Source organism: Caviibacter abscessus (genome assembly GCF_001517835.1).
Classification (GTDB): Bacteria; Fusobacteriota; Fusobacteriia; order Fusobacteriales; family Leptotrichiaceae; genus Caviibacter; species Caviibacter abscessus.
In genome coordinates, this window is record NZ_LOQG01000027.1 from 1 (window position 1) to 56814 (window position 56814).

The window sequence follows — 56814 nt, forward strand, 5'->3', positions numbered from 1 at the left end:
ACTTTTTTTATTATTTTTATATTTTTACTAAAAAGCACTAAAAAACAGGAGATTGCTCTCCTGCAATATAAGAAATATTGTATTTAAATTCTTATTTTGATTTCTTTGTTTCTTCAAATTTTGCCCAAACACCTGTTTTAACAAGTAAACTTTTTACTGTTTCAGTAGGTTGTGCTCCATTTCCTAAAAATCTAAGTACTTCTTTTTCTTTTAATTTAACTTGATTTTCTTCTATTAAAGGATTGTATGTTCCTAGGTAAGCTATTGCTTTACCGTCTCTTTTCCCTAGTGCTTCCATTGCAACTATTCTATAAAAAGGAACTTTCTTTCTTCCTAATCTTGTTAATCTTAATTTTACCATTTATATTTACCTCCATTTTTTTGACTATTTAATTATCTTTTCATAAATCTTCCCATTCCAGGAATTGAACCACTATTAAACATTTTCATTAATTGTTTCATTTGTTCATATTGTTTTAATAGTTTATTTATATCAGTAACGCTTGTTCCACTACCTTTTGATATTCTATTTTTTCTGCTGAATACCTTAAGTAATTGCGGATTTCTTCTTTCTTCTACAGTCATTGAAAAAATTATTGCTTCAATTTTTTTCATTTCTTTTTCAGCTAAATTAGTATCGATTTCTCCCAAGTTTACTCCAGGAAGTAACTTTAATATGCCACCAATTGAGCCTAGCTTTTTAATCATTTTAAATTGTTTCAAAAAATCTTCAAAATCAAATTGATTTTTTCTAAATTTTTCTTCCATAATTTTTGCTTCTTTTTCATCAATGATATCCTGAGCTTTTTCTACAAGTGATACAACGTCTCCCATTCCAAGTATTCTAGAAGCGAGTCTTTCAGGATAAAATCTTGATATATCATCTAACTTTTCTCCTTCGCTTATAAACTTAATGGGCTTTCCACATACTTCTTTTATAGATAACGCAGCTCCACCTCTTGTATCTCCATCTAATTTAGTTAATATAACACCTGTTATCTCTAATAAATCATTAAAGTTTTTAGAAACATTTACAGCATCTTGACCTGTCATACCATCAACAGTTAATAATATTTCTATGGGATTAACTGCTTCTTTTATCATTTTTAATTCATTCATAAGAGTTTCATCTATATGAAGTCTTCCTGCTGTATCTATTATTACAGTTGAAATTTGTTCATTTTTCGCAAATTCCAAACCTTCTTTACAAATTTTTATTGCATCATCACTATCATTTAATGTAAAGTTTTTAACGCCTATTTGATCTGATAAAACTTTTAATTGCTTTTTAGCTGCGGGTCTATATACATCTGCTCCAATAAGTAAAACTTCTTCTTTTTCCTTTTTTAAAAGTTTTGCAAGTTTAGCTGCAAAAGTTGTTTTTCCTGCACCCTGTAATCCAACAAGCATTATTACTCTAGGCTTTTTTATAGATTTTTGCAATTCTACATTTGTGCCACCTAAAACTTCTATCAATTCGTCATTAATTATTTTTATAAATTGTTGCTTAGGATTTACTCCCATTATAACTTCGGTTCCAAGTGCTTTCTCTTTAATTTTTGAAACGAAATTTTTAGTAACTGTGTAGTTTACATCTGCTTCTAATAAAGCTAATTTAACTTCTTTTAAAGCTTGTGAAACATTTGATTCTGAAAGTTTTCCTTGTCCACTGATATTTTTCATTACCTGTTTTAATTTATCACTTAAATTATCAAACATCATTACCTTCCAATTCATTTATTAATTTATCTAAATTATCAATAGTAAATTCTTTCCTCAAACTTTTTAAATTTTCTATGTATTTCATTTCATTTGCAAGTACATTTAAATTTTTTTCATAGAAATCAAGTTTTTTACACGCTCTTTTTATATTATCAAAAACAGCCTGTCTACTAACTTGTAAAGCCTGTGCTATTTCTGTAAACGAATTATCTTCTTCTAAAAATGCTTCTAGATAAATCTTTTGTTTACCTGTAAATAGCGATTTATATATTGAAAAAAGCGTAGAATATTTAATAAAATTTTCAATTTCTCTCATAATGAATGTATTCTACTACATCAATATTCCTCTTGTCAAGATTTTTTTATTGACAAGCTGTTGATTTTATTTCTCATTTTAATTTATATGGGGTACACTTTAGTAGATTTTGTTTATTGAGAGGGTTAATTATGAAATTCGGAACTAAAATATTACACGGTTATGATATGGTGGATAAAAATACCGGAGCTTCTTCTATACCTATATGTCAAGCATCAACTTTTCATCAATGTGATATTGATGCTAATCAAGAATACACTTATTCAAGATTCGGTAATCCTACAAGAAACGCACTTGAAAAGGCTATGGCAAGCCTTGAAGAAACTAAATATGCTCTTGCTTTTTCATCAGGAATGGCAGCTATAACATCTGTATTACTTTCATTTGGAAAAGGCGATCATATAGTAATGTGTAAAGATGTTTACGGAGGAACTTTTCAGTTAGCAACTGAAATATTTCCAAGATTTGGAATAGAAGTTTCTTTTATTGATGAAACTGACACTTACCAATGGAAAAATGCTATAAAACATAATACTAAAGCTTTTTACATTGAAACTCCTTCAAACCCTACATTAAAAATTACAGACATAAAAGAAGTTTGCGATTTAGCAAAAAAACATAATATTACAACAATAATAGATGCTACATTTATGACACCTCAATATTTACATCCCGTTTCATTTGATGTTGATATAATAATACACAGTGCCACCAAATTTTTAAATGGTCACAGTGATGTAATAATGGGAATAGTTGCTTTTAATTGTGATAAACTATATAAAATACTAAAAAACAACAAATTGTTTTTGGAGCTTTACCAGGAATTGATGAGTGCTGGCTTTTAATGAGAGGTCTTAAAACTATGAAAATTCGTATGGAACAGTCGGTTAAAACAGCATATGAAATCGCTAAATTTTTAAAAGAACATAAAGCAGTAAAAAAAGTATATTACCCCGGTTTATCTTCTCATATTGGATATGAAACTCACATGAGACAATGTAGTAGTGGCGGTGCAGTTTTATCCTTTGAACTTGAAAATTGCGAAGCAGTAAAAGAGGTTTTTAGCAAAATAAAAATTCCCATTATAGCCGTAAGTCTAGGTGGTGTTGAATCAATTTTATCTTATCCATGGAAAATGTCTCACGCTTGTATGCCTGAAGAAGAAAGAATTAAACAAGGTGTAACAAGTGGATTAATTAGATTTTCTGTTGGTATTGAAGATACCGATGACTTATTAGAAGACCTATCTCAAGCTATGGAGGGGCTAAAACCTATAAAAGAGTGAAACAAAAAAGACTTATCGTTAATTATGATGATAAGTCTTTTTACATTATTTTATAAAATATTTATTATTTAACAAGTGTTTCAAGTATTTCATCTGCATTTTCAGAAGTTTCAAATACTTCCATTGATTTGTTATCAAGTATCTTTTTAGAAATTGCCATTAATAAATCTATATGTAAGTCTATATCTGTGTCTTTTGCTAAAATTAAAAATATATATTTTGCATTTTCTTCATCAGACCATCTTATATCCCTATTTAATCTAATGAAAAATACTGATGTTTTTAAAACTTTTGAACTTCTTGCATGAGGAACTGCACAATTTGTACCTAAATAAGTTTCTGTTGTTTGTTCTCTTTCATATAAGTCTTCTATAATGCCTGTTTCGTCAGATATAAGATTTAATTTTTTTGCATATGATGCAATTTTACTGAATAAATCAATTTTATCCTGTGCATCAATATTGATAAATACAGTCTCTTTTGTAACGATGTTTTTTAACATTGCAAATCAACTCCTAAATATATTGTTATTTAATTATACCCTACAAAAAAGTATTATGCAATTTTTTTGTGATTTTTTTAACACTAAATTTTATTGACTATTATTTCTCTTTTTATATGAAATATATGAATAAGCAATAGGTAAAATTGTTAAAAGAATTATTCCAAAAAAGAAATAATAATTATTAAATAAAATAGATATTAAAATTAATATTCCTTGTAAAATCATTAATTTACCGCCAAATCTATGAGTTTTTAACCATATTTCATCATCATTTAATGTCCACGGAGTTTTTATTCCAATTGTATAATTTCTTTTTAATTTAGGAATGTAATTGCCTATAATTATAAATATGATAGAAATAAAAATTTTACATATCATTGCAATATTAATTCTATATCCCATAGCAGCATATATTGATGATATAACAAGTAAATTAGATATTAAAGGAAGTATAATTAAATTTAATCTAATAATTTTTATTTTATTATCCTTATTTTTCGGATCTTCTTTTGTTAGTAAGCCTGCAAATATGGTACTAATAAATAAAAATAATGGTAAACATACGATAGTGTTAAATTTACTTGTATATTTATCTACTTCTCCACTAAAATTCCAATGTGTTGGAACCATTTCAGGAATTTTATCGTATAGAAAATAACCATAAATAATTGGTAATAAACAAAGTAATGCAATAAATAACACATCTTTATTTCTTTTCAACATTTTCATCAACTCCATTAAAATTATTAAACCATAATATGAGTTCTTCAAAAACCGATAAGTTCAATTCATAATAAATGTAGTTTTTCACTTTAATTTCTCTTATTAAATCAGCATTTTTTAATAATGATAAATGATAAGAAACTGTAGGTGCTGTTAAATTAAATTCTTTTGATATTTCTCCAGCATTTTTTCTTCCATTTTTTAAAATAATCAAAATTTCACGCCTTACCGGTTCTGCTAGAGCTTTAAAGCACTCTTTAAACATGAAAATCACCTTCTCAACCCTATTTAGATAATCATCTAATTAGATTATATTCTAAATAATTGTAAAAGTCAAATTTACAGAATCAACAATAAAAAAACAGAGCTTAGCCCTGTTATTATTAAAATTTTAAAATATATTCTTTAAGATGGTCCCCAGACGCGGAATCGAACCACGGACACAAGGATTTTCAGTCCTTTGCTCTACCGACTGAGCTATCTGGGGATACTGGCGGGCAGACTGGGATTCGAACCCAGACGGCTGTTACACCTTCGCCGGTTTTCAAGACCGGTTCCTTAGCCAGTTCGGACATCTGCCCATATGTTGATTAAAAAAAAACTACCTTATGGCAGTAATTTGGTAGGCCCTAGGAGAATCGAACTCCTGTTGCCGGGATGAAAACCCGATGTCCTGACCACTAGACGAAGGGCCCTTAATAAAATGGTGGATCCGACTGGGATCGAACCAGTGACCTCACGGTTATGAGCCGCGTGCTCTAACCATCTGAGCTACGGATCCATAAAAATGGCGTACCTGAAGAGATTCGAACTCCTGGCCCACAGCTTAGAAGGCTGTTGCTCTATCCTGCTGAGCTACAGGTACGCATTAAATTATTAAGTTTAATGATTAAGTTGGTGGGCTATACTGGTCTCGAACCAGTGACACCATGATTAAGAGTCATGTGCTCTACCAACTGAGCTAATAGCCCTAAAAATCATTTGGTTTTAAAATGGTGAGCCATACTGGAATCGAACCAGTGACACCATGATTAAAAGTCATGTGCTCTACCGACTGAGCTAATGGCTCATAATGGAGCGGGAAACGAGGGTCGAACTCGCGACATTCAGCTTGGAAGGCTGACGCTCTACCATCTGAGCTATTCCCGCATATTATGTTTTTATTACGTTGGTTGCGGAGATTGGATTTGAACCAATGACCTTCGGGTTATGAGCCCGACGAGCTGCCAGACTGCTCTACTCCGCGATATTTAAGTGGTGCCTCGGACCAGACTCGAACTGGTACGGATATACATCCACAGGATTTTAAGTCCTGTGCGTCTACCGATTTCGCCACCAAGGCACAAAAACCCGCTAAAAGATTCACTTTCTTTTAAAGACAAGTTAGATTATATACTATTTAAAATTCTTTGTCAATAACTTTTTTTGTATTTTTTTTCATTTTTTCAAAAACATATTTAATCTTTATTTTTCGGTATATTGAAAACGTTTTTTCAACTTTCGATTATTTCATATTAAGAAAAATAAAATTTTTTTTATATTTTTTAATCATATAATTTATATTGAAAATACAATAAGGACATAACAGATGAAATTATTTAAGTTTAATAGAAGTGATCTTTATGATTTAAGGAACAAAAAAATTCAAAAATATATTGAAGATTTTAATATTTTAGCAATTTACAGATTATTTTTTAAATCTAGCTGTATGAATGAATTAAAAATGAATTTTAATCTTTTTAATCGTACATTTTATTTTGGTGCTATAAAACTAGATTCATTTTTTCTTTTTAAAAATGTATATACAGAACTTAGGAAAAGAAAATTTGATTTTAGATTTAAAGATTTTACATTTCTTTTCATATATAACTGCATGTTTCTTAGTTTATATATAAAAAAGAATAATAATATTAATATAAATTTTTTAAATGATTACAGCGTAGAATATAACAAAAATTTTAAATCTACAAAACTTGGATATATCAGATGCTTTAATTTTATTGATATTTGTAAAGCTTTCGAAATAATTTTTGATAAATTGATATTTAAAAGTTCATATGTAAATACTATGATTTATAGTAAGCATATGTTAAATTTAAGAAAAAATTATTTTAAATGTGAAAATATAAGTAAAATAAGACAAACTTATATAAATAATATTTTTATAAGCAATTTAAATGAATATACAACTTTTTCTTTAAAAAGAAATTTTAAGTTCAATAAAATTATAATATATATAGGTGATATCTCAATTACTGAATTTTATTATCTACTCAATATAATTAATATACTTTTTAAAAATAAAGTTATAATTTTAAGAAAAATGAAAATACTCGATGAATTTTCAACATATAATTTAGCTCATCTACATATTTTTTTACAAAGAGGTAAAAATCATATAAATATTAACAAATGGATAAAAAACAATAAATTTATATTTACTGTTGATGATATTGAAAATGATTTAAGATACTTTCTACAAAAAAATATTGAAGACTTTCTTTTTAAATGTAATCTTATTTCAAATAGATCACCTAATATTATACGTAAACTTTATAATAAAAATTACTTTATAAAAAAACGTGTTCTTATTTTATTAAATTTTATAAAAAAGGAGGATTTTATTAATGACAAAGAGTAATGATATTATGATTGTTATTTATAAAAAGCCTTTTAGCGATTATATATTAGGAATAATAGATGCTAATAAACTTTATAACAGCAAAAAATTACTCTTGAATTTAGAAAAAGTTTTACCCATTTCAAAAATACTTAAAGGCAGAAAAAACAAGTTAATTAACAATATCGATTATGAAAAAAAAGATGAAAAATTGATTTTTCACCTTTATTTTTAAAATATAATTTCTAAAATATTTCAGACTAGTCAAAAACAATTTAATATTTTTTTGCAAAAAGTTTTATACTTTATGGTAATTATTTAACATAATTATACATTTATAGGCATATTCAATTTGAGTATGCTCTTTATTTTAAATTATCAATTTTTTTATTTATTCTTTAAATTTTTTTTGTTATAAAAAAAAACGATTGGATTTCTTCCAATCGAATAAATTTCATATTATTTTCCTACACAAAAATTTGAAAAAATGTGATCAAGTATGTCTTCATTAGTTATTTCTCCTGTTATTTCGGATAAACAATCAAGAGCTTCTTTTAAATCAACTGATATTAAATCAAGTGGAAATCCATTTTCAATAGTAAAAAACATATTTTCTATAGATTTTTTTGTCTTTTCTAAAGCTGTTTTGTGTCTAATATTTGTTATTATTTGTGATCCACTGATATCTTTAATATCATTTTCATAGATATATTTATATAAAGTATTTTCCATTTCAGTTATACCTATATTTTTCATAGCTGATATTTCTATTACTTTTTCACTTTCAAATGATACAACATCTATTTTTCTATCTAAATCTATTTTATTTAATATATATATTACGTTTTTCTCTTCTTTTTTTATAAATTCTATTATCTCAATATCTTCTTCTTTAAGCTCGTTTGAACTATCAAGTATCATAAGTACTAAATCTGCTTTTTTTATTATCTCTTTAGATTTATTTACCCCAATATTTTCAACAATATCGTCTGTTTTTCTTATTCCGGCTGTATCAACTAATATTAATGGGTAACCTTTTAAATTAATAACTTCCTCTATTGTATCTCTTGTTGTACCTGCAACATTTGTTACAATTGCTCTTTCTTCTCGAAGTAAAGCATTAAGAAGTGTTGATTTTCCTACATTAGGTCTTCCTATAATTGCAGTTTTTATTCCTTCTTTTATTTTTTTTCCTTTATCATAACTTTCGATAAGCTCAGTTGCTTTTTTAAGAACATCTTTTAATCTTTCTATAAGTTTTTCAGGTATAGGATCATCAATTCCCTCTTCTGGATAATCTAGTACAACATTTATATGTGCTGCAATATCCATAAGAGTTTTTTTGAAATCATTTATTAATACTTTTAAATCTCCTCTTAACTGATCCATAGAAATTTCTAAAGATTTTTCAGTTTTTCCTTTGATTAAATCAATTATTGCCTCTGCTTGAGATAAATCAATTCTTCCGTTCATAAATGCTCTTTTTGTAAATTCTCCAGCTTGAGCATGCCTTGCTCCATTTTTTAAAACAACTTCAAGAACTTTTCTAGTTATTAAATAGCCTCCATGACAGTTAATTTCAACAACGTCTTCACAAGTATATGAACTTGGTCCTTTCATTTTAACTACCATAACTTCATCAATTATTTTTTCGTTATCATAAATATGACCATACTTAAAAAAATATGGTCTTATTTCTTTATTTTTATTATTTGCCTTAAAAATTTTATCTAAAATTTCAAAAGATTTATCTCCAGAAATTCTAATTATTCCAATTCCGCCTTCTCCATTAGCTGTTGCTATTGCAGCAATTGTATCAAATAACATTACTATCTCTCTTTATTTTCATTATATTTTATTACTAAAAATCTTTTGGGTTCTTCTCCATGACTTTCTGTTGATAAATTTTCATATTTAGATATTTCTTCGTGTATAATTCTTCTTTCTTTTGCAGTCATAGAGTGTAATTTATATGAAGTTTTTGTTTCTAGAACTTTTTGTGCTTTTTTATTTGCTAAGTTTCTTAAAGTTTCTTCTCTTTTGGCTTTGTAATTATTTGCATCTATAAATACTTTATAATTCTTTAATTCTTTTAATGAATTGATTAAATATTCAAGTGATGATAAAGCTTGTCCTTTTTCACCTATTATATATCTTACATCTTTTCCTTCAACATTTATAGTATATTGATTTTTATGATTTGATATTTTCTTTATTTTTATATCTAAATTTGTAGCCTTAATAAATTCTTCAAATAATTCTTTTATTTTTTCTTCTATATTTTCAGTTTTAACTTCTTTTGTTTCTACTTTCTTTGCTTTTGCTAACTTGATTTTTTCCTCTTCAAGTTTTTTTATTTTTTCAAGTTCGCTCTTTTTTAATATAGAAATTTCATATTTACCTTTTATATTTATAAATAAAAAGTTAAAAGGTCTTTTTATTTCTTTTATAATATAAGTTTCATCATTATTTAATTTAATTGTTCTTTTAACACGGTCGTCTAAATCTTTTTTATTTTTGGCTTGAAGTATTATTTTATCCATTTTGTCTCACTTTCTTAATAACATATAATTGTTGTAAGATAGAAAGTAAAGTATTCACAGCATAATATAAATTAACACCTGATGGCATTTTATAAAATATAACTAACATCAATATAGGCATAAAATAAAGCATATTTTGCATTGATTTTTCTGTTTCGCTTCCACCACTTGATTGGTTACCAGACATAAGTCTTTGTTGTAAAATCATAAGTCCTGTACTTAATATAGGTAATAAATTTATACTAAATTTTCCAATTGTGTATAAAGCATCTGGCTTTTTCAAATTAAACCATAAAAAAGTTGCAGTTTCAGGTATTGCACTGCTTATAAAAGTATAATATAGTGCTATAAATATAGGTAATTGTAATAATAAAGGTAAACAACTTGCAAGAGGATTAACTTGTTCTTCTTGATATAGTTTTGCAGTCATTTCATTTATTTTTGCTTTATCACCTTTATATTTTCTATTTATTTCATCTATCTTAGGTTGCAGCTCTTTCATTTTTAGCATTGATTTTTCTTGTTTTAGTGTTAATGGAAATAACAAAATTTTAACAATTAATGTTGTTATAATTATAGCTATACCATAATTTCCAACAATTGATACTAAATATTTTAATAATGCTAAAACTGCATTTTCAACGAATTGTATTCTAAACATTTTTCCTCCATTATTTTAAAGGGTCATATCCTCCATAAGACCAAGGATTGCACCTTAATATTCTATAAGTCCCCAAGGCTAAGCCTTTGATGATTCCATATTTTTCTATTGCCTGTTTTGTATATTCTGAACAAGTTGGATAGTATTTGCAAACTCTAACGTTAGATACTGTTAATTTTTGATATATTTTGATTAGTATTATTAATAAATTTTTCATATTTTTTCACTCCGTTTAATATATCTTTTTCAAGAACACTATAATTTAATTCATTAAAATCTTCTTTACAATTTTTTGAAGCGATAATAACGTAAGATTTACATATATCAAAAAAATTAGGATTATTTCTCACAACTTGTCTGAAAATTCTTTTAATCCTATTTCTTTTAACAGCGTTTCCAACTTTTTTACTTGCAACGACTCCAACTTTATTTTCTATTTTATTTGTAATAAATATAATAGTATATTTTGTATAAACTTTTTTACCTTTTGTATATAAAAAGTTAAACTCTTTTTTCTTTTTTAAGGATTCCATATCTTTACCTATTATTTAAAAAATCGGTGTTATTTTTTGAACACCGACCTTAAGCAGATAGTTTTGCTCTACCTTTTTGTCTTCTTCTTTTTAAAACGTTACGTCCGCTTTTAGTCTTCATTCTAGATCTAAATCCATGATCCTTTTTTCTTTTTCTATTATTTGGTTGAAATGTTCTTTTCATTTATATTTCCTTTCAATTTAGGTTGACTACGATATATGATATAGGAAATAGATACAAAAGTCAAGGATTTTTAATTGACATATAGATTAGTAAATTTTCATATATTTTATATGATTTTGAAAATTATAATTGTTTTCAACATTTAAGCAATATTATATATATTCATTAATTTAATTATTATTATTATTATACATAGTGTAAATGTTAAAAGCATTAAAAATCGGAACGTTTAATATATTTTTTCTTGTTGATTATTTGTGGAAAAAAATAGTAAAAAAGTGTATAAAAAAATATACACAAGATATTAACAGATTTTACAGTATTATTGTTGAAAAATAAAATTATAAAAAAATAAAGTGGAAAACTTTATTGAAATCAAATAGAAATAATGTCTCTTTTTTTGTGGAAAACTTAAGATTTTAGTTGAAAAGTCTTGAAAATATAGTGAAATCAAATATTTTTCGTGGAAAAATCAGTGGAAAAGTGTAAAAGTTTTTCCCGTTGATAAAATAAAATTGATATGGTATATTTTAATATAATATTTTTTGAAAGGTAAAAAAATGGAACAAAGTAAGATAGATAGCATATGGAGAGCTACTAAAGGATTTTATTGTGATAAATTCGGACAAGAAAATTTTTCAATCTTAAATCAAGTTGAATTACATGATGTTATAGATCGTGTTTGTTATTTACATGCCTCTTCTCCATATATAGTAGATGAAATAGAAAAAATGAAAGAAAATTTAAAAGAAGTACTTAATAAGTTATTTATACTTGAAGGATATGAAGTAGATGTAGTGGTAAAAAAAGAAATATCTATAGATAATAATATGTACGAAGTTGTGAAAGAAAACGATAAAAATGAAACTGAGTCAGAAGAAACAAATCTGACAGCTTCATTAAGACTTGAAAATTTTGTAGTAGGTCCAAGCAGTAATTATTCATATAATGTGTGTCTTACAGCATTAAATGATAAACCTTTATATAACCCAATATTAATTTTTGGAGGTTCTGGTTTAGGAAAAACTCATTTGGCACAAGGTGTAGGAAATGAAATATTGGAAAAATTTCCGCATAAAAAAGTAAAGTATTTAACAGCGGAAGAATTTAATAATGAATATTTATTATCTATTAGAAAAGGTGGATTTAATAATTTTAAAAATAATATAGATTCAGCTGAAAATTTTAGGCAAAAATATAGAAATTTAGATTTAATAATAATTGATGATATACAATTTTTTGAAAAGGTTTTTGGAAAAGGAGATGGAAGTGTTGAAGAAGAATTTTTCAATACGTTTAATGCTTTAATACAAAAAGAAAAACAAATAATATTAATAAGTGATAGAAATCCTAAAGAAATAAAAAATTTATCACAAAGAATAAAAACAAGATTTTTATCAGGAATAAGTACAGAAATAATGCCACCAAGCTATTCAACGAGAATGGCAATACTTCAAAGTTTTTGTGAAACAAGAAATCAAAAGATAGAAAATACAGTTTTAGAATATATTGCAGAGCATGTTACTGAAAATGTAAGAGAACTTCAAGGAATGTTAAATGCAATAATTGCAAGATCAACTTTATTATCTGAAAGAATAACTATTGATCTTGTAAAAGATGAAGTTGAAAGAAGAATAGAAGTTGAAAAAGCAAGAATTACAAGTGAAAAAATAGTTGAAGTAACAGCACAGTATTTTAATTTAAGTGAAGAAGAATTAAAATCTACTAAAAGAAATAAGGAAATATTAAAACCAAGACAAATTGCTATGTATATAATGAAAAAAAGAACAGAAATAACATATAATGCAATAGGTAGAATATTTGGAGGAAAAGATCATACAACTGTACTTAATGCCGTAACTAAAATTGAAAAAAGTATGGCAGAAAATGATGAAACTATAAAAAATGAAATCTCTGAAATTATAAAAAGAATAATGGAGTAATAATGATTATAAAAATAAAAACAGAATATATAAAACTTGATCAGTTACTTAAGTATGCAAATGTTGTAGAATCTGGAGCAAATGCAAAAGAATATATTTTAAATGGACAAGTTTTGGTTAATAATGAAATTGAAACCAAAAGAGGAAAAAAGCTATATAAAGGTGATATTGTTACATTTGAGGGAGAAAAAATAATAATAGACCTAGAAAATGAGTAGATTATATGTACTTAGAAGAATTAATGACCCAAAATTATAGAATGCTTAAATCTGAAAAAATAAAGTTTGATAAGAAAATGAACTTAATTTACGGGAAAAATGCACAAGGTAAAACATCAATAATTGAAGCGATATATTTTATAGCAACAGGGAAAAGTTTTAGAACAAAAAAGAATATAGACCAAATAAAGCATCAAGAAAAAAGGATGCTTATTTTTGCTAAAACAAATAAAGGAACTTATTCTTTAGAATTTAAAAATGATAAAAGAAATTTTTATATTGACAAAAACTTAGTAAAATATACCGATTATATTGGAGAAATACTTTGTGTTTATTTTATACCGGAAGACATTGAAATAATAACAGGTTCGCCAGTAATTAGGCGAAAATTTTTTAATTATGAAATATCACAAGTTGACAGATTTTATTTGAGAAAAATAATAAATTTTCAAAAAGTATTAAAAGTCAGAAATAATTTGTTAAAAGAAAAAGATATACAAAACAGTATTTTTGAAATTTATGAAGATAAATTTATTGATTTAGCAGTTGATATTATTTTATTAAGAAATGAATATATATCACAAATATCTGAAATTTTACAAAAAAAATATAATGAGCTTTTTGACAAAGAAAAAAAGGTAGAAATAAGATATGAAAGTTTTTATACATTAAAAGAAAATCAAACAAGAGAAGAGATAAAAAAAGAAATAAAAGAAATGATATTAAAAAAAAGACAGATGGAATTAAATTATGGATATTCACAAATTGGACCTCAAAAAGATGAATATTCTTTTTATATTGACAATCAAAGGGCAAAATCATTTGCTTCTCAAGGTGAAAAAAAATCTATAATATTTGCTTTGAAACTTTCTCAAATTGAGTATATACAAAATATGAAAGATGAGAGTCCTATATTTTTAATAGATGATGTTGCATCATATTTTGATGAAATTAGAAAAAATAATATTTTACAATATTTTTTCAAAAATGATATACAATGCTTTTTAACTTCCACACAAAAATTTAATATTAATGTGGAAGAAATGAAAGAGTTTGAAATAAATGAAGGCGAGATTATATATGAAAGCTAAAGCAATTACAATAAAAAATTTTATTGGTAAATATAACATAAGTAGTAAATGGAAAGAAATAATTGGAGATTTTATTTTTGATTACACTTATTTTTCATATAATAACGGTAATATAAAAATTTATGTAAATGATAATAACGTATATAATCAGTTGAATTTATTAAAGCCTATAGTTTTAGAAAAAATAAGAAATAATTTTGAGGTTATTTCTCTTGATATTATTTATGATAAAAAAAGAGTTATTAAAAAGGTAAATGTTGAGAAAGTAAATAAAGTAGAATACGATGTAAAAAAAATAAGAAAACTTAAAGAAGAAAAGTATAAAGATATAGAAGATCAAACTTTAAAAAAAATGTTAATATCAATTACTACATTTAATGAAATAAGGGAAAAAATCTTTGAAAGTAAAGGATATAAAAAATGTGAAGTTTGTAAGGAAAATTTTTTACCTGTTGTAAATGAAAAAATATGTGTAATATGTAAAAATAAGAAAGAGCAGGAAAAAATAGAACTTGCAAAAGAAAAAATAATAGAACATATATATATAACTGAAGAAGAAGCAAATAAAGTATATAATATACAAAAAAAAATATATAAAAAAGCATATGATAAAATACTTGATAACTTTTATTTACAAATGATTGAAAAAATTGAGTTGGAACAATATTCAGATACTGTTGATTTAAGTGAGGAAATAAAAAATTATGTTACTTATTATACTCAAAGTAAAGATAATCAAATACTGTCTATTGCTACAACTAAACTTATATCAAGACTAAAGAAAAGTGCTGAAGTTTTATTTCAAAAAGAAATTGATATAAAAGGATAATTATGGAATTATTAAAAGAAAATGTGTCATTATGGCTAAGTGAACAAAAAAATAAGCTAATATACATAAGCTCATCTGTTAGAAATCTTGAGTATTATTACAGTAAATTGCTAGAAGAAAACTTAAATGTATATTTTTTTAAAACAAACACACAAGATAAAAAAGAATTATTAGATGTAAATATAAAACTAATTGATGTTTTGTCAAAAAAAGAAAAAAGCATAATAATAATTGACTTTGTTTTGGCAATGTCAATTTTTTTTGAAAAAGTAGAATATTTTGATTTGGAATTAATGCAAAATATAAAGCTTTTAGAATTGGAACAAAAATTAATAAGTTTTGGATATAGAAAAAATTATTTAGTTGAACAAGAGGGAGAGTATTCAAGAAGAGGAGATATTTTTGATATTTTTGCTCCTAATAATGATACACCCGTAAGACTTAGTTTTTTTGATATAGAAATTGAAAAAATTAAATTCTTTGATATACAAACTCAAAAATCTTATGAAAATGCAGAAAAAGTTAGGATATATTCAAATAATTTATACGGTGAAGAAGTTATGTTAACTAAATTATCTGATTTATATCACAAAGTAGATATTATTTTAGAAAATAAGGAAATACTTCAATATAATTTAGAAAATTTAATATATTTAGATGAAGAAAATGAAAAAATTCTAATAGAAAGATTTGAAGAAATCTTAAATAAATCACAGCATATTACTGTAATAAAAACAGAGGGTAAAAATTATCAAAATGAAATAAGTATATACAAAGATAATTTATCAAAAAAAGGAATAAATTATAAAAACATATCACAAATACAAAAGGGCGATTATGTAATACATGTTCAATATGGTATAGGAATATATGAGGGGCTTGAAGTTTTAAATGATAAAGAATGGTTAAGTGTAAGATATGCAGATGAGGACAAATTATACATACCAATTGACTCTTTAAATAGACTTGAAAAATATATAGGATCAAAAGCGGAAGCTCCATTACTATATAGACTTGGAAGGCGTGGATTTAAAAGAAAAGAAAAAAGGCTTAAATCTGATATTGAAAAAATAGCTAGAGAACTTATAGAAATACAAGCTAAAAGAGAACAAAATATTGGTATTAAGTTTATAACTGATAGTATATGGCAGCAAGAATTTGAAGAAGGATTTGAATTTGAGGAAACAACGGACCAAAAACAGGCAATTTTTGATGTGAAAAAAGACATGCAAAGTGGTAAAGTTATGGATAGAATAATTTGCGGAGATGTTGGGTATGGTAAAACTGAAGTTGCAATGAGAGCTGCATTTAAAGCAATTGAAAGTGGTTATCAAGTAGCTCTTTTAGCTCCTACGACCATACTTGCAAATCAACATTATGAGAGATTTAAGAAAAGATTTGAAGGATTTCCTGTAAATATAGAAGTTTTTTCAAGAATTTCAAATTCTAAAGAAAAAATGGAAAAGTTAAAAAATAAAAAAATAGATTTGGTTATAGGTACACATAAAATACTCGGGAATGAATTTGATTTTAGTAATTTTGGTTTATTGATTGTTGATGAAGAACAAAAATTTGGAGTTAAAGCTAAAGAAAAAATAAAAAGTAAAAGGAATAATATAGATATACTTACTTTAACTGCCACACCAATACCAAGAACTTTAAATTTAGCTCTTTTAGGAATAAGGGATATATCAATTATTTCAACTCCACCATCTTTTAGATTACCTGTTAAAACAGAAATAAAACATAATATATGTGAAAAAGAATTACAAAAAATAATTTTAAAAGAAATAAGCAGAGATGGACAGGTTTTTTACGTATCAAATGATGTAAAAAATATGGAGAAAAAAGCAGAAGACTTAAGAAAAATATTACCAAAATTTATTAATGTTGACTATATACATGGTCAATTACCTGCAAAAGAGATAAAAGAAAAAATACAAAATTTTGAAAATGATAAATTTCAGATTCTTTTATGCTCTACTATAATTGAAAATGGAATAGATATTCCAAATGCAAATACAATAATAATTGAAAACTTTCATAAACTTGGACTTTCTCAAATTTATCAACTTCGTGGAAGAGTGGGAAGAGCAAAAAGGCAAGCGTATTGCTATTTATTGAGAGATGAAAACATAAGTAAAAAAGGAAGTTTAAAACAAGAAAGTATAAAAGAAATAGAAAATATGAGTCAGGCAGGTTATAAATTATCAATAGAAGATATGCAAATAAGAGGAGCGGGAGAAATTTTAGGTGAAAAACAACATGGAGCTATTGAAACTTTTGGTTATGATTTATATTTAAAATTATTAAATGAAGAAATTAGAAAACAAAAAGGAAATCTAAAAGATAAATTAGAAAATGTAGAGGTTGTATTAAAAGGAAAAAAATATATTCCTGATGACTATATAAGTGATGAACAAAGAATAATAATATATAAAAGATTAAGTGAGGCACAAGATATTGATGAGATAAAAGAAATTGAAGATGAATTGGAAGATAGATTTGGGAAATTACCTCAAACAGCTAAAAATTATTTTATATATCTAAAAGCAAAAATTTATGCAAGTCTTAATTTTATTTCAACAATATACGAACAAAATAATAACGAAGTAAAAGTGCAATACGTTGAAAAAATTTCACTTTTAAACTCAAATGTGGTAACATTTAACAAAGATAAGTTTATTGAATTGCTTTCTTAAATAGGAGGTTTTGTAATGAATAAAAAAATGTATTTAATGATATTTGGTATTATAGTATTAAATTCTTGTTCAAGCTTCAATTCTATGTTTTCAACATATGATCCATATGAAGGAAAAGTGCCTAAAAGATTAAGAAAGGTTCAAGAGAGCCAAAACAAGAAAAATGAACCTGAAAAAAAAGAAATTAAACAAGTGCAAGAAGTTAAAACACAACAACCAGAAAAAATAGAACAACAACTTAATGATAAAGTTGTAAACATAGAAGAAGTAGTTTACACAGCAAATGAAAAGAAAATTTTAAAAGCATTTAAAGAAGAATATTCTTTGATAGATACTGTAGAAAATATTGAAAAACAAACAACAGCTGCAATTATAAAATTAAGAAAAGAAAAAAGAAAAGATTTAAAATCTTTAGAATTTTTAATAGCTGTAAACGAAACTTTAAAAAAGACTAAAATAAATTCGTATATATTAGCTGTAAGTAGAACAATAAATACATATAATAGTTGGAGTAAAAAATGAGATTAGATAAGTTTTTAAAGTTAATTCGTGTTATAAAACGAAGAAGTATAGCACAGGAACTTTGTGATGCTGGGAATGTAGAAGTTAATTCAAGTATTAAAAAGCCAGCATACGTAGTAAAAAAAGGCGATGAAGTAGTGGTTAAATATTTTAATCATACTATAAAATTTAAAGTATTGGAATTGCCAACACAAATAGTATCAAAAGATGATGTAGAAAAATTTATCAGTTTTTCTAATTAAATAATTTTCTTGAAATTGTACCTTTAATGTGATACTATTAATATACCTTGCTCTAAACTTGGATTTAGGGCTATAAACCATAAGGAAAGGAGAAAAGAGAAGATGACAAAGTATGAAATTATGTTTATTCTTTCAACACAAATAACAGAAGATGAAAAAAAAGCAGTAGTTGAAAAAGTAGAACAAGTTTTAGCACATTCAGGAGCTGAAGAAATCACAACTGAAATAATGGGTGATAGAAAACTTGCATATCCAATAAAGAAAAAAGAAAATGGATATTATGTTTTAACTAAATTTGTTATGGATGGTACAAAACTTGGTGAAATTGAAACTAAGTTAAATATAACTGAATCAATTTTAAAATACATGATTGTAAGAGATGAAAAGTAAGCCTAAAGTTTAAGAAGAGGTGAATTTAGATGAATTATGTATCATTGTTAGGAAGATTAACAAAAGATGTTGAATTAAAACAAACTTCAACAGGAAAGACTTATTGTAGATTTACATTAGCTGTAAAAAAAGAATATGCTTCTGAAGGAGCAGATTTCATAAATTGTGTCGCTTGGGATAAAAAGGCTGAATTTTTAGCAAATTATTTTACTAAAGGACAAAGAGTTTTAATACAAGGAAGACTAAATACAGGGTCATATGAAGTTAATGGAGAAAAAAGATTTACAACAGATGTATTAATAGACAAAATATCATTTGTTGAAAGTCAACAAAATGCTCAAAGTGTATCATATGGTAACAAGTCTACAAGTATGGATATTCCTCAAGAAGATAATATGGAAGATGACTCATTAGATGATGACGAATTTCCATTTTAAATAGGAGGTGTAACAGATGAAACCAGTTGCTGAATTTAAAAAGAGAAAAAGAAGACCAAAAGTAAAATTTAAAATAACTGATATAGATTATAAAAATGTGGATTTATTAAAAAACTTTATGAATGATAAAGGGAAAATATCTCCAGCAAGAGTAACAGGTCTTGATGCAAAAATTCAAAGAAAAATAGCTAAAGCAATAAAAAGAGCTAGACAAATAGCATTATTACCATATACAAAAATAGAAAAATAAAATTAATAAATAGATTGCCCGTAAATTTAGCGTTTACGGACTTTTTTTGATATATTAAAAATGTATGATATAATTAAGCATAGAACTTATTGTGGGAGATTATATGACTAAAAAAAGAATTATTCAGATACTGTTTATAATAGTTTTAATAACATTAATAAGGTATATTATTTATGAAATAAATATTTTAAATAATACTAGAAAAAATATACAGGTAGTAAATAAAACAACTAAAACAATTTTTAAAAATGAATTATTAGAAAATCTTGTTGATAAATTTAAAGATATAGCACAAAAAAATAAAGTTGAATTATTCAATTTTAATTTTGTTAAAGCACAAAATAAGACATATTTTAAGATTATTACTCCTGAAATAGAAAACAGTTCATATATGATTGCATATGAAGGAATAAGTGTAATTGAACTTTATGCAAATATAGGCGTAATAAATGAAGAAAAAATGAAAATTGCCGAAAAAATATTAGTGACATTAATTGAAGTATCAGATAAATTAATTAGTGATGAAGAAGCAAAAAGAATTTTTGCAATGTCATCTTCAAAACTTGATAAGGATAATTTATCATCAAGTATAGCATACACAAATGGTTTGACGTATACTTTAGATGTAACGGAGTTTGGCGGTTTAATTTTGAGTATAAAATAAAAAAAGTAAATAGGATAGTAATATTAATTTGAAAAAAACTATCCTTTTTTTGTACTACATGAAAAATATGAATGATACAAAATACCTAAAAGGGTAGATTTTTATTGACTTTTTGCGGGGGGGGGGGTGCTATAATGGCTTAATTTGTAAAAAGGAGTATATATGCTTATGGGAAAAAATAAAAAAATTTTTGGTTTAGTTTTAGGGATTTTACCTTTAATTACACCAATTATAGTGAGTGCTGAATTAACCACCGCTCAGATAATTACACCAATTATAGTGAGTGCTGAATTAACCACCGCTCAGATAGGGGCGACTTTAGTTCAAAAACCATTAACAAAAAATACTGTTAGTGGAACAAAGGCAACAGCTTTAGGAGAAGAAAATGTTACTAATGGAGAAAAAACAGTAGCATTAGGATTTGGAAATGAAGCTAAAAAGAGAAAAGCTGTAGCAGTGGGACTAAAAAATAAAGCAGAGGGCGAAAAATCTTCAGCTATGGGATATAAAAACATTACAAAAGGAAAAATGAGTTCAGCTGTTGGTGAGAAAAATAAGGCAACAGGTGATAGAAGTAGTGCATATGGATATAGAAATGAGAGTACAGGATTACACAGTCAAGTTTTTGGATATGGTAATAAAGCAGAGGGTGAGAGAACTAGTATATTTGGGAATAAATATAAAGTAACTGGAGAACAATCTGGAGCATTTGGTTTAGGAGACGGTTCATTTAAAGAAGGTAAAAAAGATTGGGATTATAAAAAAATGATTGAAGGATCTAATTCATATGCCTTTGGAAATAGAAATGGAATATCAAAAAGTGCTAAAAATAGTTTTATTTTAGGAAATGATACTGACATTGAAAAAGAAAATTCAGTAGCAATAGGAAATAAGAATAAAGTAAAAAATAAAAACACATTTGTTCTTGGAAATGATATAACAGCAACTAAAGAAAATTCTGTTTACTTAGGAAATAAAAGTAGTGAAGCAGACAGTACACATTCAAAAGCATTAGAGGACTATAGTAAAGATTTAACATTATTTAGTTCGCCTATAAATTTTACAGGTGGAAAAGCTATCGGAATAGTAACGATAGGTTCAGTAGGAAATGAAAGAAGACTACAAAATGTAGCAGCAGGATTAATAGCTGAAAAAAGTACTGATGCAATAAATGGTTCTCAGTTATATGCGATAACGCAAGCTTTAAAAGATAAAATAGATAATATTACTTTAAAGTATGAAGGAGATAAAGGTAAAAAAGAACTTAAATTAAAAACAGAAACAATGAAATTATCAGGAGATGGAAATATTACAACAGAAGTGAATTCAGGGTCAGGAGAAGTTAAATTTAAGTTAAATGAAGTAATAACATTGGGAACAGAAGATAATAAAAAAATAATATTAAATGGAAAAGAAGGAAAAGGAAAATTTGGAAAAATAGAACTTGATGGAAATAAAGGAGTAATAAATAAATTAACCAATATAACATGGAATGGAACAGCAACTACAGGACAAGCTGCAACAGAAGATCAATTACAACAAGTTCAGGATACTTTAAATGTAAAAATAGAAAAAAATGCTAGAGAAATAAAGAAAATAACAGGTGGAATAGCAACAACGATGGCAATGGCAAATATCCCACAAGTAGGAGATAATAAGTTATTTTCAATAGGTGCAGGAGCAGCCTATTACAATAAACAAGGTGGATTTGCTCTTGGAATAAGTGGAACTGAGCCATCAAATACCTTTATATATAAACTAAGTGCAGGAGTAGATACACAAAAAACATTTGGAGTATCAGCGGGATTTAATATTAACTTTGTAGATAATACTAAAAAAGCATTAGTTGTAAATAACAATAAAGCATATGTTTATGATAATAAATTAGCAGAAAAAATTGCAAGGCTTGAAAAAGAGAATGAAGCGATGAAAGATAGAATAACAGCTCTTGAAAATAAGATAGGTCAAAGTGTATCAAACTTTAAAGAAAAATTATACATAATAGATCAATTTATAAATAACAAATATATGCCAACAAAAATACAAATAGAGAAATTAAAAGCAATAGTAAAAGAAATAAATGAAAGATATACAGATAGGATAATAGATATAACAGGACATACAGATACAACTGCAAGTGAGAGATATAATCTTGAGTTAGGATTAAAGAGAGCAAATAAGGTATCAGATTTATTGATAAGCTTAGGTTTAAAGAATCCACAAAACATAAGAAAAGTATCAAGTTATGGATTTAATAATAAAGTAAATAGTAATTTATCTTCAAATAGAAGAGTAGAAATAACTGTTAAATAAGCTAATCCCTAAAATAGATTTATATAGAGCAATAATACGAAAGTATGAATTGCTCTTATTTTAATAAAAAAAAGGTGCAAAAAACACCTTTAATAATATAAATTTTTGGTTTTTGTGACAATTTCATCAACAGTTAATGAATCAGGATGTACTGTTCCAAGATATTGTGTTGTTACTTTAACTGGTTTAATAAATTTAGAACCAAAAGGCATAGCCTCATATGCTCCTGAAATTTTTAAACAAGAAATAGGAACATTAAGATTTTTAGAAAGCATTGCATATGTTTTTTTGAACTCTCCTAAATTTCCATTTCTTGTTCTTTCTCCTTCAGGGAAAATAAATACATTTTTACCTGATTTTAGTATAGAAGCTAAAGTTTCAATAGTTCCATTCATGTTTTCATCTATATTTAGTAAGACAATATTTGAGTTTTTAGCAACCCAACGAAGAAATTTATTATTGAAATACCAGTCTATTCCTAAAAAATACGTGTTATTTTCAACCATATTCATAAGTGCAAATGCATCAATAAAACTTTCATGATTTGCTATATATATTTTTACGCCTTTTTCATCTACTTTATTTTTTATTTTTAATCTGAAATAAATTTTACAAAGTATATATGAAATAAATTTAGCAATAGGAACTAAAAAACCGCTTATATATTCTTTTACTGGTGCGTTTTTAATAGTATTTTCTATTGATGTATTTGTTTTATTATACCCTTTTGAATTATCTTTTACGTATGTTGCAATTTCTTCAAGGGTATTACCTTTTGACTTAACTCCAAAGCTTTTTTCAATAAAAGTTTTAAGTTCTATCAAATCAAGAGAATCTAAACCGTAATCAAGTTCTAAACTGAAATTAGGTTTAACATAAAATCCTTTTGCTTCATAAATATATTTATTTATTTCATCGTATTCTTTAAAATATGAAATATTTTCTTTAATTTCTATATCAGAATTATCTTTACTATAAATATCTTTTAAAACAAATCTTCTTAACTTACCTATACGTGTTCTTGGAAGTTCGGTTGTTTGTGTCTTAACATCTAAAATTCTTAGATGAGGTTTACATTCGTTGTTATATTTTTCAATAATTTTTTTTATGTATGGTAGAGATTTATCACTTACAGCAACAGCACAAAGTTTGTTGTTATAAGCTAAAACAGCGATTTCTTTAATTGTACCGTCATTAATTCTCATTATTTTTTGTTCTATATCTTCAGGGTCAATATTTTTACCATTTGATAAAACTATCATTGCATTAGCACGCCCTACAATTTTTATATACCCATTTTCATCAAGTTCTACTAAATCACCAGTTTTAAACCAACCATCTTCAGTAAAAGCTTCTTTTGTTTTTTCAGGATTGTTATAATATCCTTTTGTAACCATAGGTCCTTTTACTAATAATTCATTATCTCTAATTGTAATGCTTGTATTTTTTATTCCTTTACCAACAGTTCCATGTTTACAGTGATCATTTATAGATGCTGCAAAAAGTGCTGTTGTTTCTGTAAGACCATATCCTTCAAAAAACATAAATCCTAAAGTTGTAAAAAAATCCATCATTTTAACATCAGCTTTTGCTCCACCGCATGCTAAGGTTTTTACATTACCTAAAGTATTGTGTACTTTTTTGAAAACTAGTTTTGCTAACTTTTTAGAACCTATTAATTTAACTATATTGAATAAAGTCTTTGTTATTATATTTCCAAAAATTTTATTTTTTATTGAATTATAGAATAATTCGTAAACTCTTGGAACTAAAACTAATATATCAATTCCATGTTTGCAAGCTTTTAATATATCATCACCGGTTAATTTATCAACAAGTATAACTGTACCTTCAACTTGATTATTTAAGAAAAATATCATAGTTGTCATAAGAGGAAGTATGTGATGAAACGGTAAAACAGCTATAGTTTTTGGACTGTTTGGAACAACTTTTAAATCTATTATAGAATCAATTTCACCTAGTAAATTATTTGCAGTAAGCATAACTCCTTTTGGATTTCCTGTTGTTCCTGAAGTATACATTATTATTGCTAAATCATCTCCATTTGGAGTATTTGTTTTTGTTTCTTGACTACTTTCATCTAATTTTATTTCATCTATATTTACTGTATAATTTTCAACATTATTTTTTGTTTTATTTGAAACTATTATTTTATCTGTTTTTAAGTCATTCATAAAAAAGTCTATTTCATCTTTTGTGCTTAAATAATCCACAGGAACAGCGATAGCTCCTCTATTCCATATGGCATATAAAGAATATATCCATTCAACTCTGTTTTCAGAACAAATTAAAACAAAATCTCCTTTTTTTACGTCGCTTAAATATTTATCAGAAAATGAATTTATGTGTTTAATAAGCGTAGCATATGTTATTTTGTTTGAATTTGAATCTATTAACGCAGTTAAATTAGAATATTTTAACATATCATCACCTCAAAATTATTATACACTTATTTTTGTTTATTGTCCATATTTTTAATGAAATAAACTAAAATAAGTTGAAAAACAAAATAGCTCATTTTGGGAGCTATTTTTAAATTTAATATTTAGGATTTTCAATACCAAATACAAAATAAAGTGGTTTCATTGCATTATCGTTAAAGAATAGTAGATCAAAATATTCTTTTCCTAAATTTAATGGATTTTGACTAAATACATATTTTTTAGTTTGATCAAATAATTTTTGTATGTCCATTGAAGAATTGATTTCTGTAACAGAATAATTTCTTATACCATAATCTTTAGTTATTGCATTTATAGTATCTTTTATACCACCAATATTATCAACTAAGCCAATATTGATTGCTTCATTACCTAGCCATATTCTACCACCTGCTATAGGTTCTAATTGCTCTTCTTTAAGTTTTCTTCCTTCTTTAACACGCATTTTAAATTCTTCGTAAACATTTAATGATGTGTTATATATATGTTCTTTATCTTCTTTTGTAAGTGTGTAATATGGATCAAATATTCCTGCAAATTTTCCATTTGATACAACCTGAGAAGAAATTTTTAATTTGTTTAATGTATTTGCAAATTTAGGAATTATACTAACAACTCCTATAGAACCTGTTATTGTTGCTTTATCTGCAAAAATTTTATCTCCTACACTTGAAATATAGTAACCTCCTGAAGCAGCAGTATCTCCCATTGATATATAAATAGGAATTTTAAGTGTTTGTTTGAATTTTTTTAGTTGTTGATAAATTAATTCAGATTCAAGAGCTGAACCTCCTGGAGAATTTATACGAAGTATAACTCCCTTAAGATTAGGTAATTTTTTTGCCTCATCTAATTTTTCTTTAACAATTTGTTCTGAAATATAGAAAGTATTAATTCTGCTGTTAGTAGGTGTTATTATCCCTTCAAGAGGAATAACGGCTATAGTATTTTTATTAGTAGATTGTGATTTTGAGTTTTCTTGTGCAAGTATATTACTAAAATATTCTGTTTTATCTTTTTTTATACCATTATCAACAAGAAAATTATCCCAGTTTTTTATATCATCAATTAAAGATAAATCACGAGCTTTAAACGGATTAATATTTGCATATTTACCATCTAAAATATTTTGTCTTAATATAAATCTGTTTAGTTTTCTATTTTCAGCTATAGTATTTGCAAATTCGATTAGTCTGTTTTCATAAATTCTGGTAACATCACTTCTATGTTCTTTTGACATTTTGTTTAAATAAAGATTTTCTCCGGCAGATTTATGAGAACCAACATGTATTGACTCAACTTTAACTCCGAATTTATCAAGTAAGTTTTTGTAATAAAGAGTATTTGCATAATAGCCTGTTATATCAAGTGAAGCACTATATGTGTTAGGCATAATTATTTTATCTGCTATGCTTGCTAATTTATATGCCTTTGCATTTATATCTATACCGTAAGCATATATTTTTTTATTTGATTTTTTTAAATCTTTAAAAACAGAAATTAATTCTTCAATTTGAGATGCATTTGCATCTATTTCATCAAGTTGAAGTATTATATCTTTAACATTATCATTAAGTCTTATTTTTTCTAATTCATTTATAACTTGTATAAACGAAGAATCTTTTTGATCAAATGAAAATTGATTATTAAATTTATCTTCATTTACATTTTTTAAATTAAATATTAAGTGTGTGTAATTTTTGTTTACAGTTATGTCTGGTGAAAATATATTTTTTATACCTGCAATTATTAAAAAAACTAAAAACAAAAAGAAAATAAATCCTATTGAAATCGAATAGAAAATCTTAATATTAAAAAATATAAAAGATTTTAATGTGTTTATAATTTTTTTCATTTTATTTCTCCTCCTCCAATTAATTCATTGTTAAAATAAAAAACTATATGTTGCCCTTTTGCATTTTGTGCATTTTTTTCGTTATATTTAAAAAATAGTTTATTATCAGTTATAAATAGTTTACCGCTTAGTCCTCTTGAAGAAAATCTGGGTCTTGCAATTAATTCTTTTTCTAAAAAGTCTTCCAATTTCTTATGAAAAATGTAGTTAAATATTTCTATGGTATCAATTAATAAATTTTCAAATGAACCAACTGTTATTGTATTTGTTTTGTTGTCAATGTTTGTTATAAATAAAGGGTGCGGACTTTTAATTCCAAGATGTCGTCTTTGCCCTAAAGTATATAGTGCGTATCCTTTGTGTTTCCCTATAATTTTACCAGTACTATCTATAAAATTTCCTTCTTTTAAATCAAGGTGTGTACTTAAATATTTTTCATATCCATCTGGTGCAAAGCAAATTCCTTGGCTATCTTTTTTATCATGTGTTACTATATTATTTTCTTTTGCTATTTGTCTAACTATTAATTTATTAATATTTCCAAGTGGAAATAATATCATATCAAGATCTTTTTTTGAAATTCTGTATAACATATATGTTTGGTCTTTTATGCTTTCTGAAAAAAACATAAAGCCATCTTCGCTTTTTACTGCATAATGTCCTGTTGCAATATAATCAAAATTTAATTTTTTAGCAAGATTTATTAAAGCACTAATTTTTACTTTTTCATTACATATTACACATGGATTAGGAGTATAGCCTTTTTTATATTCTTTTAAAAATTCCGTTATGACCTCTTTTGTAAATTCTTTTTCAACGTTAATAACATAATGTGGTACTCCAAGTGAAAAGCAAACTATTCTTGCATCATTAATATCATCTAAAGAACAGCAGGTTTTATTTTTGCTGTTTATAACATCATCTGAAAGATGTTTTAAACTAACTCCAACAACCTCATATCCTTCATTTTTAAGCAACAATGCAGCAACTGAACTGTCAATACCTCCACTCATTCCAACTATGACTTTTTTCATTATATAAACCTAATGACAAAAGGGATTATAAAAATAATGAAAATACCTGTTATTCCAACTGCAAGACCTGCCATAGCACCTGATACCGTATTCATTTCAATAGCTTTACTTGTTCCTACTGCGTGAGAAGCTGAACCTAATCCAATTCCCATGGCTATATGATCTTTAATATTTAATTTTTCAAATATGAATGGACCTACAACAGCTCCTGTAATACCTGTAACCATTACGACAACTACGGTTATTGATGCTATACCTCCTAAGTTTTCAGAAACTCCAACAGCAATTGCTGTTGTTACTGATTTTGGAAGCATAGAAAAAACTATTTCTGGCTTATATTTTAACAGCTTAGCAACAACTGCAATTATTATACAATTTATTACATTTCCTATTAATATACCTGAAATTATTGAAATATAATGTTTTTTTAGTAAGTGAAAGTTTTTATGTAAAGGTATTGCAAGAGAAACTGTTGCCGGAACAATTAGAGCATTTAATATTGAACCGCCAATATAGTATTTTTCATATGAGATATTAGCAATTTTTAATATTATAATTATGAATATAATAGATAAAAGTATTGGATTAAATAGAGGAAATTTTATTTTAGCACAAATTTTACTGCAAATAGCAAAAACAATTATTGTAAGTAAAATTCCAAATAAGTACATATCAAATAAATGTCCAAATAAATTATTTAACATCTTTGTTATCCTTTCCTTTTTCAAAATATTTTTTTATAATTTCTACTGTTTTCGCTATAATTATTAGTGAAATTATTGTAGTAACTATTGTTAATACGAAAAAAGAAATCCAAATTTCTTTTATTAATCCAAATTTTGTCATTATTCCAACACCTGCTGGAACAAATAGAATACCTAGATTTGCAATTAAAAAACTTCCAACATTTTCTATTTTTTTTAAATTAACTATTTTTGTTTCTAATGCTATAAATAATAAAAACATTCCAATTACACTACCTGGTATAGGTAATGGAATAAATGGAGAAAGCCCTTCTCCTAAAAATGAAAATATTAATATGTACATTAATTCTTTATAAAACTCCATTTTATTTATCTCCTACTAGTATATCGCTTATTGCACTGATAAATTCATTTTTTGTAAATGGTTTACATATACAAGCTTTTGCTCCTGCTTCAAGACCTTCAGCTATATAAATATCTAAAAACATCATTGAACTACATATAAGTATTTTTGCTTGTTTATCATAATCTAATATTTGAGATATTGCTCCAAAACCATCAAGTCTTGGCATATTAATATCCATGGTAGTTATATCGGGTTTATACTTTTTGTAAAGTTCAACAGCCTGTATACCATCTTTTGCTTCTATAACGTTAAAGTTATATTCTTCTAATATGTTTTTTATATTTTGTCTAAAATATGAACTGTCATCAACAACTAAAGCTATTTTCATAAATTAAACACCTCAATTATTTTTCTTGCAACAGCATCTGTGTCACTATCTTCTATTATTTCATGGTTAGGTAACATTTCTTTTAATTCAGTTAGAGCATTACCCATAATATACCCTTTTTTTGTCATTGTTAGCATTTCAATATCATTTAATCCATCACCAAAAGAAATTGCTTCATCAAGGCTTATACCATATTTTTCTAAAAGAAATTTAGCTGCATTACCTTTTGTTGCATTTTTATCATATATTTCAAGTGAGTTTTTACTTACAAATGCAATATTTGCATATTCTCCTATATCTTTTCTTAAAACTTCACGAATTTTAAGCAAATGTTCATATTCTCCTATGAAATATATTTTATTGTATTTATATTTTTTGAATTCTTCAATTTCAATTTGAGTTGGTCTGTACTTTTTATCAAGTCTTTTTGTTAAATAAAAATTTTTGTATAGGTCATCAACAACAAACCAATTTGTACCTGAATAACCATTTATAAATATTTCCGAGCCATATTTTTTATAATCAAAATCAACTAAATATTTGCTTATCTCATCTTTTAAAAATATAGAAAGTAATTCATTATTGTTTTCATCAATAACTCTTGAACCATTTGTTGTAATCAAAGGCAGTTTATGTTTAAATTGATCTGCAATTGCTCTTGCTCCTTTTTGTATTCTTCCTGTTGCAACGAAAACTTTAATTCCTTTATCAAGTAATTTGTCAATAGTATCTTTTGTAAATTCTGTAAGTAAATGATCTTTATTAAGTAAAGTACCGTCAAGATCTGTTATTACCGCTCGAAACATTTTATCACTCCATTTTAATATTATATAATATTATATCACAGCTTTATGATTTGTTGAAATAAAAATTATCGTTGCACTTTGCAACGAGAAATGCAACGAAAAATTTTTCGTTGTATTTTTTTGTGCAACAAATTATATTTTATTTAAAGCAAATAATAAAAAAAAACAGAGGTATTTTTAATTAACTCTGTTTAAAACTTTACCCTATTTTTTTGTGTGTATTTTTTGCGATCCATTGTTTTAATTTAACATTTGCCCATAAACTATATATTCCAAGTGTAATAAGGGTTAAAATTCCCCATACGATTAGTTTAACCAAAAGATCAATTCCTTTACCTTCAAATGTATATCTTTCACCATCTATTACAGTATGTTCGACAATCCATTTATAATATGCACATAAAATAAAAGCTGTTCCTAAAGAAAAAGTAAAAATAGTAACAAGTACTATAAGTAACTGATATGCAAAATTTTCCAAAACCGGACCATCAAAGTATGACTTATTATCCAAAGAGACACCTCCTAACATAAAAAATAAAAATATTTATATTAAATATTATTTACCTTTCTATTATATTATCTATAATAAAGCTATATCCTAAAACTTCTCCTACATCTTTAACTGTGCCTTGTAATGTTATTTTTTCTCCAATTTCCATATTAGCTATTTTATTTCGTTGCGTCTCATCTGATAAATAACACTGTACAAAATTCAAATTATATATATTATTATTTGGACTTAAAGAGATATATTGTCCGTCACTATCAATAACTGTAATTACTCCTGTGATTTCCAAATCTTTATTTTTGTATTTTTTACTTGCTTTTAAAGCGTTCTTTTTTAAATCTTTGATTAGTTCACTAACTGAATATGAATAGTATATTTTCTCTTTTCTTCTTTCTGTAATGTAATTTTGTGTACTTTCTTTTTTATCATCAGCTTCATGTTCACAACTTATAAACAAAAAAGAAAATAAAAAAATAGAGAAATAACTCATGATTGTTTTAATTCTAAACATATATAACTCACTCCTAAAAAAATATTACATAAATTATATATATATATATATATTGTCAACATAATATTTTGTTTAATTTATTATATTTATTTCTAAAGTTAAAAAACTCCATATGGAAATTTAATGGTCTATTATTTTATAAAATGATATAATGAATATAACTTTATTAGGAGAATTAATTATGTATAGATGTAAATGGGCTAAAAAAGACATTGAAATTAACTACCATGATAATGAATGGTGTAAACCTTCTTATGATGATTTATACATATTTGAAATGCTTATACTTGAAACTTTTCAGGCAGGGCTTAGTTGGCTTATTGTTTTAAATAAAAGAGAAAGTATAAGAAATGCATTTTCAAGTTTTGATTATGAAAAAATTGCAAAGTATGATGAATATAAAATAGAAGAACTTTTATTAAATGAACAAATAATTAGAAATAAGCTTAAAATAAGATCGGCTATTTCGAATGCAAAATCATATATAAAAATTAGGGAAGAATTTGGCTCTTTTAGTTCATACATATGGAAATTTGTAAACAATAAAATATGTGTAAATTATCCAAAAGATGAAAAACAAATTCAAAGTAAAAATGATTTATCCGATGAAATAAGTAAGGATTTAAAAAAAAGAGGATTTAAATTTGTTGGTTCAACAACTGTTTATTCATTTTTACAATCAATAGGTATAATAGATGATCACGTAATTAATTGTAAGGAGAAATATGGAAAATAAACATGATTTTATGGGTACAGAAAATATAACAAGTTTAATAATAAAATTTTCATTTCCGGCTATTCTGGGAATGTTTGTAAATGCGTTATATAACGTTGTTGATAGAATATATATAGGTCGTATAAAAGAGATAGGACACCTTGCAATAGCAGGACTTGGGATAGTTTTTCCATTAGTAATAATATCATTTTCATTTGCACTGCTTTTTGGGATAGGTTCAAGTGCTTGTATATCTCTTAATTTAGGAGATAAAAAAGTAAAAAAAGCTGAAAAATATCTAGGAACAGCAATTTTTTTAGGTATTGTTGTATCAATTTTAATAACTATATTTAATTATTTATTTTTAGATAAATTACTATATATAATAGGTGCAAGTGGTTATACTTTTATATATGCAAAAGATTATTTTTCAATTATTAATTTTGGAATTTTTGCTTTAATAATGTTTAATATTTTAAATGCAGTAATAAGAGCAGACGGAAATCCTAAAATGGCAATGTTTACTGTTTTAAGCGGTGCAATTGTTAATATAGTATTAGATCCAATATTGATTTTTTATTTTCATTTAGGAGTTAAAGGTGCAGCTATTGCTACTATAATATCTCAATATATTTCATTTGTTTTGGCTTTATATTATTTTGTATCAAAATATAGTAAATTAAAGATATTGACAAAATATATAAGGTTTGATTATGAAAAAGCAAAGAAAATAATTTTACTTGGAAGTTCGGCATTTGCTATTCAAATTGGATTTAGTTTAGTAAATTCAATACTTAATGTTGTTTTAAAAAAGTATGGGGGAGATATATCAATAAGTGCCATGACAATAGTGCAATCATTAATGACCTTTCTTTTAATGCCTATTTTTGGAATTAATCAAGGAATACAACCAATACTTGGATATAACTATGGAGCAAGAAAATATAAAAGAGTTGCCTCAACGTTACTACAGGGAATTTTAGGTGCTACAGTAATATGTATAATAGGCTTTGTGCTTATAAGATTATATGGCAGTAGAATGCTTCTAATATTTAATAAAAATCGTGATTTAATAAAAATTACAACAAGAGCTCTTAATATCTATACTTTAATGTTGCCTATAATAGGTTTTCAAATAGTATCATCTATTTATTTTCAAGCAATAGGAAAACCTAGACTTAGTTTATTAATAAGTTTATCAAGACAAATTCTTGTTATGATACCAAGCTTGTTTCTTTTATCAAGAATTTTTGGTTTAAATGGTATATGGTATGCGACTCCTACAGCAGATTTAATAGCTACTTTAATAACATTTGTATATATAATGAAGGAATTAAAATATTTAAAAATGGAGGAAAACTAAATGACAAATTACAATGAATATTTAAAATTTAATGAAGATGTTTATGCACAAAAACAAGAAAAAATATTACCTAAAATTGTAATTGATTATGATACAACAGATGCTATAAAAAAAATATCAAAATCAATTAATTTAATGGTTTATGCAGAACCATATTGTCCTGATAGCAGAGCAGTAGTTGCAGTTCTTGAAAGAATAAGAAAATGTAATCCTAATTGTATAAATATTGAATATATACCTAGAAAAGGAAATGAATATAAGCTTAATATGATTTCTGAAGGCAAAATTCCTACAGTATTTTTAGTTGATGGAATTAAACTAACAACTATTATTTCAGAAAGACCAGAACCTGTTAAAAAAATTATAGAATCAAGTGATAATCCAGAAGAAGAAATATATAATTTTAGAATAGGAAAATATAATAGTGAAATAATAAGTTCAATTATTGAAGTTATAACAAAAGAATAACTGAAAAAAATAAGACAGCTAAACTTAATATAAAACAAAATTAAAATGAGTATAAAGTTGTTTATAACCTAAATAAAATAAAGCTTTATAATTGAAAATGATAAATAAAAATGTTACTATAATTCAACAAGGGAAGTGATTAAATTGAGAAGAATTTTAGTATACATTTTTTTATTTATAGGAAGTATAAGTTTTGCAAAATTGAAAGTTGGAGTAACTATGTTACCGTATTACTCATATGTCAGTAATATTGTAGGTGATAAAATGGAAGTTGTACCACTTGTTCCTGAAAATATTAATACGCATAGCTATGATGCAACTCCAAAGGATGTAAAAAAATTGGCAAGTGTTGATATAGTCGTAATAAATGGTATTGGAAATGATGAATATGTGTATCCTATGATACGTGCAGCACAAAAAACAAAACCTAATATAAAAATAATTAATGCAAATAAAACTGCAAATTTACTGTATATATCAGGTCAAAAAAATACAAAAGTAACAAATGTTCATACATATATATCGATAACACAAAGTATAAAACAAATAGATTATATAGCACAAAAATTAGGAGAAATAGATCCAAAAAATGCAACGTATTATAAAAAAAATGCAAGAGAATATGATAGCAAGTTAAGAAAAATAAAACAAGAAGCTTTAGCTAGAGTTAAAGGAAAAATGAGTGGCATAAAAATAGCAACTTCACATGCAGGCTATGATTATTTACTAGCTGAATTTGGTCTTACTGTATCAGCGGTAGTTGAGCCTTCATATACACAATCTCCTACAGCTTCAGATTTAAAACTAGCAATTGAAAAAATAAAAACACAAAAAATAGATATTTTATTTGATGAAGAATTATCAAATCATAAAAATGCAAGAACAATCAAAAATGATACGGGAGTATATATAGCAACTCTTAATCATATGACACAAGGTGCATATTATAAGGGAGCATTTGAGAAATTTATAAAATTAAATATGAAAAGTGTTACTGATGCTATACTTTCAGTACAAAACAAAAAATAAACTCTGTATGATTGCAGAGTTTTTCTTTTGCACTTCTTTTTTTTCAAAATTTTCAGGGTATAATTAATGTATGATGAATAAAAAGGAGGATTTATGAAAGTATTTGTTTTAAATAGTGGTAGTTCATCAATTAAATTTCAAGTAATAGAAACTACAACATCTAAAACCTTAATAAAAGGTTTATGCGAAAGAATTGGCGTTGAAAACTCAACATTTACAGTAGAAAATATGGAAAAAGGCATAAAAAGAAAAAATGAGCCGCACAATTTTAAAAATCATACTTATGCACTGGAACATGTGTTAAAATCCTTACTTGACAGAGAAATTGGCGTAGTGAACAAATTAGATGAAATAGGTGCAATAGGACATAGAGTTGTTCACGGGGGAGAATGGTTTACAAAATCTACGATAGTTACGGAAGAAGTTTTGGAATTGCTAGAAAAAGCAAATAAATTAGCACCTTTGCATAATCCAGCTAATATTAAAGGAGTTAGAGTTTGTCAAAGGCTTATGCCTGATAAAGTAAATGTGCTTGTATTTGATACCGCATTTCATCATACTTTAGACCCTGAAAAATATATATATGCACTTCCTTATGAAGATTATGAGGAATTAAATATAAGAAAATATGGATTTCACGGAACGTCGGTAAGATATGTTAGCGGTAGAGCTATACAAATGCTAGATAAAAAAGAAAGTAAAATTATAGTTTGTCATTTAGGAAATGGAGCATCCATAACAGCAGTTAAAAATGGAAAATCAATTGATACATCTATGGGATTTACTCCTCTTTCAGGTATACCTATGGGAACAAGAAGTGGAGATATAGATCCGGCAATTGTACTTTATTTAATGGAAAAAAGGCATTTATCAAAAACTGAGGCAATGGAAAGACTTAATAAAAAATCAGGAATGCTTGGGATATTTGGTAAATCAGATAATAGAGATTTAACCTTTGCAATGCTTGATGGAGATGAAAGAGCAAAATTAGCATTTGATATATTTTGTAGTAGAATAGTATCTTATATCGGTTCTTATTATTTACAACTTGAAGGTTTAGATGCAATAGTATTTACAGGAGGTATAGGTGAAAATTCACACGAAACTAGAGAAGAAGTATGTAAAAGATTAAAGGTTTTAGGTATTGAATTGGATTTATCTCAAAATTCGAAAAGAGTATCAGAAGATTTAGTATTATCAACAGAAAAATCAAAAGTGAAAGTGCTAAAAATTGGAACTAATGAAGAGTTAATCATAGCAAAAGATGTTGAAGAATTAGTTTTTGATTCAAAATAAATTTTCTAAAAATATTGACTTTATAACTAACAAGTGCTATTTTATATAATAATAAAAAGTATTGTTAGGAGAATAAAAATGAAAAAAACATTTACAATTATATCAGCACTAGTTTTATCAAGTTTATCATTTGCACATTTTCAAATGATAAATACAAAAACATTAAATGTTGATACAAGTAGCAAAAGTATACCTTTTGATATTATATTTACTCATCCAGCTTCAAATGGTCATACAATGGATATAGGAAAAAATAAAGAAGGTAAAATAGCTGAAGTTGAATCATTTGTTGTTAAAAAAGGTGAAAAATTAATAGACGCAAAGTCATATTTAGTAAAAAGTACTTTTGGTAAAACAGGAAATAAAGCATTATCATATAAATTTACATTAGATTCAAAAACAGGGCTTAGAGGTTCAGGAACTTATGTATTAATTTTTAATCCAGCACCTTATTATGAAAAATCTGAAAATATATATATCAAACAAGCGACAAAAGTATACCTTCAAAGAGGAGAAATAGAATCTGAGGGGTGGAACGAAAAACAAAGTGAAAAAGGAACGCCTGAAATATTACCATATATAAATCCAACAAAATTATGGAAAGGTCAAATATTTAGAGGGCAAGTTGTAGATGGAGAAGGAAATCCAGTTCCTAATGCTGAGATTGAAGTTGAATATAGAAACTATAATGTAAAAAATGGTCAATTTACAGGTACTGCAAAAACAGAAAATTCTGAAAATGTAATTTTTGCAGATAAAAATGGAATGTTTGAATTTGTTTTAACTGAAAAAGGACAATGGGGATTTGCTGCACTTGGGGCAAGTAAACATGACAAAATTGACGATGTTGAAGTATCATATGATGCGGTTTTATGGGTAGAAGCAAAATAATAAATAGATATAAGTTGTAAGCGAAAGTTTACAACTTTTTTTATTTTATATAAGGTAAAATTAAAATATATTTCAAAAAATTAAATAAAATATTGATTTTTGAGAAAAGTAGGGTATAATCTATTAACAATTATACGAAAAGAGAGGTACAGTAATGAAAATTACAGATATTAGAGTAAGACTTGTTAAAGGAGCAGAAGAAGATTTAAAATTAAAAGCTTATGTTGATATAACTTTTGATGAATGTTTCGTTGTACACGGATTAAAAATTATTGAAGGGCAAAACGGACTATTTATTGCTATGCCTTCTAAAAAGATAGCAAATAATGAATTTAAAGATATAGTTCACCCAATCCAACCTGAATTTAGAAAAGAAATAACAGATCAAGTATTAGCTAGATATGAAGAAGAAAAATTAAAAGAAGATTAATTGAAATATTTTAAAGGGGCTTAAAAAAGCCCTTTTTAAATTTTTATCAATTCATTTTTAATTTTAAAAACGCTGTAATAAAGTCATCAATTTCACCATTCATTACTTTATCAACATTTCCTTCTTCAAATTTTGTTCTATGATCTTTAACAAGTTTATATGGTTGCATAACGTATGATCTTATTTGACTACCCCATTCAATTTTACTTTCAGCACCTTTAATATCCTGAATTTCTTGCTCTCTTTTTTTCATTTCTAATTCAAATAACTTAGATTTTAGAATTTTCATTGCTGTTTCTCTATTTTGTATTTGAGATCTTTCATTTTGACAAGTAACAACGATTCCTGTAGGAATATGAGTAAGTCTTACAGCAGAGTCTGTAGTATTAACATGTTGCCCTCCAGCTCCAGAAGCTCTATAAGTATCTACATTTATGTCACTCATATCAAGTTTTACATCTATATCGTTTTCAATTTCAGGTGTTACATTTACTGCTGCAAAAGAAGTATGTCTTCTAGCATTTGAATCAAAAGGAGAAATTCTTACTAAACGATGCACTCCTTTTTCGCAAGATAAATAACCATATGCGTATTCGCCTTTAACATCAAAAGTTATACTTTTTATTCCAGCTTCATCTCCATTTAATATATCAAGGACTGTAAGTTTAAATCCTTTTTTTGTAGCCCATCTTTCATACATTCTAAATAACATATTAACCCAATCACAAGCTTCTGTTCCACCAGCTCCTGCATTAATAGTCATAATGGCATTATTTATATCATATTTTCCATTTAACAAAATTTTATTGCTGTATTCTTGGCAAAGACTTGTAAACTCATTGAAACTATTTTCTAGTTCATCTACTGAAGAATTATCACCAGATTCTATAAACTCAATTAGGATTTCAATGTTTGCATAAATTTCTTTAATTTTATTAACATCATTTATATGTGATTTATGTACATTTAAATTTTTAATGACTTCAGCATTGTCCTTATTATCCCAAAATCCGTCTTTTAACATCTCTTGTTCCAACTTTTTTATTTCTTTTACTGTATTTTCTACATTAAAAGAATCAACTATATTTTCATATATTTGACTTACTTCTTTTTTTATTTCAAAAATTTCCATAAATTAATATCTCCTTAAGTGTAATTGCTATAAATAAAGCACTAAAAACTATTAATATTAGATTTTTCTTTTTATATGTTAAAAATGTAATGCAAAGTATAGAACAGCAAGCTGTAAATATATCTATTTTTGTTTTTCCAATTGATGTAAAAGCTTCAGGTAAAGCTAAGATTGTTAATATAGAAATAGGCAAAACATCAAAAAATGTATTAAGATATTTATTATTTTCCGGTACTTTAATGAATAAAGGTGCAAGTTTAAACATTATTGTAAAAATTGCAACCGATATTACGATGATATAAAAATTAAAATTATTCATTTGAAAAACCTACTTTTATTATTGTATAAATTCCTGCTCCCATTATAATTGAAAGTAAAGTAATTAACGCAGGTGGAAACATAAAATATGTAAGCCCCATCTTTATTCCTAAAGTTATAAGGACTATTATAATATATCTATAATTTAACATTAATGTAGATATAAGAAGACTTAAAAATATTGCATATAATGTAAAGTTAAGAGAACTTGCATATTTTAAGGGTATAATTTGTCCAAATAATGCTCCGATAAGTGTAAATGAACAAAAAAGAATATAACCTGCAAGTCCAAAACCAAATGTTTCATAAACATTATATATTTTTTTAATTGTTAAATATGCAATACTTTCATCAGTTAATAAAATTGTACTTAATATTTTTATGTTTCTTGATTCATTATTTTGCTTTTTTAAAATAGACATATTTATTAAAGCATAACGTATGTTTATAATAACAGCAGCTATAATAGTTTGGTAGATAGTAGCACCATTTTCAAAAAGTAGACGGATTATAATCACTTCGCTACTTCCAGCATAAACTATACAAGTCATAATAAGTATATTTAGTGGACTAATGCCATAATTTTTGGCAATTAATCCTAAAGTAAAAGCAAAAGGAAAATATGCAAGAGATAAAGGGATTCCCTTTTTAAAACCCTTTAAAATTTTCATTTAAGTTCACCCCAGTTGTCTCCAATTGAGCAATTTACTTTAAGTTTAACTAAATCAAAATGAATTGTTTCTTCCATTATTTTTTTGATTTCTTTAGAAAGTCTTTCTGCTTCATTTTTAGGAAGTTCAAATATTAGTTCATCATGGACTTGTATTAATAATTTATATCCTAATTTATGTAATTTGATCATTACCATTTTTATTATATTTGCAGCTGTTCCTTGAACAACAGTATTAATAGCCATTCTTTTACCTTGTTCGAAAATAAGTTTATTACTTGAACGTATATCATGTATGTATCTTCTTGTTCCGAATAAAGTTTTAACATATCCATTTTTTAAAGCTTCATTAACTATATTATCAAGAAATGGTGCTACTTTTGGATAACCTTGAAAATATGTATCTATGTATCTTTTAGCACTATCAATAGGTATTTTAAGTTCTTTTGACAGACCATAAGGTGTTTTACCGTAAAGTACACTAAAATTAATTGTTTTTGCGATGTTTCTTTCAAATTTTGTAATAGGTTCATTATTAAATTTTGCAAATATTTTTCTAGCAGTAAGTTCATGTAAATCCAAATCATTTTTATAAGCGTCAATTAAATGCTCATCTTTTGAAAGTTGTGCAAGAACTCTAAGTTCAATTTGAGAATAGTCAAATGAAACTAGTACATTATCTTTATCTGAAACAAAACAGTTTCTGATTTTTGTACCTTCTAATGTTCTTGTAGGAATATTTTGTAAATTTGGATTATTTGAAGAAAGTCTTCCAGTTGCTGTACCTGTTCCATTAAATATACTGTGAACTCTTGAATTTTCATCAGCAAATTTTGGAATAGGTTCAATATATGTAGATAGCAGCTTTTTATAAAATCTATATTCAAGCATTACAGTTGCTATTTCATATCCTAAGTTTGATAGATCTTCTAGTACATCAACATTTGTTGAAAATCCTGTTTTCGATTTTTTTACAAGTGGTACTCCCATTTCATATAAAACATTTCCAAGTTGTTTTGGAGAATCTATATTAAATTTTTTTTCTGCAAGTTCATATACTTTATTTTCTTTTATTTTAACTATTTCAATTAATTCTTTTTCAAAATCATTAAATTTGTCTTTATCTATTTTAATACCATTTTTTTCCATTGAATAAAGAACATTAATTAATGGTTTTTCAATTTTTTCATACGTATTCTCTGTATCAATTTTAACAAGTTTTTCTTTTAATATGTTTTCTAAATTTGATAATCCATAAGCTATTGTTGCAGCCTTTAATTTTTGTATTTCGTTTATTTGATCATCTGTTAATTTTTTTAATTCTTTTTTATCTATAATAGGAATATCTAAATTTAAATAACTTGAAAATATATTGTCAAGTTCAAGTTTTCCTTCTGTGTTTAATATATATGAAGCAATTAGTATATCAAAGAAATTATCTTTTATGGGTAATCCTAAATGCATGTATTTTTTTGCATCATATAAAACGAAATTTGCATTTGTTTCAATTTTACTAAAATCAATAACTTCAGTACTAAATAAAGTATTTGTATTTTCGATTTTAACTAAATATGTTTTTTTATCAAAGGTTGCTCCTATATAATCTTCATCAACATAAAAACTAATATTTTTAGCATTTTTCATTTTTGATATTAATTCACTAAAAGAAATCACAGTATAGCTGATTTCTAGTTGTTCAGATGCTTCATCAATTGATGAATAAAGTTTTTTTAGCTCATATCTATTGTATATTTCTTTTAAAGTTGAAACGTTTTTATTTTTTATTATTAAATCATCAAGCTCTATACCAAAGTCTAGTTTTTTATTTACATAAGCTAATTCTCTACATAAAAAAGCACTTTCTTTATCTTTTTCAAGTTTAGCTCTAACAGATGCTTTTATTTTATCTAAATTATTATAGATATTTTCAAGTGTAGAAAATTCGTCTATTAAAGGTATACCATTTGAATCACCTATTCCAAATACACCAGGTATTCCATCGGAACTATCACCTTTTAACCCAAAAAAATCAGGAATTTGTTCAGGATAAATTTTTAAATGATTTTTTACATCTGCTCTATTTTTTATTTCTATATCCTTACCTAAAAGGTGTATAGTAATATTTTCGCTATCATCAACCAATTGCTCTAAGTCTTTATCACCTGTTAGTATATGAACTTTTATATCATATTTTTTAGCAAACTCACAAAGACTTGCTATAACGTCATCAGCTTCATATCTATCGGCAGAAAAGTTATTTATTCTATATGCTTTTAAAATATCTTCAATAACTTCTATTTGATTTCTAAGTTCTATAGGCATTTCACTTCTTTTTTTCTTGTAATCTGGAAATATTTCAGTTCTTTTAAGAGTTGATCTTTTTACATCAAAAGCAGCAGCAATATGCGTAGGTTCAATTTTTTTTATATAAAGTTCTAGTTGTGTTACAAAACCTAAAATAGCACCTGTGAAAAAACCATCAGAAGTTTTTAATTTTGGCATTGCAAAATGTGATTTATATATAATAGCACTTGTGTCTAGTAGTAATAATTTATTCATTCTTGAAAGCTCCTTTAACTTTATGTTAGTTATTTAATTATTATATAATTTTTATAACATTTTAACAATACATCAAAATAAAAAAAGGGCTCTTAAAGAACCCAATTTTTACCATTCGTATCTAAATCCAACTGTTCCTTTTACATTTATGTTACCTTTTCCAAATGCATTGCTTTTATTGTAGTATATAGGAACTTGAACATCTGCAAATGCAGTAAATTGCTCTGTTTGTAAATAATCAATTCTAATAGATGGAGTTAAAGTTGCAGAAAATTTAGCTTTACCGCTGGCATCAACTTCAACATCAGCTTCAGCCTTTATTTTTGGGAATACAATTAAATTGCTATAAATTTCATATCTATATTCTCCTGAAAGTTCAGGTTTAAGATGATAAGCATTAAATTTAACTCCGCCATTTGTTTCTGATTTTGTCTCAATACTATTTATAAGAGCACCTTCAATAGTTATATTAGAAAATCCAGTATATTTAGTACCAATTTCTAAATTAAAGTCTTGTTTACCATCGCTTTTTACTAATTTATCCTCATTATTTGAGATAAAGTCTTTAAATGTAACGTCGTCATGCTTAAATTCAACATTTGTAGAAACTTTACCATAAATGTCAACATCATAACTTCTAAGACCTGTGTATAAAGTTTGGAAGTCAGCGTTAAAATATAGTGGTTTGTATAGTGCTTGACCTGTGTAATTTAAATTAGATTCAAAAACATAGTCTTCTACATAATCTGATTTTAACTTATTACTAAGTGAAATTGTACCGCTTAAGTCAACTTTAAGTTTGAATGTAGGTATAACATATTTTAAGTTTTCTGCTTCGTATGAAGCCCAAACATTACTTTCTCTTAATAAAGCAGCTTTTTCAATTTTTTCGTTTCCATTTCCAGTTGTTCCACTTGTTCCGTTTGTTGTAGTTGTAAGAACTCCACCAGATTTTATTTCCAAACCTGACTTAAATCCATAATTATTTAATTTAAATTGAGCTTTTGTTGTTGTATGAAAAATAGGTTTAAATTCATCAGTACCACTAGTTAAACCGCCAGATATTTCAAAATTTCCAGTGGTCAGTGCTGAAAAAGACAAAATAGATAATAAAGTTAAAGCTATAATATAATATTTTTTCACATTTTGCATATTTCTTCTCCTAGTTTTTATTTTATCGTATTATTATATCACGAACATTTGTTAAAATGCTATCTTTATTTTAGAGTTTTTATGTGTTAGAATAATTTAAAATGAAAGGGAGTGCGTGTATATGGATAAAATTAGTAGCATCAGACAATATATATCTGAAGAAAAACTTACAGGAGTAATAATTACAAATCCTACTAATGTATTTTATTTAACAGGTTTTTCTTGCAATCCGCATGAAAGATTATTAGCTTTGGTAATTACTGAAGATAAACTTTGTATGTTAGTTCCAGCACTTGAGTATGAAACAGCAAAATTAAATGTTACAAAAAATATACAAATTGCTTCTTATTTTGATACAGAAGATGGTTATGCAAAATTACAAGTTTTAAGTGGTAATTTAAATAACATAGGTATAGAAAAATCGCATTTAACAGTTGAAAGACTTGAAAGAATATTAGAAATATTTGATGTTAAAACTTATGAAAATATTGATAAACTAATAATTAATATGAGAAAATATAAGTCAGAAGATGAGGTTTTAAAACTAAGAGAAGCAACAAGATTAAGTGATATAGCAATAGATATAGCAAGAAAAAATTTAAAAGAAGGAATTACTGAATTAGAACTTAAATCAATCATAGAATATGAAATGAAAAAATTAGGGGTAAAATCAATGTCTTTTGAAACTATAGTTTTATTTGGTAAAAATGCGGCAAATCCTCATGGAGAAAGCGGAACAACAAAATTGCAAAAGGGAGATTTAGCGTTATTTGATTTAGGTGTGTATTATAACGGGTATGCTTCAGATGAAACAAGAACATTTAAGTTTGGAGAAGTTAGTGAAGAGGCAAATAAAATTTATGAAACAGTATTAAAAGCAAATACTGCTGCAATAAATGCTTGTAAACCTGGTATAAGATTTTGTGATTTAGATAAAATTGCAAGAGATATAATAACTGAAGCAGGATATGGACAATATTTTACTCATAGATTAGGACATGGTCTGGGTATAGATGTACATGAGTTTCCTGACGTAAGTTCTTCAACAAAAGACATACTTGAGGAAGGCATGGTATTTACAATAGAACCAGGAATATATAAGCCTGGAGTTGCAGGTGTAAGAATAGAAGATGATATTTTGATAACAAAAGATGGATGCGAGGTGCTTACTAAATATGAAAAATAGATTTACTATAGGTGATTTTTTAGAACTTGAAAAAGAAGTGGATACTAAAATTCATTATAAAGATGCTTGCGGTGCAGGAGTTATACAACTTGACAGCCAAGATGAGATAACTATAAATCAAATAAAAGACTTCTTTAAAAGAAAGAATATAGAAATTGAATTTAGTAATGACAATAAATATGTATTTACAAAATAAGATGAAATACTGCTGTAATTTTAAAGGTTATAGTAGTATTTTTTTATTTTATATTTTGTTTGTAAATTATAATATCCATTTCACTTTAATATATGTTATACTTTAAATAAATAGAAATATACATATGGAGAAAAGATTATGGAAGAAAAAATTAAATATTTACTTGATAAAATTATAGAAAATAAAGAAGATTCACTTAAAGTTGAGTACATATCTAATAAATTAAAAGAATGTATTAGAAATTTTGAAAATATTGATTTATGTAAGCAAATTATAAAACAATATAATCAAGAAGATTTAAATACGGCATTAAGACAAAGTGCAAAAGAGTATAATAAAAGGTTAAGAGAAATATTATCATTTGAACTTATATATTTTTTTATTATTATAGTTTTAGCTGTATTAGGATTTTTGTATATAAGATTTGAAAATATTGATTTAAATATGAGAGTTCTTTTTTCTATAACTTTTGTTTTAATTTATGTAATTTTTAGAAGTGGTAAAATCAAAAAGAAAGTTAAAGATAATACAAATAAAGAATTTGAGGAAAATTTAAGTAACGATTTTAGAAAGGAAATAGATGATAAATTTAATAAATAAAATTGAAAAAGAAAAAGTTATAGATCTTAATAAAGAAATTAAAAATAAAGCTTTTACAGATGATGAAATTATTGTTTTATCAACATATATTTTTAAAAATAATATATCTTTAACAAGAGAAAGTGAAGAAATTCCAAAAAGTAATGCTGAAATAGATGAGGATTTGGTGCAATTTTTTAAAAGTATAAGAAAAGGTGAGCATATATCGGATTTAGATGATCCTATTTATTTAGAGTATATAAATATAGGGATTGTGGAAGCTATAAGGAATATAAAAAGTGGATATTCAATAATTGAATTGATAAATGATTCATATCTTTATGTTGCGACATTTATTTCTAAATATTATGAACAACTTTCAAAATCTTACGATAAAAGTATGATATCTGAAATATTTAGAATATATTTAATAATAAATCTTTTAATATCACAAAAAAATATAGAAAAAGATGAATTTTCTGAGAAAATGGCAATATTACTATATTTAAAAATAAAAGAAGAGTTAGATGAAGGAAATAATTTAACAGATATTTTAAAAGATAAACAAATTGATGAGAGTTATTATGAAAGTTTAGTTGATTTATATGAAAATATTGAAATAGATGATTTGGAAGATATAACGGAATATGCTCAAGATATAGAAGATGAATATAAAACGACATATAACACATTTTTATTAACATATATTGAGGAAAATATGTTAATTTCTTATTTAGGGCTTGAGGGTAAAAAGTACAGTGAAAAGGAAATAGATGAAAGATTTAATCTTTCATTTAAGCAAAATTACATTAATATATTAAAAAAATTAAGTGAAAATATATAAAGAGGAAAGTATACAATGAATATTAAATATTACGAAGATAATCTTCAAAAAAATGAAAATTTTGGTATTAAAATTGAAGAAAAATGGGATTTAAAAGCGGATAGTTTTAATTTAGCACAGCAAAATGATAAAACAGAATTTGCAACAAAAACATTAAAATTTTTAAAAGAAAAAAATATAATACAAAATGCGAATGTACTTGATATAGGTGGAGGAAGCGGAAGATATGCTATTCCATTTGCGAAGTATGCAAAACATGTAGTTGTTACTGATATTTCACAAAATATGCTATATTTAGCTAGTGAAAATGCAAAAAAAGAAAATATTTTAAATATATCTTTTAGAAAAAGTGTATGGGACAAAGAAAATATTAATAGTTCTGAAAATGAAAAGTTTGACTTAGTTTTTGCTGCAATGTGTCCTGCTTTGAGAACGCCGCAAGGATTATATAACATGATAAAGTCGTCTAAAAAATATTGTCTTATCAATCAGTTTGTTAAAGATACTGATACTTTTGTAGAATATATTTTAAGTGAAACTGGGTTAAAAAGAGAGCATCATCCACATAATGATAGAAATATTATATATTCTACTTTTAATATTTTATGGTTGCATGGATATAATCCTGAAATAAATTATTTATATAGCAACATAACATTTGAAACAAACTTTTTCGAAATAGAGGAAAAATATAAATCTTTGCTTATAAGAATTGAAAACGAAACAAATTTTGATGTAAATAAATTAATAGAAAAATATTTAAATGTTTATTCAAATAAAATAACTACAGATGTCGTAATGGCAAATATTTTATGGGACATATAAAAAAAAGGAGTAAAAATGACAGAAAAAGAAAAAGCTGAAAAAGGGCTTTTATATGATGCTAACTACGATATAGAACTTAAAGAACATAGACATAAATGTAAAGATTTGTGTATGGAATACAATAATACTAAAACATCTGATGAAAAAAGACAAAAAGAGTTAATTAAAAGTATTGTTGGAAAAACTGGAGAAAATTTTAAAATAGAGCCTTCATTTTGGTGTGATTATGGATATAACATTGAACTTGGAGAAAATTTTTATTCTAATCATAATCTTGTTATACTTGATTGTGCAAAAGTTAGTTTTGGAGCTAATTGTTTTATAGCACCCAATTGTTCTTTTTATACAGCAAGCCATCCTATTGAAGTAGAACTTAGAAACAAAGGGCTTGAGACAGCCAAGCCTATTACAGTAGGAAATAATGTTTGGATAGGTGGAAACGTAGTTGTCTTACCAGGAGTAAGTATTGGAGATAATACTGTGATTGGAGCAGGAAGTGTTGTAACTCGTGATATTCCAAGTAATGTAGTTGCTGTAGGTAATCCTTGTAAAGTTATAAAAACAGTAAAATCTTAGGAAAATGATATGAAAAAAATATTAATAATTGTTTTAATTGGAATAATAGCTATTTTTTACGTATATATACATGCAATTGAAAAAAGATCAGTTACAAGTTTTGTTATAGAAAAATATTTTTGGATTTCTGGAGCTAAAAAATATTTTGAACCTAAAAATGATAGCGATGTGGCTAAAATACTTAAAGAAGCAGAAAGAATAAGTGATAAAAAGTATGAAAAGCCAAAATTAAAATCAAGAGTAGATGATATTTTATTTTCTAATATGCAGGTTTTAATAATAAATGATAAAAACTTAAAGTCTCAACCTACTATTTTTTATGTTCATGGAGGTTCATTTATTAATCAGCCAAATAAATATCATCTTAAATTTTTAGATGGTATTGCACAAAAATCCAATGCAAAGATACTTCTTCCAATATATACGAAAGCACCCAAATATACTTATATTGATACTTTGAAAATATTGCTTTCATTTTATGAAATAAGTTATAAAGATAATTTTATTTTAATGGGGGATTCAGCAGGTGGTGCAATATCTCTATCTTTATTACAAATATTAAAGGAAAAAGAGCATAAATTACCTAAAAAGACAATATTAATTTCACCTGTTGTTGATTTAAGTCTTGAAAATAAAGAAATAGATGCTTATGAAAAAAAAGATCCATTTTTATCTAAATTTTTACTTAAAAAAATAGGAGAGTTATGGTCTAAATCAGATGTTAAAAACCCACTAGTTAGTCCTATTTTCGGAAAATATCAAGGTATTGAAGGAATAACTATAATTACAGGAACTAATGATATTTTATATCCTGATATATTAAAATTTCATAAAAAATTAAAATCAGAAGATGTAAAGCATAACTTCATAGTTAAAGAAAAAATGAATCATGGCTATCCTTTATATCCAATACCTGAAGCAAAGAAAGCACAAAATTTGATTGTTGATGAAATAAATGGGTTGTTGCAAACAAATAAAATTTAAATAAATTTTTTTATATAAAATGCTTTAACTTATTAAAAAACTCGTAATCATATATTGGATTGCGAGTTTCTTCTTTTAATAATTTTTTTGCACAAAAAAATTAGAGCTTACATATTTATTATTATCGATATATTCATAATTTTGTAAAAAAAAGGAAGCTTGAATTTTTTCTTCCTTTTACAGAATTTATTTTTGCAACAGCTCCTATTTTTTAAAAATAAATAAATATTCATGTGCGATTAACAAAAAATTGTACTTTATACTATTAGTTTTCCAGTATCCAGTTGCTTTGCAGTTATGTTGTTCTTTTATTATTATTTCTTTTAATTTAAACCCTGAATTTTCAAATATACGCATAACATCAAAAGACATTGGTATCATATGTCCTTTTTGTCTAGTATCTCCCATAAGAATGGCACAAAATTTATCTTTTTTTAAAATTCTATAACATTCATTAGAAACAAGTTTCATTTCTTCTAAAAAATCTTTAATTTTTAAATTTGAAATATCTTCGGCTATGTTTTCGCTATATTTAATTATATTTGCATATGGTGGGTGTGTGCATATTAAATCTATAGTTTCATTTTTTATAAATGTTAAGTTTCTTGCATCACCTTTACGTATATATACTTTACCATTAGCATTTTCATATTCAAAATTTATCTTTTCCTTACATCTGGCAATAGCTAAATCATTGACATCTACCCCAATAATATTTCTATTTAGAAGTTTTGCTTCAACGAGTGTTGTGCCACCTCCTGCAAATTGATCGAGTATTAAGTCATTTTCCTTAGAATATCTGAGTATAATATTTCTAGGTATATACGGTGACCAATTTCCTCTCCATTTTGAATCGTGTGTTGCCCAATCTCCTCTTTTTGGAAAAGACCAGTGTGTAGTCATTTCTAAATTAAAATTTTCAGGTTCCCATTTTTTTATTTTTTTGTTCATTATTAATCCTTAATTAGTTTTAATATTATGTCATTTTCTAAATCATTAATATTATAAATATGTTCCATAACATCAAAAGTTTCTTCTAGATTATTTTTAGCTGTTTTCCAACCTTTGCCATCAGTAAACCAAACAAATGAAAAACCTTCTATTGTTTTAGATTCTAATGCAATATTTTTATAACTTCGTGCAGTTTCATTTAATTTACTTCCACCACTACTATAAAAATTAGTTTCAATTCCATAAATCATATTAGATGTTTTTATAACAAAATCAAAACGTTTTTCCATTTTTCCTTTATTTGAAATAGCAGAAAGATTAATATTCCATTTATTTTGAATTTGGCTAATATACATTTCTTTGAAATAATCTTTTTCTTTGACTAGTCCTGCATTTTGTATAAATTTTTCAACTAAATTTTCCATTAAATGTCCGCCACGATTTTTTCTGCCGTTAGAATCAAGACCTGTTTCAATACCCGTAACATAATCTATTAAATTATTTCTAATATGATTTTGAAGTAAATCAAATAATCCGGTTTCTTTCATAAAGTATAAATATAAATTAATATCGTCTTTTTCTTTAAAATTAAAAGTATGCCCACCTTTTTCATCTTGACAATAAATTTCATCAGATCGAACTGCTAATAAAATAGGTATACATTTTAAAATTTCAGGATATTTTTTTACTAAATTTTTGAAATCCTTTTCAATATTTTTAGAACCAATAAGCGTATTTAAAATACTTAATTCAATTTTTATATTTTCTATATTTTTATAAACTTTTTTAAAATCTATGTAATAATTATAGCTGGCTATACTTTCTTTAAAATTTGATAACCAATCATTAAAATTCCTATGTATCATTTATAACCTCTTAAAAATTATTTCTATAAATTAGATATAATCAATTCTTTAATCTTGCCACGAGATTTTCCATTGCTGTTAATCATACGTGAAGCATCCACTCTTTTTATATTATAATTAGAATAAACATTATCAAAAAAATTGTCATCTTTATTTGTATTTTTTGGATCGGAATTGCTAACTAAAATTGTTGCACCTTTTTTATTCATTTCATTAATAAAGTTGGCAAGTTCAAGTTGATCTGAATCATCAAATTTACTCTCAGTATAAGAAGTAAAACTTGATGTTTCATTAATAGGTCTATATGGTGGATCAAAATAAACAAAAGTATTTTCATCTATAAAATCAGATGACTGTTTATAGTTTCCACAAATAATAGTTACTTTTTTTAATTTTTTAGAAATTGCTCTAAGATTATTTTCATCACAAATAACAGGTTTTTTATAATTTCCCATAGGAACATTGAAAAGTCCACTTTTATTTACTCTAAAAAGCCCATTAAAGCAAGTTTTATTAAGAAATATCATTAATGAAGCTTTTTTTATATTTGTATTTTTATTCCCATTTATTTTAAGTTCATTAAAAAGCTGTCTCTTTTTTATGTAAAACTCCTTTTTTTTATCTGTATCTAAAGATAAAAAAGTTTCTTGCATATTTGAAAGTATTTTAATTAACTCATCAATATTATCACGAATTACTATGTATGTGTTAATTAGTTCTTTGTTTATGTCACTTATATAAATTTCATCTAAATCATATTTATTTAGAATATCAAATAATACAGCACCTCCACCAACAAAAGGTTCAGCGTATTTTTTTGTTTTATTTTTTTCAAAAGGATAGTAACTTTTTATTTTATCAAGAAGTTGTCCTTTACCACCAGCCCATTTTAAAAAAGGTTTAACTTTTTTACTACTTTTAATATCCATGGTTTATAAACAAGTGTCCTTTCATTTATTTTTTAAGTTCTTGTAGTATAATATCCGTATCTTTTTTATAATCAACATTTCTAAATATATTTTGAATATATCCTTTTTCATCAATTATAAAAGTAGTTCTTTCTGATCCTATATACTTTTTACCAAACATGCTTTTTTCAACGGCTACTTCGTAATTTGTAATAGCAGTTTTATCTACATCAGATAGAAGTAAGAATGGTAAATTAAATTTATCTATAAATTTTTTATGTGATTTAACTGTGTCTCTTGAAATAGCGATTAATACTACGTCTAAATCTACAAATTGCTGATAATTATCTCTGTAAGTACACGCTTGAACCGTACAACCAGGTGTATTATCTTTAGGATAAAAATAAAGTACAACTTTTTTTCCAAGATAATCACTTAATTTATGATATTTACCATTAAAATCGCTTAAATTAAAATCAAAAGCTTTGTCTCCAATTTTTAACATATTTTCCTCCTAATTACGTAAAATTTCTTATAATAAATAGTATAATTATTAAAGGGAAAAGCCAAATTATAACACTGATAGTAAATTTTGCAAAATGTAAAAACAAATAAATAAATGCAAAAAATATTATCCATATAAAAATCCATGAAACCATAATTTTTCACCTCTTTTAAAATAATCCTACAACTTCTTGATTTTCATCTATATCTATAAAGTTAGCAGCAGGAATTTTAGGTAGACCTGGCATATCTATGATATTTCCACACATAACAACAACAAATCCTGCTCCAAATGATGGTCTTATATCTTTTACATTAAAAGTATAATTACTTGGAACGCCTTTAATATCAGGTTTATCTGATATAGAAATAGGTGTTTTTGAAATACAAATAGGTAATTTAGATATTTTTTCATCAAAATAGTTTATTTTTTGTAAAGCAAGGTCTGAATATTCAACTTTTTCAGCTCTATATATTGTTTTTGCAAGAATTTCAATTTTTTCCTTTATGTCAGTATCAAGGCTATACAGGTATTCAAAATTTTTAATCGCTTTCTTTTCAACATCTTCATTTGAATACGAATCTTTTTCATTGATAGTGTCTATTACTGTACTTGCAAGTTCTAGAGTACCTTCTCCACCCTTTGAATATGAATCTGTTAAAATACATTTATATCCTAAATTTTCAACATAAGTTATTATTTCATTAATGTCATTTTCATTATCACCACTGAAATGATTTATACAAGGAATAATAGGTATATTGAAATTTTGTAAATTTTCAATATGTGCTTTAATATTTTCAAGTGAATTTTCTTTAACAGCACGGCAAGTAATTACTAATACGACAGCATCAGGAGTTATATCAGCTTTTCTACATTTTATATCAAAGAATTTTTCTGCACCTAAATCTGCGGCAAATCCTGCTTCTGTTACAGTATAATCAGATAATTTTAATGCAAGATTAGTTGCAATAATTGAGTTGCAACCGTGAGCTATATTTGCAAAAGGACCACCATGTATTAAAACAGGAGTATTTTCTGTTGTTTGTACTATGTTTGGTTTTATTGCATCTTTTAATATTACTGCACAAGACCCTGCAATATTAAGATCTTTGACAGTAATTAAATTGTTGTTTACATCTTTTGCTACAACGATTTTTTCAATTTTTTCTTTAAGTTCACTAAGTGATTCACAAAGACAAAGTATAGCCATAAGTTCAGAAGCTACTGTTATTTGAAAAGAAGCTTGTCTTTCATATTTTTTGTCATTTATTGTAATGTCTCTTAAAGCTCTGTCATTTGTGTCAAGAACTCTTTTAAAATATATATTTTCCGTATCAATATTTAATTCATTTCCCCAATAAATATGATTATCAATAGCTGCACTTATTAAATTATGTGCTGCGGTTATTGCATGAAAATCCCCTGTAAAATGTAGATTAATATCTTCCATTGGTAAAACCTGAGAAGCTCCACCTCCAGTTGCCCCACCTTTAAGTCCAAATACAGGGCCCATAGAAGGTTCTCTAAGTGCTGCTATAGAAGTATGACCTAATTTATTAATAGCTTGACTAAGTCCTATTGTTATAGTTGATTTTCCTTCGCCTTTTTTTGTTGGCGTTATAGCACTAATTAGTATAAGTCTTCCATTTGACTTTGTTTCAAGTCTTTTAAAAATATTTAAATTTATTTTTGCTTTGTATTTTCCATATAATTCTATTTCATCATCTTGTATACCAATATTATTACAAATGTCAATTATTGGTTTTAGTTTAGTTTGTTTAGTGTTCATTATAGTCACCTCAATAAAATTATATCAAATATTTAATAATATTTTTAGTTATTTATACTTTTTTATTTTCTTTTTTTTGTAATTTTTTTGTGATATAATTCTAATATAATAAAATACGGAGGTATTCTCAATGGCAATAAAAATATTTGCAGATGGTGCAAATTTAAATGATATGTTAAAAATATATGAAGAAGGCTTAGTTCAAGGATTTACAACTAATCCATCACTTATGAAAAAAGGTGGAGTAACAAGTTACAAACAATTTTCACAAAAAGTTTTAGAAAAAATAAAAGATGTGCCTGTTTCGTTTGAAGTATTTACAAATGATTTGGATACAATGTATAAAGAAGCAAAAGAAATAGCAAGCTGGGGAGAAAATGTATATGTAAAAATCCCTATTATTACAGTAAATAGAGAAAGCACTATACCTTTAATTAAAAAGTTATCTGATGAAGGTGTAAAAGTAAATGTTACAGCTTTATATAGTATAGATCAAATTCAAGCAACTGTTGATGCATTAAATGAAAATGTGGGTGGATATGTTTCAGTTTTTGCCGGAAGAATTTCAGATTCAGGACATGATCATATGCCAATTATTAAAGCTGCTAGAGAAATTTGTGATAAAAAACCTAAGGCAGAATTATTATGGGCTAGTACAAGAGAGGTTTATAATATAACACAAGCAGAACAATGTGGAGTTGATATTATAACTTGTCCAAATGATATAATATATAAATATAGCAAGAGAGGAACAAATCTTTTAGAACTTTCGTATCAAACAGTTGAAACTTTTGCTAAAGATATTGAAAATCTAGGATTTAGCGTATTTGAGTAAAAAGATAGGAATATTATGAAAAAGGTTTATATTTTAAACACAGTTTTAGCTATTTTAATTATTATCTTTGCAAGAGCATATATTTTAGATACTTTCTTTTATAATGGTTTAGTAAAAGTACCGGATGTAACTAATTTAAATAAAAAAGAAGCAGCAAAAATATTAAAAAAAGCATATTTAAATTATACATTTATAAGTTCAAAATCTAATGATGTTCCACTAGATATAGTTTATTCTCAAAAACCTGCATCAGGGCATATAGTTAGAGCTGGAAGAGATATTAGATTATTAGTTAATGATAATAATGGTCAACAAATACCTGATATTATAAATTTACCGTTAGCACAAGCTATGAATGTATTAGAAAAAGCAAATATAAAGGTAAAAAGAGTTGATTATATTTCAGATGGAAAAGATAGTGAACAGGTTTTAGCAGTATATCCTAAACAAAATACAAGATTATCTTTTAATCAAAGTGTTACATTATTAGTATCATCAAAACAATTATTAAGTCCTAATATAATGCCTAATATAATTGGTCTTGATGTAAATGAAGCAAATTTAGTATTATCTCAAATAGGACTTAAAATAAATGATATAACTAGAACACCTGATTCTTCTTATCCGATTAATACAATTGTTAGTTCATATCCAAAAGCTGACGAACCAATAAATGCCGATACAGTTATTAATGTTGTTATTAGTGAACCTGCAAATAACGCTATTAAAGAAGAAAAAATAAAGCAAGAAAGTATAGATGAAATTATAAAAGAAGCTTTAAAAGACGGCGGTGAGTCTAATTAAGGGCAAAGTAATTAGAAAAATACAAGGTTTTTATGAAGTATTGTCTAATGATAAAATATATATTTGTAAATTAAAAGGTATTTTAAAAAAATCAAATAACAAACTTAATTGTGTTATTGGAGATATAGTAGAATTTAATGAAGAGTCGGTTATAGAAAGTATTTATGACAGAAAAAATTTACTTTTAAGACCTTTAATATCAAATATTGACTTTGTCGCAATAACATTAGCCATAAAAGACCCTAAAATAGATTTTATTAATTTGCAAAAAAATTTGCTTTGGATTGATAAGCAGGAAATAAATAAAATTCTAATACTGACAAAAATAGATTTACTAAATGACAGTGAAAAAAATTTAATTTTATCTGAAATAAGTGAGCAATTCAGAAATATAAAAATTTTTTGTATAAGTATTAAAACAAAAGAAGGATTACAAGAATTGAAAACTTATTTAAAAGGTAAATATATTGTATTGTCAGGACCTAGTGGAGTTGGAAAATCAAGTCTTGTAAACTATATACTAGAAGAGCAAGTATTAAAAACAGGAGAAGTTAGCGAAAAAACTAAAAAAGGAAAAAATACAACAATAGATACCAGATATTTTGAAAAAAATGATATAAAAATATTTGATACACCGGGATATTCTCTAGTAGGAATGCCTAAATTTGAAAATGAAAAACAGGTACAAGAGTATATATCTGAGTTTAAACTTTATATAGGTTTATGTAAATTTAAAGATTGTGTACATATTAATGAGCCTAATTGTTATATAAAAAAATTGGTTTCTGAGGATATTATAAATAAAAAAAGATATGAGTTTTATAAATCAGTTATAGAAAATGGAGATTAAAAAATAATCTCTATTTTTTTATTTTTGTGTGATGTGATATAATTAAGATATATAAAGATTGAAAGGGAAAAAATAATATGGAAATAAAAATAGCACCATCACTATTGTCAGCAGATTTTAGTGATTTAAAAAATGAGGTTATAGCAATAGAAAAAGCAGGAGCTACACATTTACATTTAGATGTTATGGATGGAGATTTTGTACCAAATATTACTTTTGGAGCAGGAGTTATTTCTGCAATAAGACCTCATACATCATTAATATTTGATATACATATGATGGTAACTAATCCTGAAAGATATATAAAAGATATGGTTGATGCGGGAGCTAACAGTATAACTGTTCACGCAGAAGCAACAAAACATTTAGATAGAGTAGTTGATTTAATAAAATCATATGGAGTAAAAGCTTGCGTTGCTCTAAATCCAGCAACTCCGATATCAGCAATTGAAAATGTAGTTGATAAACTTGATATGATATTAGTTATGTCTGTTAATCCAGGTTTTGGAGGACAAAAATTTATACCAAATGCTGTAAATAAAATAAAAAAACTTAGAGCTTTATATCCTAATATAGATATAGAAGTAGACGGAGGAATAAACGATAAAACTTGTTCTTGTGTAAAAGAAGCAGGAGCAAATGTATTAGTTGCCGGGTCTTACGTTTTTTCAGGAAACTATAAGGCAAAAATTGATAGTTTAAAGTAAGAGGTGAAGTGTATGTATGCTGAAGTAGAAAAAATTATAGATGAGTTTTATAAACTTTATTATAAAATAGAACAAT

At 25.7% G+C, this 56814-nt stretch carries 64 protein-coding genes, 10 tRNA genes and 1 pseudogene (1 of these 75 only partly in view); 34 read left to right on the forward strand and 41 right to left on the reverse strand.

The window, feature by feature from the left end; all coding sequences use genetic code 11:
- Positions 1-91: 91 nt before the first annotated feature.
- Genes rpsP through ylxM form a run of 3 tightly spaced genes read right to left on the reverse strand, consistent with a single transcriptional unit; the run spans position 92 to position 2038 of the window.
- On the reverse strand, positions 92-361 hold the full coding sequence (gene rpsP, locus AWT63_RS03265) for a 30S ribosomal protein S16 (RefSeq protein ID WP_068268403.1): 270 nt from the start codon (positions 359-361) through the stop codon (positions 92-94).
- Between the two features lie 32 nt (positions 362-393).
- Entirely contained in the window at positions 394-1719 is a 1326-nt protein-coding gene (ffh, locus tag AWT63_RS03270; RefSeq protein WP_068268404.1) for a signal recognition particle protein, read from the reverse strand.
- Positions 1712-2038 carry a YlxM family DNA-binding protein gene (gene ylxM, locus AWT63_RS03275; RefSeq protein ID WP_068268405.1) on the reverse strand — a complete coding sequence of 109 codons (327 nt, stop codon included), beginning with the start codon at positions 2036-2038 and terminating at the stop codon, positions 1712-1714. The genes ffh and ylxM overlap by 8 nt, the downstream gene beginning before the upstream one ends.
- Before the next feature lie 167 nt (positions 2039-2205).
- Here ylxM and AWT63_RS06550 point away from each other — a divergent pair.
- Positions 2206-3323: pseudogene (locus tag AWT63_RS06550) on the forward strand (trans-sulfuration enzyme family protein).
- A 64-nt stretch (positions 3324-3387) separates the two neighbouring features.
- On the opposite strand, the gene AWT63_RS03285 reads toward AWT63_RS06550, so the two are convergent.
- The 13 genes from AWT63_RS03285 to AWT63_RS03345 all read right to left on the reverse strand — a co-directional run bounded on the left by AWT63_RS03285 (position 3388) and on the right by AWT63_RS03345 (position 5893).
- A complete protein-coding gene (locus AWT63_RS03285) occupies positions 3388-3825 on the reverse strand; it encodes a PTS sugar transporter subunit IIA (RefSeq protein ID WP_068268406.1) in 438 nt (145 codons plus the stop codon).
- A gap of 90 nt (positions 3826-3915) precedes the next feature.
- Positions 3916-4551, reverse strand: a complete 636-nt coding sequence (locus tag AWT63_RS03290) for an SdpI family protein (RefSeq protein ID WP_068268407.1) — start codon at positions 4549-4551, stop codon at positions 3916-3918.
- Positions 4535-4816, reverse strand: coding sequence for an autorepressor SdpR family transcription factor (locus AWT63_RS03295; protein ID WP_068268408.1), 282 nt, complete (start codon positions 4814-4816; stop codon positions 4535-4537). The genes AWT63_RS03290 and AWT63_RS03295 overlap by 17 nt, the downstream gene beginning before the upstream one ends.
- Positions 4817-4962: 146 nt before the next feature.
- Positions 4963-5038, reverse strand: a tRNA-Phe gene (locus AWT63_RS03300).
- A 4-nt stretch (positions 5039-5042) separates the two neighbouring features.
- Positions 5043-5132: transfer RNA gene (locus tag AWT63_RS03305), tRNA-Ser, on the reverse strand.
- A gap of 39 nt (positions 5133-5171) precedes the next feature.
- A tRNA-Glu gene (locus AWT63_RS03310) sits at positions 5172-5246 on the reverse strand.
- Positions 5247-5255: 9 nt separating this feature from the next.
- A tRNA-Ile gene (locus tag AWT63_RS03315) sits at positions 5256-5332 on the reverse strand.
- Positions 5333-5339: 7 nt separating this feature from the next.
- A tRNA-Arg gene (locus tag AWT63_RS03320) sits at positions 5340-5416 on the reverse strand.
- A 30-nt stretch (positions 5417-5446) separates the two neighbouring features.
- Positions 5447-5522: transfer RNA gene (locus AWT63_RS03325), tRNA-Lys, on the reverse strand.
- 22 nt (positions 5523-5544) lie between these two features.
- A tRNA-Lys gene (locus AWT63_RS03330) sits at positions 5545-5620 on the reverse strand.
- A gap of 4 nt (positions 5621-5624) precedes the next feature.
- Positions 5625-5700 (reverse strand) — tRNA-Gly (locus tag AWT63_RS03335).
- 20 nt (positions 5701-5720) lie between these two features.
- Positions 5721-5797, reverse strand: a tRNA-Met gene (locus AWT63_RS03340).
- 9 nt (positions 5798-5806) lie between these two features.
- Positions 5807-5893, reverse strand: a tRNA-Leu gene (locus AWT63_RS03345).
- 246 nt (positions 5894-6139) lie between these two features.
- On the opposite strand from AWT63_RS03345, the gene AWT63_RS03350 reads away from it, so the two are divergent.
- Together AWT63_RS03350 and AWT63_RS03355 are read left to right on the forward strand one after the other, a co-directional pair.
- Complete coding sequence (locus AWT63_RS03350; protein ID WP_068268409.1) at positions 6140-7192, forward strand: hypothetical protein; 1053 nt, start codon at positions 6140-6142, stop codon at positions 7190-7192.
- A complete protein-coding gene (locus AWT63_RS03355; RefSeq protein ID WP_068268410.1) occupies positions 7179-7406 on the forward strand; it encodes a hypothetical protein in 228 nt (75 codons plus the stop codon). Before AWT63_RS03350 ends, AWT63_RS03355 begins: the two co-directional genes overlap by 14 nt.
- A 224-nt stretch (positions 7407-7630) precedes the next feature.
- Here the strand turns inward: AWT63_RS03355 and mnmE are convergent, their stop codons facing one another.
- Genes mnmE through rpmH form a run of 6 tightly spaced genes read right to left on the reverse strand, consistent with a single transcriptional unit; the run spans position 7631 to position 11092 of the window.
- Entirely contained in the window at positions 7631-8998 is a 1368-nt protein-coding gene (gene mnmE, locus AWT63_RS03360; RefSeq protein WP_068268411.1) for a tRNA uridine-5-carboxymethylaminomethyl(34) synthesis GTPase MnmE, read from the reverse strand.
- Between the two features lie 2 nt (positions 8999-9000).
- Complete coding sequence (locus AWT63_RS03365; protein ID WP_068268412.1) at positions 9001-9714, reverse strand: Jag family protein; 714 nt, start codon at positions 9712-9714, stop codon at positions 9001-9003.
- Positions 9707-10375, reverse strand: coding sequence for a YidC/Oxa1 family membrane protein insertase (locus tag AWT63_RS03370; RefSeq protein ID WP_068268413.1), 669 nt, complete (start codon positions 10373-10375; stop codon positions 9707-9709). The genes AWT63_RS03365 and AWT63_RS03370 overlap by 8 nt, the downstream gene beginning before the upstream one ends.
- 10 nt (positions 10376-10385) lie before the next feature.
- Positions 10386-10592, reverse strand: coding sequence for a membrane protein insertion efficiency factor YidD (gene yidD / locus AWT63_RS06115; RefSeq protein WP_082680434.1), 207 nt, complete (start codon positions 10590-10592; stop codon positions 10386-10388).
- The gene (gene rnpA / locus AWT63_RS03375; RefSeq protein WP_068268414.1) at positions 10537-10908 is read right to left on the reverse strand and encodes a ribonuclease P protein component; all 372 of its coding nucleotides are present in this window, start codon (positions 10906-10908) and stop codon (positions 10537-10539) included. The genes yidD and rnpA overlap by 56 nt, the downstream gene beginning before the upstream one ends.
- Positions 10909-10957: 49 nt before the next feature.
- Positions 10958-11092, reverse strand: a complete 135-nt coding sequence (rpmH, locus tag AWT63_RS03380; RefSeq protein ID WP_068268415.1) for a 50S ribosomal protein L34 — start codon at positions 11090-11092, stop codon at positions 10958-10960.
- Positions 11093-11652: 560 nt separating this feature from the next.
- Between rpmH and dnaA the strand changes: the two genes are divergently transcribed.
- The 12 genes from dnaA to AWT63_RS03440 all read left to right on the forward strand — a co-directional run bounded on the left by dnaA (position 11653) and on the right by AWT63_RS03440 (position 22693).
- Positions 11653-13035: a chromosomal replication initiator protein DnaA gene (gene dnaA / locus AWT63_RS03385; protein ID WP_068268416.1), complete on the forward strand. Its 1383-nt coding sequence runs from the start codon at positions 11653-11655 to the stop codon at positions 13033-13035.
- Between the two features lie 2 nt (positions 13036-13037).
- Complete coding sequence (gene yaaA, locus AWT63_RS03390) at positions 13038-13253, forward strand: S4 domain-containing protein YaaA (RefSeq protein ID WP_197407554.1); 216 nt, start codon at positions 13038-13040, stop codon at positions 13251-13253.
- Positions 13254-13258: 5 nt separating this feature from the next.
- Positions 13259-14344 (forward strand): DNA replication/repair protein RecF, encoded by a 1086-nt coding sequence (gene recF / locus AWT63_RS03395; protein WP_068268418.1) that lies wholly within the window; start codon positions 13259-13261, stop codon positions 14342-14344.
- Positions 14316-15173: a DUF721 domain-containing protein gene (locus AWT63_RS03400; protein WP_156414499.1), complete on the forward strand. Its 858-nt coding sequence runs from the start codon at positions 14316-14318 to the stop codon at positions 15171-15173. Before recF ends, AWT63_RS03400 begins: the two co-directional genes overlap by 29 nt.
- 2 nt (positions 15174-15175) lie before the next feature.
- On the forward strand, positions 15176-17875 hold the full coding sequence (locus AWT63_RS03405; protein ID WP_068268420.1) for a DEAD/DEAH box helicase: 2700 nt from the start codon (positions 15176-15178) through the stop codon (positions 17873-17875).
- Positions 17876-17890: 15 nt separating this feature from the next.
- Positions 17891-18397, forward strand: coding sequence for a hypothetical protein (locus AWT63_RS03410; RefSeq protein ID WP_068268421.1), 507 nt, complete (start codon positions 17891-17893; stop codon positions 18395-18397).
- On the forward strand, positions 18394-18639 hold the full coding sequence (locus AWT63_RS03415) for an RNA-binding S4 domain-containing protein (RefSeq protein ID WP_068268422.1): 246 nt from the start codon (positions 18394-18396) through the stop codon (positions 18637-18639). Before AWT63_RS03410 ends, AWT63_RS03415 begins: the two co-directional genes overlap by 4 nt.
- A 102-nt stretch (positions 18640-18741) precedes the next feature.
- Entirely contained in the window at positions 18742-19029 is a 288-nt protein-coding gene (rpsF, locus tag AWT63_RS03420) for a 30S ribosomal protein S6 (protein WP_068268423.1), read from the forward strand.
- 29 nt (positions 19030-19058) lie between these two features.
- Positions 19059-19466 (forward strand): single-stranded DNA-binding protein, encoded by a 408-nt coding sequence (locus tag AWT63_RS03425; RefSeq protein WP_068268424.1) that lies wholly within the window; start codon positions 19059-19061, stop codon positions 19464-19466.
- A gap of 16 nt (positions 19467-19482) precedes the next feature.
- The gene (gene rpsR / locus AWT63_RS03430; RefSeq protein ID WP_068268425.1) at positions 19483-19716 is read left to right on the forward strand and encodes a 30S ribosomal protein S18; all 234 of its coding nucleotides are present in this window, start codon (positions 19483-19485) and stop codon (positions 19714-19716) included.
- 103 nt (positions 19717-19819) lie between these two features.
- A complete protein-coding gene (locus tag AWT63_RS03435; RefSeq protein ID WP_068268426.1) occupies positions 19820-20380 on the forward strand; it encodes a hypothetical protein in 561 nt (186 codons plus the stop codon).
- A gap of 168 nt (positions 20381-20548) precedes the next feature.
- Complete coding sequence (locus AWT63_RS03440) at positions 20549-22693, forward strand: OmpA family protein (protein WP_197407853.1); 2145 nt, start codon at positions 20549-20551, stop codon at positions 22691-22693.
- 89 nt (positions 22694-22782) lie between these two features.
- Here the strand turns inward: AWT63_RS03440 and AWT63_RS03445 are convergent, their stop codons facing one another.
- The 9 genes from AWT63_RS03445 to AWT63_RS03485 all read right to left on the reverse strand — a co-directional run bounded on the left by AWT63_RS03445 (position 22783) and on the right by AWT63_RS03485 (position 31307).
- A complete protein-coding gene (locus tag AWT63_RS03445) occupies positions 22783-25137 on the reverse strand; it encodes an AMP-binding protein (protein ID WP_068268428.1) in 2355 nt (784 codons plus the stop codon).
- 115 nt (positions 25138-25252) lie between these two features.
- Positions 25253-27010 carry a signal peptide peptidase SppA gene (gene sppA / locus AWT63_RS03450; RefSeq protein ID WP_068268429.1) on the reverse strand — a complete coding sequence of 586 codons (1758 nt, stop codon included), beginning with the start codon at positions 27008-27010 and terminating at the stop codon, positions 25253-25255.
- Entirely contained in the window at positions 27007-28044 is a 1038-nt protein-coding gene (gene mnmA / locus AWT63_RS03455; RefSeq protein ID WP_068268430.1) for a tRNA 2-thiouridine(34) synthase MnmA, read from the reverse strand. The genes sppA and mnmA overlap by 4 nt, the downstream gene beginning before the upstream one ends.
- Positions 28044-28748 carry an LrgB family protein gene (locus AWT63_RS03460; RefSeq protein ID WP_197407854.1) on the reverse strand — a complete coding sequence of 235 codons (705 nt, stop codon included), beginning with the start codon at positions 28746-28748 and terminating at the stop codon, positions 28044-28046. The genes mnmA and AWT63_RS03460 overlap by 1 nt, the downstream gene beginning before the upstream one ends.
- On the reverse strand, positions 28738-29112 hold the full coding sequence (locus AWT63_RS03465) for a CidA/LrgA family protein (protein ID WP_068268431.1): 375 nt from the start codon (positions 29110-29112) through the stop codon (positions 28738-28740). Before AWT63_RS03465 ends, AWT63_RS03460 begins: the two co-directional genes overlap by 11 nt.
- Position 29113: 1 nt before the next feature.
- The gene (locus AWT63_RS03470) at positions 29114-29482 is read right to left on the reverse strand and encodes a response regulator (RefSeq protein WP_068268432.1); all 369 of its coding nucleotides are present in this window, start codon (positions 29480-29482) and stop codon (positions 29114-29116) included.
- Positions 29479-30288: a Cof-type HAD-IIB family hydrolase gene (locus AWT63_RS03475; protein ID WP_068268433.1), complete on the reverse strand. Its 810-nt coding sequence runs from the start codon at positions 30286-30288 to the stop codon at positions 29479-29481. The genes AWT63_RS03470 and AWT63_RS03475 overlap by 4 nt, the downstream gene beginning before the upstream one ends.
- 199 nt (positions 30289-30487) lie before the next feature.
- Entirely contained in the window at positions 30488-30799 is a 312-nt protein-coding gene (locus tag AWT63_RS03480) for a DUF898 family protein (RefSeq protein WP_068268434.1), read from the reverse strand.
- A 49-nt stretch (positions 30800-30848) separates the two neighbouring features.
- Entirely contained in the window at positions 30849-31307 is a 459-nt protein-coding gene (locus AWT63_RS03485) for an OB-fold protein (protein WP_068268435.1), read from the reverse strand.
- 181 nt (positions 31308-31488) lie between these two features.
- Here AWT63_RS03485 and AWT63_RS03490 point away from each other — a divergent pair, with 181 nt between their 5' ends.
- From AWT63_RS03490 to spoVG, 7 genes are all read left to right on the forward strand, one after another.
- Positions 31489-32043 carry a DNA-3-methyladenine glycosylase I gene (locus tag AWT63_RS03490; RefSeq protein ID WP_068268436.1) on the forward strand — a complete coding sequence of 185 codons (555 nt, stop codon included), beginning with the start codon at positions 31489-31491 and terminating at the stop codon, positions 32041-32043.
- Entirely contained in the window at positions 32033-33385 is a 1353-nt protein-coding gene (locus AWT63_RS03495; protein WP_068268437.1) for an MATE family efflux transporter, read from the forward strand. Before AWT63_RS03490 ends, AWT63_RS03495 begins: the two co-directional genes overlap by 11 nt.
- Positions 33386-33853 carry a thioredoxin family protein gene (locus AWT63_RS03500; protein WP_068268438.1) on the forward strand — a complete coding sequence of 156 codons (468 nt, stop codon included), beginning with the start codon at positions 33386-33388 and terminating at the stop codon, positions 33851-33853.
- A 144-nt stretch (positions 33854-33997) separates the two neighbouring features.
- Positions 33998-34882: a metal ABC transporter substrate-binding protein gene (locus AWT63_RS03505; protein ID WP_068268439.1), complete on the forward strand. Its 885-nt coding sequence runs from the start codon at positions 33998-34000 to the stop codon at positions 34880-34882.
- A 93-nt stretch (positions 34883-34975) separates the two neighbouring features.
- Positions 34976-36178, forward strand: coding sequence for an acetate/propionate family kinase (locus tag AWT63_RS03510; protein ID WP_068268440.1), 1203 nt, complete (start codon positions 34976-34978; stop codon positions 36176-36178).
- Positions 36179-36256: 78 nt separating this feature from the next.
- Positions 36257-37069: a DUF4198 domain-containing protein gene (locus AWT63_RS03515; RefSeq protein WP_068268441.1), complete on the forward strand. Its 813-nt coding sequence runs from the start codon at positions 36257-36259 to the stop codon at positions 37067-37069.
- 154 nt (positions 37070-37223) lie between these two features.
- Positions 37224-37499 (forward strand): septation regulator SpoVG, encoded by a 276-nt coding sequence (gene spoVG / locus AWT63_RS03520; RefSeq protein WP_068268442.1) that lies wholly within the window; start codon positions 37224-37226, stop codon positions 37497-37499.
- A gap of 46 nt (positions 37500-37545) precedes the next feature.
- On the opposite strand, the gene prfB is transcribed toward spoVG, so the two are convergent.
- The 5 genes from prfB to AWT63_RS03545 all read right to left on the reverse strand — a co-directional run bounded on the left by prfB (position 37546) and on the right by AWT63_RS03545 (position 43330).
- On the reverse strand, positions 37546-38631 hold the full coding sequence (gene prfB / locus AWT63_RS03525) for a peptide chain release factor 2 (RefSeq protein ID WP_068268443.1): 1086 nt from the start codon (positions 38629-38631) through the stop codon (positions 37546-37548).
- Complete coding sequence (locus AWT63_RS03530) at positions 38618-38950, reverse strand: AzlD domain-containing protein (protein WP_068268444.1); 333 nt, start codon at positions 38948-38950, stop codon at positions 38618-38620. Before AWT63_RS03530 ends, prfB begins: the two co-directional genes overlap by 14 nt.
- The gene (locus tag AWT63_RS03535) at positions 38943-39620 is read right to left on the reverse strand and encodes an AzlC family ABC transporter permease (RefSeq protein ID WP_068268445.1); all 678 of its coding nucleotides are present in this window, start codon (positions 39618-39620) and stop codon (positions 38943-38945) included. The genes AWT63_RS03530 and AWT63_RS03535 overlap by 8 nt, the downstream gene beginning before the upstream one ends.
- A complete protein-coding gene (gene polA, locus AWT63_RS03540) occupies positions 39617-42178 on the reverse strand; it encodes a DNA polymerase I (protein ID WP_068268446.1) in 2562 nt (853 codons plus the stop codon). The genes AWT63_RS03535 and polA overlap by 4 nt, the downstream gene beginning before the upstream one ends.
- Before the next feature lie 108 nt (positions 42179-42286).
- Positions 42287-43330, reverse strand: a complete 1044-nt coding sequence (locus AWT63_RS03545; protein ID WP_068268447.1) for a hypothetical protein — start codon at positions 43328-43330, stop codon at positions 42287-42289.
- A 121-nt stretch (positions 43331-43451) separates the two neighbouring features.
- On the opposite strand from AWT63_RS03545, the gene AWT63_RS03550 reads away from it, so the two are divergent.
- The 7 genes from AWT63_RS03550 to AWT63_RS03580 all read left to right on the forward strand — a co-directional run bounded on the left by AWT63_RS03550 (position 43452) and on the right by AWT63_RS03580 (position 48520).
- Entirely contained in the window at positions 43452-44516 is a 1065-nt protein-coding gene (locus AWT63_RS03550) for a M24 family metallopeptidase (protein WP_068268448.1), read from the forward strand.
- Positions 44506-44712 carry an RDAC family protein gene (locus tag AWT63_RS03555; protein WP_068268449.1) on the forward strand — a complete coding sequence of 69 codons (207 nt, stop codon included), beginning with the start codon at positions 44506-44508 and terminating at the stop codon, positions 44710-44712. Before AWT63_RS03550 ends, AWT63_RS03555 begins: the two co-directional genes overlap by 11 nt.
- Before the next feature lie 138 nt (positions 44713-44850).
- Positions 44851-45312, forward strand: a complete 462-nt coding sequence (locus AWT63_RS03560; protein WP_068268450.1) for a hypothetical protein — start codon at positions 44851-44853, stop codon at positions 45310-45312.
- Entirely contained in the window at positions 45293-46135 is an 843-nt protein-coding gene (locus AWT63_RS03565; protein ID WP_068268451.1) for a hypothetical protein, read from the forward strand. The genes AWT63_RS03560 and AWT63_RS03565 overlap by 20 nt, the downstream gene beginning before the upstream one ends.
- A 15-nt stretch (positions 46136-46150) precedes the next feature.
- Positions 46151-46960: a class I SAM-dependent methyltransferase gene (locus tag AWT63_RS03570; RefSeq protein WP_068268452.1), complete on the forward strand. Its 810-nt coding sequence runs from the start codon at positions 46151-46153 to the stop codon at positions 46958-46960.
- A gap of 15 nt (positions 46961-46975) precedes the next feature.
- Positions 46976-47536, forward strand: a complete 561-nt coding sequence (locus tag AWT63_RS06525) for a sugar O-acetyltransferase (protein ID WP_068268453.1) — start codon at positions 46976-46978, stop codon at positions 47534-47536.
- 9 nt (positions 47537-47545) lie between these two features.
- Positions 47546-48520: an alpha/beta hydrolase fold domain-containing protein gene (locus tag AWT63_RS03580; protein ID WP_068268454.1), complete on the forward strand. Its 975-nt coding sequence runs from the start codon at positions 47546-47548 to the stop codon at positions 48518-48520.
- A gap of 204 nt (positions 48521-48724) precedes the next feature.
- On the opposite strand, the gene AWT63_RS03585 is transcribed toward AWT63_RS03580, so the two are convergent.
- The 5 genes from AWT63_RS03585 to AWT63_RS03605 all read right to left on the reverse strand — a co-directional run bounded on the left by AWT63_RS03585 (position 48725) and on the right by AWT63_RS03605 (position 53542).
- Positions 48725-49471, reverse strand: a complete 747-nt coding sequence (locus tag AWT63_RS03585; RefSeq protein ID WP_068268455.1) for a TRM11 family SAM-dependent methyltransferase — start codon at positions 49469-49471, stop codon at positions 48725-48727.
- A 2-nt stretch (positions 49472-49473) separates the two neighbouring features.
- Positions 49474-50337, reverse strand: a complete 864-nt coding sequence (locus tag AWT63_RS03590; protein ID WP_068268456.1) for a type II restriction endonuclease — start codon at positions 50335-50337, stop codon at positions 49474-49476.
- Positions 50338-50360: 23 nt separating this feature from the next.
- Positions 50361-51266: a DNA adenine methylase gene (locus AWT63_RS03595; protein ID WP_068268457.1), complete on the reverse strand. Its 906-nt coding sequence runs from the start codon at positions 51264-51266 to the stop codon at positions 50361-50363.
- 25 nt (positions 51267-51291) lie between these two features.
- Entirely contained in the window at positions 51292-51750 is a 459-nt protein-coding gene (bcp, locus tag AWT63_RS03600; RefSeq protein WP_068268458.1) for a thioredoxin-dependent thiol peroxidase, read from the reverse strand.
- A 169-nt stretch (positions 51751-51919) separates the two neighbouring features.
- Complete coding sequence (locus tag AWT63_RS03605; RefSeq protein WP_068268459.1) at positions 51920-53542, reverse strand: formate--tetrahydrofolate ligase; 1623 nt, start codon at positions 53540-53542, stop codon at positions 51920-51922.
- A gap of 130 nt (positions 53543-53672) precedes the next feature.
- Here AWT63_RS03605 and AWT63_RS03610 point away from each other — a divergent pair, with 130 nt between their 5' ends.
- From AWT63_RS03610 to AWT63_RS03630, 5 genes are all read left to right on the forward strand, one after another.
- Positions 53673-54377 (forward strand): transaldolase, encoded by a 705-nt coding sequence (locus AWT63_RS03610; protein WP_068268460.1) that lies wholly within the window; start codon positions 53673-53675, stop codon positions 54375-54377.
- A gap of 15 nt (positions 54378-54392) precedes the next feature.
- Positions 54393-55181 (forward strand): PASTA domain-containing protein, encoded by a 789-nt coding sequence (locus AWT63_RS03615; protein ID WP_068268461.1) that lies wholly within the window; start codon positions 54393-54395, stop codon positions 55179-55181.
- Positions 55168-56031: a ribosome small subunit-dependent GTPase A gene (gene rsgA / locus AWT63_RS03620; protein ID WP_068268462.1), complete on the forward strand. Its 864-nt coding sequence runs from the start codon at positions 55168-55170 to the stop codon at positions 56029-56031. The genes AWT63_RS03615 and rsgA overlap by 14 nt, the downstream gene beginning before the upstream one ends.
- 77 nt (positions 56032-56108) lie before the next feature.
- Entirely contained in the window at positions 56109-56738 is a 630-nt protein-coding gene (gene rpe / locus AWT63_RS03625) for a ribulose-phosphate 3-epimerase (protein ID WP_068268463.1), read from the forward strand.
- 12 nt (positions 56739-56750) lie between these two features.
- Positions 56751-56814, forward strand: the 5' end (the start) of a protein-coding gene (locus AWT63_RS03630; RefSeq protein WP_068268464.1) for a MarR family transcriptional regulator. Its footprint extends 599 nt past the window's final position; only the first 64 of its 663 coding nucleotides appear in the window; its start codon is at positions 56751-56753; its stop codon lies beyond the right edge, outside the window.

What these genes read in the sequence shown, in the direction of transcription:
- AWT63_RS03350 (WP_068268409.1), top strand. Translation starts at nt 6,140, where the DNA reads ATGAAATTATTTAAGTTTAATAGAAGTGATCTTTATGATTTAAGGAAC.
- recF (WP_068268418.1), top strand. Translation starts at nt 13,259, where the DNA reads ATGTACTTAGAAGAATTAATGACCCAAAATTATAGAATGCTTAAATCT.
- rpsR (WP_068268425.1), top strand. Translation starts at nt 19,483, where the DNA reads ATGAAACCAGTTGCTGAATTTAAAAAGAGAAAAAGAAGACCAAAAGTA.
- AWT63_RS03560 (WP_068268450.1), top strand. Translation starts at nt 44,851, where the DNA reads ATGGAAGAAAAAATTAAATATTTACTTGATAAAATTATAGAAAATAAA.
- AWT63_RS03615 (WP_068268461.1), top strand. Translation starts at nt 54,393, where the DNA reads ATGAAAAAGGTTTATATTTTAAACACAGTTTTAGCTATTTTAATTATT.
- AWT63_RS03445 (WP_068268428.1), bottom strand. Translation starts at nt 25,137, where the DNA reads ATGTTAAAATATTCTAATTTAACTGCGTTAATAGATTCAAATTCAAAC.
- AWT63_RS03570 (WP_068268452.1), top strand. Translation starts at nt 46,151, where the DNA reads ATGAATATTAAATATTACGAAGATAATCTTCAAAAAAATGAAAATTTT.
- AWT63_RS03550 (WP_068268448.1), top strand. Translation starts at nt 43,452, where the DNA reads ATGGATAAAATTAGTAGCATCAGACAATATATATCTGAAGAAAAACTT.
- AWT63_RS03415 (WP_068268422.1), top strand. Translation starts at nt 18,394, where the DNA reads ATGAGATTAGATAAGTTTTTAAAGTTAATTCGTGTTATAAAACGAAGA.
- AWT63_RS03545 (WP_068268447.1), bottom strand. Translation starts at nt 43,330, where the DNA reads ATGCAAAATGTGAAAAAATATTATATTATAGCTTTAACTTTATTATCT.
- AWT63_RS03610 (WP_068268460.1), top strand. Translation starts at nt 53,673, where the DNA reads ATGGCAATAAAAATATTTGCAGATGGTGCAAATTTAAATGATATGTTA.
- AWT63_RS03295 (WP_068268408.1), bottom strand. Translation starts at nt 4,816, where the DNA reads ATGTTTAAAGAGTGCTTTAAAGCTCTAGCAGAACCGGTAAGGCGTGAA.
- AWT63_RS03500 (WP_068268438.1), top strand. Translation starts at nt 33,386, where the DNA reads ATGACAAATTACAATGAATATTTAAAATTTAATGAAGATGTTTATGCA.
- spoVG (WP_068268442.1), top strand. Translation starts at nt 37,224, where the DNA reads ATGAAAATTACAGATATTAGAGTAAGACTTGTTAAAGGAGCAGAAGAA.
- rnpA (WP_068268414.1), bottom strand. Translation starts at nt 10,908, where the DNA reads ATGGAATCCTTAAAAAAGAAAAAAGAGTTTAACTTTTTATATACAAAA.
- AWT63_RS03485 (WP_068268435.1), bottom strand. Translation starts at nt 31,307, where the DNA reads ATGTTTAGAATTAAAACAATCATGAGTTATTTCTCTATTTTTTTATTT.
- AWT63_RS03405 (WP_068268420.1), top strand. Translation starts at nt 15,176, where the DNA reads ATGGAATTATTAAAAGAAAATGTGTCATTATGGCTAAGTGAACAAAAA.
- AWT63_RS03495 (WP_068268437.1), top strand. Translation starts at nt 32,033, where the DNA reads ATGGAAAATAAACATGATTTTATGGGTACAGAAAATATAACAAGTTTA.
- AWT63_RS03460 (WP_197407854.1), bottom strand. Translation starts at nt 28,748, where the DNA reads ATGTTAAATAATTTATTTGGACATTTATTTGATATGTACTTATTTGGA.
- AWT63_RS03410 (WP_068268421.1), top strand. Translation starts at nt 17,891, where the DNA reads ATGAATAAAAAAATGTATTTAATGATATTTGGTATTATAGTATTAAAT.
- AWT63_RS03285 (WP_068268406.1), bottom strand. Translation starts at nt 3,825, where the DNA reads ATGTTAAAAAACATCGTTACAAAAGAGACTGTATTTATCAATATTGAT.
- AWT63_RS03425 (WP_068268424.1), top strand. Translation starts at nt 19,059, where the DNA reads ATGAATTATGTATCATTGTTAGGAAGATTAACAAAAGATGTTGAATTA.
- AWT63_RS03475 (WP_068268433.1), bottom strand. Translation starts at nt 30,288, where the DNA reads ATGTTTCGAGCGGTAATAACAGATCTTGACGGTACTTTACTTAATAAA.
- AWT63_RS03585 (WP_068268455.1), bottom strand. Translation starts at nt 49,471, where the DNA reads ATGAACAAAAAAATAAAAAAATGGGAACCTGAAAATTTTAATTTAGAA.
- AWT63_RS03555 (WP_068268449.1), top strand. Translation starts at nt 44,506, where the DNA reads ATGAAAAATAGATTTACTATAGGTGATTTTTTAGAACTTGAAAAAGAA.
- AWT63_RS03530 (WP_068268444.1), bottom strand. Translation starts at nt 38,950, where the DNA reads ATGAATAATTTTAATTTTTATATCATCGTAATATCGGTTGCAATTTTT.
- sppA (WP_068268429.1), bottom strand. Translation starts at nt 27,010, where the DNA reads ATGAAAAAAATTATAAACACATTAAAATCTTTTATATTTTTTAATATT.
- AWT63_RS03435 (WP_068268426.1), top strand. Translation starts at nt 19,820, where the DNA reads ATGACTAAAAAAAGAATTATTCAGATACTGTTTATAATAGTTTTAATA.
- polA (WP_068268446.1), bottom strand. Translation starts at nt 42,178, where the DNA reads ATGAATAAATTATTACTACTAGACACAAGTGCTATTATATATAAATCA.
- AWT63_RS03510 (WP_068268440.1), top strand. Translation starts at nt 34,976, where the DNA reads ATGAAAGTATTTGTTTTAAATAGTGGTAGTTCATCAATTAAATTTCAA.
- AWT63_RS03355 (WP_068268410.1), top strand. Translation starts at nt 7,179, where the DNA reads ATGACAAAGAGTAATGATATTATGATTGTTATTTATAAAAAGCCTTTT.
- AWT63_RS03580 (WP_068268454.1), top strand. Translation starts at nt 47,546, where the DNA reads ATGAAAAAAATATTAATAATTGTTTTAATTGGAATAATAGCTATTTTT.
- ylxM (WP_068268405.1), bottom strand. Translation starts at nt 2,038, where the DNA reads ATGAGAGAAATTGAAAATTTTATTAAATATTCTACGCTTTTTTCAATA.
- AWT63_RS03465 (WP_068268431.1), bottom strand. Translation starts at nt 29,112, where the DNA reads ATGGAGTTTTATAAAGAATTAATGTACATATTAATATTTTCATTTTTA.
- AWT63_RS03590 (WP_068268456.1), bottom strand. Translation starts at nt 50,337, where the DNA reads ATGATACATAGGAATTTTAATGATTGGTTATCAAATTTTAAAGAAAGT.
- AWT63_RS03605 (WP_068268459.1), bottom strand. Translation starts at nt 53,542, where the DNA reads ATGAACACTAAACAAACTAAACTAAAACCAATAATTGACATTTGTAAT.
- AWT63_RS03470 (WP_068268432.1), bottom strand. Translation starts at nt 29,482, where the DNA reads ATGAAAATAGCTTTAGTTGTTGATGACAGTTCATATTTTAGACAAAAT.
- AWT63_RS03440 (WP_197407853.1), top strand. Translation starts at nt 20,549, where the DNA reads ATGGGAAAAAATAAAAAAATTTTTGGTTTAGTTTTAGGGATTTTACCT.
- rpe (WP_068268463.1), top strand. Translation starts at nt 56,109, where the DNA reads ATGGAAATAAAAATAGCACCATCACTATTGTCAGCAGATTTTAGTGAT.
- bcp (WP_068268458.1), bottom strand. Translation starts at nt 51,750, where the DNA reads ATGTTAAAAATTGGAGACAAAGCTTTTGATTTTAATTTAAGCGATTTT.
- AWT63_RS03490 (WP_068268436.1), top strand. Translation starts at nt 31,489, where the DNA reads ATGTATAGATGTAAATGGGCTAAAAAAGACATTGAAATTAACTACCAT.
- AWT63_RS03565 (WP_068268451.1), top strand. Translation starts at nt 45,293, where the DNA reads ATGATAAATTTAATAAATAAAATTGAAAAAGAAAAAGTTATAGATCTT.
- rpmH (WP_068268415.1), bottom strand. Translation starts at nt 11,092, where the DNA reads ATGAAAAGAACATTTCAACCAAATAATAGAAAAAGAAAAAAGGATCAT.
- rpsP (WP_068268403.1), bottom strand. Translation starts at nt 361, where the DNA reads ATGGTAAAATTAAGATTAACAAGATTAGGAAGAAAGAAAGTTCCTTTT.
- yaaA (WP_197407554.1), top strand. Translation starts at nt 13,038, where the DNA reads ATGATTATAAAAATAAAAACAGAATATATAAAACTTGATCAGTTACTT.
- AWT63_RS03370 (WP_068268413.1), bottom strand. Translation starts at nt 10,375, where the DNA reads ATGTTTAGAATACAATTCGTTGAAAATGCAGTTTTAGCATTATTAAAA.
- AWT63_RS03290 (WP_068268407.1), bottom strand. Translation starts at nt 4,551, where the DNA reads ATGTTGAAAAGAAATAAAGATGTGTTATTTATTGCATTACTTTGTTTA.
- yidD (WP_082680434.1), bottom strand. Translation starts at nt 10,592, where the DNA reads ATGAAAAATTTATTAATAATACTAATCAAAATATATCAAAAATTAACA.
- ffh (WP_068268404.1), bottom strand. Translation starts at nt 1,719, where the DNA reads ATGTTTGATAATTTAAGTGATAAATTAAAACAGGTAATGAAAAATATC.
- AWT63_RS06525 (WP_068268453.1), top strand. Translation starts at nt 46,976, where the DNA reads ATGACAGAAAAAGAAAAAGCTGAAAAAGGGCTTTTATATGATGCTAAC.
- AWT63_RS03595 (WP_068268457.1), bottom strand. Translation starts at nt 51,266, where the DNA reads ATGGATATTAAAAGTAGTAAAAAAGTTAAACCTTTTTTAAAATGGGCT.
- AWT63_RS03515 (WP_068268441.1), top strand. Translation starts at nt 36,257, where the DNA reads ATGAAAAAAACATTTACAATTATATCAGCACTAGTTTTATCAAGTTTA.
- AWT63_RS03365 (WP_068268412.1), bottom strand. Translation starts at nt 9,714, where the DNA reads ATGGATAAAATAATACTTCAAGCCAAAAATAAAAAAGATTTAGACGAC.
- mnmE (WP_068268411.1), bottom strand. Translation starts at nt 8,998, where the DNA reads ATGTTATTTGATACAATTGCTGCAATAGCAACAGCTAATGGAGAAGGC.
- mnmA (WP_068268430.1), bottom strand. Translation starts at nt 28,044, where the DNA reads ATGAAAAAAGTCATAGTTGGAATGAGTGGAGGTATTGACAGTTCAGTT.
- rpsF (WP_068268423.1), top strand. Translation starts at nt 18,742, where the DNA reads ATGACAAAGTATGAAATTATGTTTATTCTTTCAACACAAATAACAGAA.
- dnaA (WP_068268416.1), top strand. Translation starts at nt 11,653, where the DNA reads ATGGAACAAAGTAAGATAGATAGCATATGGAGAGCTACTAAAGGATTT.
- AWT63_RS03400 (WP_156414499.1), top strand. Translation starts at nt 14,316, where the DNA reads ATGAAGGCGAGATTATATATGAAAGCTAAAGCAATTACAATAAAAAAT.
- AWT63_RS03535 (WP_068268445.1), bottom strand. Translation starts at nt 39,620, where the DNA reads ATGAAAATTTTAAAGGGTTTTAAAAAGGGAATCCCTTTATCTCTTGCA.
- prfB (WP_068268443.1), bottom strand. Translation starts at nt 38,631, where the DNA reads ATGGAAATTTTTGAAATAAAAAAAGAAGTAAGTCAAATATATGAAAAT.